General features: G+C 43.2%; 51 protein-coding genes (1 of these 51 running past the window's edge). 27 read left to right on the forward strand and 24 right to left on the reverse strand.

Features of this window, described 5'->3' with window-relative positions; all coding sequences use genetic code 11:
- Positions 1-311 precede the first annotated feature (311 nt).
- From ACYQ28_RS03525 to mutT, 4 genes are all read left to right on the forward strand, one after another.
- Positions 312-1,250, forward strand: coding sequence for a M23 family metallopeptidase (locus ACYQ28_RS03525; protein ID WP_460048528.1), 939 nt, complete (start codon positions 312-314; stop codon positions 1,248-1,250).
- Between the two features lie 94 nt (positions 1,251-1,344).
- A complete protein-coding gene (gene secA / locus ACYQ28_RS03530) occupies positions 1,345-4,080 on the forward strand; it encodes a preprotein translocase subunit SecA (RefSeq protein WP_460048527.1) in 2,736 nt (911 codons plus the stop codon).
- A gap of 115 nt (positions 4,081-4,195) precedes the next feature.
- Positions 4,196-5,428, forward strand: coding sequence for a bifunctional glutamate N-acetyltransferase/amino-acid acetyltransferase ArgJ (gene argJ, locus ACYQ28_RS03535; protein ID WP_460048526.1), 1,233 nt, complete (start codon positions 4,196-4,198; stop codon positions 5,426-5,428).
- A gap of 17 nt (positions 5,429-5,445) precedes the next feature.
- Positions 5,446-5,847 carry an 8-oxo-dGTP diphosphatase MutT gene (gene mutT / locus ACYQ28_RS03540; protein ID WP_460048525.1) on the forward strand — a complete coding sequence of 134 codons (402 nt, stop codon included), beginning with the start codon at positions 5,446-5,448 and terminating at the stop codon, positions 5,845-5,847.
- A 218-nt stretch (positions 5,848-6,065) separates the two neighbouring features.
- On the opposite strand, the gene yacG is transcribed toward mutT, so the two are convergent.
- The 5 genes from yacG to pilB all read right to left on the reverse strand — a co-directional run bounded on the left by yacG (position 6,066) and on the right by pilB (position 10,812).
- Positions 6,066-6,299 (reverse strand): DNA gyrase inhibitor YacG, encoded by a 234-nt coding sequence (yacG, locus tag ACYQ28_RS03545; protein ID WP_460048524.1) that lies wholly within the window; start codon positions 6,297-6,299, stop codon positions 6,066-6,068.
- Between the two features lie 62 nt (positions 6,300-6,361).
- Complete coding sequence (coaE, locus tag ACYQ28_RS03550) at positions 6,362-6,976, reverse strand: dephospho-CoA kinase (protein ID WP_460048522.1); 615 nt, start codon at positions 6,974-6,976, stop codon at positions 6,362-6,364.
- 8 nt (positions 6,977-6,984) lie between these two features.
- Positions 6,985-7,848 carry a prepilin peptidase gene (locus tag ACYQ28_RS03555; protein WP_460048520.1) on the reverse strand — a complete coding sequence of 288 codons (864 nt, stop codon included), beginning with the start codon at positions 7,846-7,848 and terminating at the stop codon, positions 6,985-6,987.
- A gap of 21 nt (positions 7,849-7,869) precedes the next feature.
- Positions 7,870-9,087, reverse strand: a complete 1,218-nt coding sequence (locus ACYQ28_RS03560; RefSeq protein ID WP_460048518.1) for a type II secretion system F family protein — start codon at positions 9,085-9,087, stop codon at positions 7,870-7,872.
- A 3-nt stretch (positions 9,088-9,090) separates the two neighbouring features.
- On the reverse strand, positions 9,091-10,812 hold the full coding sequence (gene pilB, locus ACYQ28_RS03565) for a type IV-A pilus assembly ATPase PilB (RefSeq protein ID WP_460048517.1): 1,722 nt from the start codon (positions 10,810-10,812) through the stop codon (positions 9,091-9,093).
- A gap of 457 nt (positions 10,813-11,269) precedes the next feature.
- Between pilB and ACYQ28_RS03570 the strand changes: the two genes are divergently transcribed.
- A complete protein-coding gene (locus tag ACYQ28_RS03570; RefSeq protein ID WP_460048516.1) occupies positions 11,270-11,845 on the forward strand; it encodes a pilin in 576 nt (191 codons plus the stop codon).
- Positions 11,846-11,939: 94 nt separating this feature from the next.
- Positions 11,940-12,701: a hypothetical protein gene (locus tag ACYQ28_RS03575; protein ID WP_460048515.1), complete on the forward strand. Its 762-nt coding sequence runs from the start codon at positions 11,940-11,942 to the stop codon at positions 12,699-12,701.
- 73 nt (positions 12,702-12,774) lie between these two features.
- On the opposite strand, the gene nadC is transcribed toward ACYQ28_RS03575, so the two are convergent.
- The gene (gene nadC, locus ACYQ28_RS03580) at positions 12,775-13,635 is read right to left on the reverse strand and encodes a carboxylating nicotinate-nucleotide diphosphorylase (protein WP_460048514.1); all 861 of its coding nucleotides are present in this window, start codon (positions 13,633-13,635) and stop codon (positions 12,775-12,777) included.
- A 16-nt stretch (positions 13,636-13,651) separates the two neighbouring features.
- Entirely contained in the window at positions 13,652-15,685 is a 2,034-nt protein-coding gene (gene metG, locus ACYQ28_RS03585; RefSeq protein ID WP_460048513.1) for a methionine--tRNA ligase, read from the reverse strand.
- 399 nt (positions 15,686-16,084) lie between these two features.
- On the opposite strand from metG, the gene apbC reads away from it, so the two are divergent.
- The 5 genes from apbC (at position 16,085) to ACYQ28_RS03610 (ending at position 19,552) form a co-directional block, all read left to right on the forward strand.
- Positions 16,085-17,179, forward strand: coding sequence for an iron-sulfur cluster carrier protein ApbC (apbC, locus tag ACYQ28_RS03590; protein ID WP_460048512.1), 1,095 nt, complete (start codon positions 16,085-16,087; stop codon positions 17,177-17,179).
- A 180-nt stretch (positions 17,180-17,359) separates the two neighbouring features.
- Entirely contained in the window at positions 17,360-17,929 is a 570-nt protein-coding gene (gene dcd, locus ACYQ28_RS03595; RefSeq protein ID WP_460048511.1) for a dCTP deaminase, read from the forward strand.
- 57 nt (positions 17,930-17,986) lie between these two features.
- Entirely contained in the window at positions 17,987-18,397 is a 411-nt protein-coding gene (locus tag ACYQ28_RS03600; RefSeq protein ID WP_460048510.1) for a hypothetical protein, read from the forward strand.
- A gap of 48 nt (positions 18,398-18,445) precedes the next feature.
- Positions 18,446-18,877 carry an alternative ribosome rescue aminoacyl-tRNA hydrolase ArfB gene (arfB, locus tag ACYQ28_RS03605; protein WP_460048509.1) on the forward strand — a complete coding sequence of 144 codons (432 nt, stop codon included), beginning with the start codon at positions 18,446-18,448 and terminating at the stop codon, positions 18,875-18,877.
- Between the two features lie 57 nt (positions 18,878-18,934).
- Positions 18,935-19,552 (forward strand): 2OG-Fe(II) oxygenase, encoded by a 618-nt coding sequence (locus tag ACYQ28_RS03610; protein WP_460048508.1) that lies wholly within the window; start codon positions 18,935-18,937, stop codon positions 19,550-19,552.
- Positions 19,553-19,666: 114 nt separating this feature from the next.
- Here the strand turns inward: ACYQ28_RS03610 and ACYQ28_RS03615 are convergent, their stop codons facing one another.
- From ACYQ28_RS03615 to ACYQ28_RS03625, 3 genes are all read right to left on the reverse strand, one after another.
- A complete protein-coding gene (locus ACYQ28_RS03615; RefSeq protein WP_460048507.1) occupies positions 19,667-20,392 on the reverse strand; it encodes a diguanylate cyclase in 726 nt (241 codons plus the stop codon).
- A 1,009-nt stretch (positions 20,393-21,401) separates the two neighbouring features.
- Positions 21,402-22,133 (reverse strand): ChrR family anti-sigma-E factor, encoded by a 732-nt coding sequence (locus ACYQ28_RS03620; protein ID WP_460048505.1) that lies wholly within the window; start codon positions 22,131-22,133, stop codon positions 21,402-21,404.
- Positions 22,130-22,792: a sigma-70 family RNA polymerase sigma factor gene (locus ACYQ28_RS03625; RefSeq protein WP_460048503.1), complete on the reverse strand. Its 663-nt coding sequence runs from the start codon at positions 22,790-22,792 to the stop codon at positions 22,130-22,132. The genes ACYQ28_RS03620 and ACYQ28_RS03625 overlap by 4 nt, the downstream gene beginning before the upstream one ends.
- 433 nt (positions 22,793-23,225) lie before the next feature.
- Between ACYQ28_RS03625 and ACYQ28_RS03630 the strand changes: the two genes are divergently transcribed.
- The 6 genes from ACYQ28_RS03630 (at position 23,226) to ACYQ28_RS03655 (ending at position 29,399) form a co-directional block, all read left to right on the forward strand.
- Positions 23,226-23,681, forward strand: coding sequence for a nuclear transport factor 2 family protein (locus ACYQ28_RS03630; RefSeq protein ID WP_460048502.1), 456 nt, complete (start codon positions 23,226-23,228; stop codon positions 23,679-23,681).
- 7 nt (positions 23,682-23,688) lie between these two features.
- Positions 23,689-24,474, forward strand: a complete 786-nt coding sequence (locus ACYQ28_RS03635) for an SDR family NAD(P)-dependent oxidoreductase (RefSeq protein ID WP_460048535.1) — start codon at positions 23,689-23,691, stop codon at positions 24,472-24,474.
- 297 nt (positions 24,475-24,771) lie between these two features.
- Complete coding sequence (locus tag ACYQ28_RS03640) at positions 24,772-26,109, forward strand: NAD(P)/FAD-dependent oxidoreductase (protein ID WP_460048501.1); 1,338 nt, start codon at positions 24,772-24,774, stop codon at positions 26,107-26,109.
- Positions 26,110-26,131: 22 nt separating this feature from the next.
- Positions 26,132-26,920: a DUF1365 domain-containing protein gene (locus ACYQ28_RS03645; protein ID WP_460048500.1), complete on the forward strand. Its 789-nt coding sequence runs from the start codon at positions 26,132-26,134 to the stop codon at positions 26,918-26,920.
- Positions 26,920-28,176 carry a class I SAM-dependent methyltransferase gene (locus tag ACYQ28_RS03650; protein ID WP_460048499.1) on the forward strand — a complete coding sequence of 419 codons (1,257 nt, stop codon included), beginning with the start codon at positions 26,920-26,922 and terminating at the stop codon, positions 28,174-28,176. The genes ACYQ28_RS03645 and ACYQ28_RS03650 overlap by 1 nt, the downstream gene beginning before the upstream one ends.
- A 677-nt stretch (positions 28,177-28,853) precedes the next feature.
- Complete coding sequence (locus ACYQ28_RS03655; RefSeq protein WP_460048497.1) at positions 28,854-29,399, forward strand: 3'-5' exonuclease; 546 nt, start codon at positions 28,854-28,856, stop codon at positions 29,397-29,399.
- 926 nt (positions 29,400-30,325) lie between these two features.
- Here ACYQ28_RS03655 and ACYQ28_RS03660 read toward each other — a convergent pair.
- Entirely contained in the window at positions 30,326-31,630 is a 1,305-nt protein-coding gene (locus ACYQ28_RS03660) for a ribonucleotide-diphosphate reductase subunit beta (RefSeq protein WP_460048495.1), read from the reverse strand.
- Positions 31,631-32,292: 662 nt separating this feature from the next.
- Here ACYQ28_RS03660 and ACYQ28_RS03665 point away from each other — a divergent pair.
- Positions 32,293-32,799, forward strand: coding sequence for a 6-pyruvoyl trahydropterin synthase family protein (locus ACYQ28_RS03665; protein ID WP_460048494.1), 507 nt, complete (start codon positions 32,293-32,295; stop codon positions 32,797-32,799).
- A 207-nt stretch (positions 32,800-33,006) separates the two neighbouring features.
- Here the strand turns inward: ACYQ28_RS03665 and panB are convergent, their stop codons facing one another.
- From panB to dksA, 9 genes are all read right to left on the reverse strand, one after another.
- A complete protein-coding gene (gene panB, locus ACYQ28_RS03670) occupies positions 33,007-33,834 on the reverse strand; it encodes a 3-methyl-2-oxobutanoate hydroxymethyltransferase (protein WP_460048493.1) in 828 nt (275 codons plus the stop codon).
- A gap of 428 nt (positions 33,835-34,262) precedes the next feature.
- Positions 34,263-34,760, reverse strand: a complete 498-nt coding sequence (gene folK, locus ACYQ28_RS03675; protein ID WP_460048492.1) for a 2-amino-4-hydroxy-6-hydroxymethyldihydropteridine diphosphokinase — start codon at positions 34,758-34,760, stop codon at positions 34,263-34,265.
- A 51-nt stretch (positions 34,761-34,811) separates the two neighbouring features.
- Positions 34,812-35,141: a hypothetical protein gene (locus ACYQ28_RS03680; RefSeq protein ID WP_460048491.1), complete on the reverse strand. Its 330-nt coding sequence runs from the start codon at positions 35,139-35,141 to the stop codon at positions 34,812-34,814.
- 11 nt (positions 35,142-35,152) lie between these two features.
- Positions 35,153-36,505, reverse strand: coding sequence for a polynucleotide adenylyltransferase PcnB (gene pcnB / locus ACYQ28_RS03685; protein WP_460048489.1), 1,353 nt, complete (start codon positions 36,503-36,505; stop codon positions 35,153-35,155).
- Positions 36,506-37,366: 861 nt separating this feature from the next.
- Positions 37,367-38,785: a sigma-54-dependent transcriptional regulator gene (locus tag ACYQ28_RS03690; RefSeq protein ID WP_460048487.1), complete on the reverse strand. Its 1,419-nt coding sequence runs from the start codon at positions 38,783-38,785 to the stop codon at positions 37,367-37,369.
- A 32-nt stretch (positions 38,786-38,817) separates the two neighbouring features.
- Entirely contained in the window at positions 38,818-41,787 is a 2,970-nt protein-coding gene (locus ACYQ28_RS03695; protein ID WP_460048486.1) for an ATP-binding protein, read from the reverse strand.
- The gene (locus ACYQ28_RS03700) at positions 41,784-41,969 is read right to left on the reverse strand and encodes a hypothetical protein (RefSeq protein WP_460048485.1); all 186 of its coding nucleotides are present in this window, start codon (positions 41,967-41,969) and stop codon (positions 41,784-41,786) included. The genes ACYQ28_RS03695 and ACYQ28_RS03700 overlap by 4 nt, the downstream gene beginning before the upstream one ends.
- A 389-nt stretch (positions 41,970-42,358) precedes the next feature.
- Positions 42,359-43,276 (reverse strand): tRNA glutamyl-Q(34) synthetase GluQRS, encoded by a 918-nt coding sequence (gene gluQRS, locus ACYQ28_RS03705; RefSeq protein ID WP_460048484.1) that lies wholly within the window; start codon positions 43,274-43,276, stop codon positions 42,359-42,361.
- Positions 43,277-43,525: 249 nt separating this feature from the next.
- A complete protein-coding gene (gene dksA / locus ACYQ28_RS03710; protein WP_460048483.1) occupies positions 43,526-43,966 on the reverse strand; it encodes an RNA polymerase-binding protein DksA in 441 nt (146 codons plus the stop codon).
- A gap of 225 nt (positions 43,967-44,191) precedes the next feature.
- Here dksA and sfsA point away from each other — a divergent pair, with 225 nt between their 5' ends.
- Positions 44,192-44,935: a DNA/RNA nuclease SfsA gene (gene sfsA / locus ACYQ28_RS03715; RefSeq protein ID WP_460048482.1), complete on the forward strand. Its 744-nt coding sequence runs from the start codon at positions 44,192-44,194 to the stop codon at positions 44,933-44,935.
- A 162-nt stretch (positions 44,936-45,097) separates the two neighbouring features.
- On the opposite strand, the gene ACYQ28_RS03720 is transcribed toward sfsA, so the two are convergent.
- Both ACYQ28_RS03720 and ACYQ28_RS03725 read right to left on the reverse strand, forming a co-directional pair.
- The gene (locus tag ACYQ28_RS03720) at positions 45,098-46,162 is read right to left on the reverse strand and encodes a S1C family serine protease (RefSeq protein WP_460048481.1); all 1,065 of its coding nucleotides are present in this window, start codon (positions 46,160-46,162) and stop codon (positions 45,098-45,100) included.
- A gap of 501 nt (positions 46,163-46,663) precedes the next feature.
- Positions 46,664-46,963, reverse strand: coding sequence for a TfoX/Sxy family protein (locus ACYQ28_RS03725; RefSeq protein WP_460048480.1), 300 nt, complete (start codon positions 46,961-46,963; stop codon positions 46,664-46,666).
- A 197-nt stretch (positions 46,964-47,160) separates the two neighbouring features.
- On the opposite strand from ACYQ28_RS03725, the gene ACYQ28_RS03730 reads away from it, so the two are divergent.
- The 7 genes from ACYQ28_RS03730 to tsaA all read left to right on the forward strand — a co-directional run bounded on the left by ACYQ28_RS03730 (position 47,161) and on the right by tsaA (position 54,133).
- Positions 47,161-47,892, forward strand: coding sequence for a M15 family metallopeptidase (locus ACYQ28_RS03730; protein ID WP_460048479.1), 732 nt, complete (start codon positions 47,161-47,163; stop codon positions 47,890-47,892).
- A 161-nt stretch (positions 47,893-48,053) separates the two neighbouring features.
- Positions 48,054-48,869, forward strand: a complete 816-nt coding sequence (cysE, locus tag ACYQ28_RS03735; protein WP_460048477.1) for a serine O-acetyltransferase — start codon at positions 48,054-48,056, stop codon at positions 48,867-48,869.
- A 228-nt stretch (positions 48,870-49,097) separates the two neighbouring features.
- Complete coding sequence (locus ACYQ28_RS03740) at positions 49,098-49,757, forward strand: protein-L-isoaspartate(D-aspartate) O-methyltransferase (protein ID WP_460048476.1); 660 nt, start codon at positions 49,098-49,100, stop codon at positions 49,755-49,757.
- A gap of 131 nt (positions 49,758-49,888) precedes the next feature.
- On the forward strand, positions 49,889-50,842 hold the full coding sequence (locus ACYQ28_RS03745) for a DUF368 domain-containing protein (RefSeq protein ID WP_460048475.1): 954 nt from the start codon (positions 49,889-49,891) through the stop codon (positions 50,840-50,842).
- A 294-nt stretch (positions 50,843-51,136) separates the two neighbouring features.
- On the forward strand, positions 51,137-51,853 hold the full coding sequence (locus ACYQ28_RS03750) for a peptidoglycan DD-metalloendopeptidase family protein (RefSeq protein ID WP_460048473.1): 717 nt from the start codon (positions 51,137-51,139) through the stop codon (positions 51,851-51,853).
- A 137-nt stretch (positions 51,854-51,990) separates the two neighbouring features.
- A complete protein-coding gene (gene rpoS / locus ACYQ28_RS03755; RefSeq protein ID WP_460048472.1) occupies positions 51,991-52,995 on the forward strand; it encodes an RNA polymerase sigma factor RpoS in 1,005 nt (334 codons plus the stop codon).
- Between the two features lie 391 nt (positions 52,996-53,386).
- A complete protein-coding gene (gene tsaA, locus ACYQ28_RS03760) occupies positions 53,387-54,133 on the forward strand; it encodes a tRNA (N6-threonylcarbamoyladenosine(37)-N6)-methyltransferase TrmO (RefSeq protein ID WP_460048471.1) in 747 nt (248 codons plus the stop codon).
- A 113-nt stretch (positions 54,134-54,246) separates the two neighbouring features.
- On the opposite strand, the gene fdxA is transcribed toward tsaA, so the two are convergent.
- Positions 54,247-54,570 (reverse strand): ferredoxin FdxA, encoded by a 324-nt coding sequence (gene fdxA / locus ACYQ28_RS03765; protein ID WP_460048470.1) that lies wholly within the window; start codon positions 54,568-54,570, stop codon positions 54,247-54,249.
- Between the two features lie 151 nt (positions 54,571-54,721).
- On the reverse strand, positions 54,722-57,295 hold the full coding sequence (gene mutS, locus ACYQ28_RS03770; protein ID WP_460048534.1) for a DNA mismatch repair protein MutS: 2,574 nt from the start codon (positions 57,293-57,295) through the stop codon (positions 54,722-54,724).
- A gap of 274 nt (positions 57,296-57,569) precedes the next feature.
- On the opposite strand from mutS, the gene ACYQ28_RS03775 reads away from it, so the two are divergent.
- Positions 57,570-57,671, forward strand: partial view of a CinA family protein gene (locus ACYQ28_RS03775; protein ID WP_460048469.1) — the start only. Its footprint extends 396 nt past the window's final position; 102 of the gene's 498 nt are visible here — the first part of the coding sequence; it begins with the start codon at positions 57,570-57,572; the stop codon falls past the right edge of the window.

Consider the following 57,671-nt stretch of genomic DNA (forward strand, 5'->3'; position numbering starts at 1 on the left):
CCGAATGAATTATTTTTAGGGCAGCGAGTAGATTTACTTGCTGCATAATTGATTGCAGTTATTACTTGAAACCAAGACGTATTAGTTTTCACGAATTTCTATAATACCGATTTAATACCATTGGAGTAGTTGTCACTGGCAACACCTTTTGGCATTATCTCAGGCCATAAATGTATGGCTGTTTCAGTATCAACCGTTATAAGTATCGTTAACACACAGAAGTTTCTGAAGTTAACGTTAGTTTTATTGCATATACCTTCGGTTGAATAGGTAATTGGTTTCTTGATTAGGGTTTTTCAGCTTTGTAAGTTATGAAAATTATTGTTGTCGGAAAAAACAAAGCCACGAAAACCTATACAGTGAGTGGTTGGACTCGCGCGGTTTTATCGATTTGCTTGCTCGGTATGCCTTTAGGTGTTGGCGCCTATCTAGGCAACCTAGTCTCGTCTACTAACGGCTCCGACATTTTAGATCATGAAACTACCGCCGCTTGGAAAGCCTCCCTCGATCAACAAAAAGAATCCATTGAAGAAAGTAAGCGTGAAGCCAGTGAAAACATAGCGGCGCTTACTTTACGAATGGCTGAACTCCAAGCTCGACTGGTTCGCTTAGATGCTCTTGGTGAGCGACTGACTACGGTTGCGAGTCTTGATGCCGGTGAGTTTGATTTTAGTCAGCAACCCGCACTGGGTGGTCCCGAACTTCCGGGTGATGAAGGTAACAGCACATTTGTTCCCCCCAGTTTTGTCGATGTTATCGACGACCTAGCCAAACAAATTGAAGATCGAGAGCAGCAGTTAGAAACATTGGAAGCTCTTATCGCAAATCGAAAAATTCAAAACGATGTCTTTATTGCTGGCCGACCTATTAAAAAAGGTTGGATGTCTTCCCGCTTTGGCAGACGAACAGATCCCTTCAATGGCGGCATTTCTTGGCACAGTGGTGTTGATTTCGCCGGTCAGTTAAATTCTGAGGTTGTGGCGGTCGCCTCTGGTGTTGTGACCTGGTCAAGCGAGCGTAGCGGCTATGGTCAGCTGGTCGAAATTAATCACGGCTCGGGTTTTTCTACCCGATATGCACACAATAGCGAAAATCTCGTAAAAGTTGGCGACGTCGTCAAAAAAGGACAGACAGTTGCCTTAATGGGAAGCAGTGGTAGATCAACAGGTCCTCATGTGCATTTTGAAGTGTACAAAAATGGCCGCGCTGTTGACCCTTCTTCTTATATTCACCGAACTCATCGGAAGTAACCCTCCCTTTCGCTTGCTAACGTAAGCACCTTCCTGTTTACTGGCGCCCTTTGCTGGCCCATGTCGCCCTAATGGATTTTTTACGGAAACTGTAATGATAGGTAATGTCTTTAAAGCCGTATTTGGCACGAAAAACGATCGTGAAATTAAGCGCATGAGGCGCATAGTCACAAACATTAATGCGTTTGAAGACGAATATATAAAGCTCTCAGATGAGCAGATCAAAGAAAAAACGGCAGAATTTAAGCAGCGTTTTCAAAACGGTACTACTCTCGATAGCTTGCTTCCTGAAGCTTTCGCTTTAGTGCGAGAAGCGGGTAAGCGAACCCTAGAGATGCGTCACTTTGATGTTCAGATGATTGGTGGAATTACCTTGCACGAAGGGCGTATTGCAGAAATGCGTACCGGTGAAGGTAAAACCCTAATGGCTACTCTGCCGGTGTATTTGAATGCATTGTCTGGCAAAGGTGTTCACGTCGTTACCGTGAATGATTACCTTGCTCGCCGCGACGCGGAATGGATGACTCCTCTTTACAACGCGTTAGGTATGGAAGTCGGCACAATCTATTCAATGCAAGACCCAACCGAGAAAAAATTAGCCTACGCGGCTGATATTACCTACGGAACTAACAATGAGTTTGGTTTCGATTATTTGCGCGACAATATGGCATTGACGCTTTCTGATAAGGCTCAGCGTCCTCTTAACTTCGCAATTGTTGACGAAGTTGACTCTATTTTGATCGATGAAGCGCGAACACCACTAATCATCTCCGGCGCCGCTCAAGACAGTTCGGCAATGTATCGCGCTATTAATCTTTTGATTCCTCTGCTTACACGTCAAGAGGAAGAAATCACGGAAGAAATGGACGCACAAGCGCTCGCAAACATTGGTCATTACTTTGTTGATGAAAAAAGTCGCAGTGTTGAACTGACTGAAGTTGGTCATCAAGAAGTTGAAAACCTTTTGGTTAGCAATGGTTTGCTTCAAGAAGGCGATAGTCTTTATTCACCGACCAATCTTGGCCTGTTGCATCATGTACACGCTGCGTTACGTGCACATTCTATTTTCCAGAAAAACGTTCATTACATCGTTCAAAATGGTCAGGTGATGCTAATCGATGAGCACACAGGTCGAACCATGCCTGGGCGTCGCTTATCGGAAGGCTTGCATCAAGCACTAGAAGCAAAAGAGGGTCTGCAAATTCAGGCAGAGAGCCAAACTCTTGCTTCGACAACCTTCCAAAATTATTTCCGTTTATACAACAAATTGTCAGGCATGACCGGTACGGCGGATACGGAAGCGGTTGAGTTTCACCAAATTTACGGCTTGGATGTGGTTGTAATTCCAACCAATAAACCCATTGCTCGTCAAGATTTGAACGACTTAGTCTTTTTATCGTTGGAAGAAAAGTACGACGCAATTGTTGAAGATATTAAAAGTTGTATCGAGAAGAAAGCACCTGTTTTAGTTGGTACAGCATCTATTGAAACCTCTGAAATTATGTCGGCTCGTTTGAAAAAGGCAGGCATTCAACATCAGGTTTTAAACGCGAAATTCCACGAAAAAGAAGCGGAGATTATCGCGCAGGCGGGTCGTCCGGGAGCCGTTACCATCGCTACTAACATGGCCGGCCGCGGTACCGATATTATGCTTGGTGGTAACTGGGAAGCAGAAGTTGCTCATTTAGAGAATCCAACCCAAGAGCAGATTGATGCGATTCGGGCAGATTGGAGAGAGCGTCACCAACAGGTTTTAGATTCTGGTGGCCTTCACATTATTGGTACAGAGCGTCACGAATCGCGTCGTATCGACAATCAGTTGCGTGGTCGCTCTGGTCGTCAAGGTGATCCCGGCGTAACCCGTTTTTATCTATCTCTTGAAGATAACCTAATGCGTATTTTTGCGTCCGATCGTGTACGCAGCATTATGAAAGCGATGGGGATGGAAAAAGGCGAAGCCATTGAAGCAAAAATGGTTAACAACGCCATTGAAAAAGCTCAGCGTAAAGTGGAAGGTCGAAACTTTGATATTCGTAAGGCCCTTCTAGAATACGATGATGTTGCTAACGATCAGCGTCAGGTTATTTATCGTCAACGTGATGAAATCCTGTCAGCAGACTCTATCTCTGACACTGTTAATGCGATTCGTGATGATGTAGTTGCCGATTTATTCCGTACGTCTGTGCCGCCGCAAAGCGTTGAAGAGCAGTGGGATATTCCCGAGTTGGAGCGCAATCTCGAAGTAGAGCTCGGCATTAAGTTACCTGTTCAGCAATGGCTTGACGAAGATAAGTCTTTGCATGAAGAGTCTTTGCTAGAGCGTATTCAAGCAACCGCAGAACAAGCCTGGAAAGAAAAAGCTGAGCTCTTTGGCGAGATTGTGGTGGATATTGAACGACGAGTTATGTTGCAAGTACTAGATACTCTTTGGAAAGAGCATTTGGCGAATATGGACCATCTTCGTCAAGGCATCAACTTAAGAGCCTACGCTCAACGTAATCCAAAACAAGAATACAAGCGTGAGTCTTTCGAGCTGTTCCAATCTTTGTTGGATAATGTGAAGCTTGAAGTCACTAAGATGCTTTTTAGAATTGAGCCTATCTCTCGTGAGCAAGTTGAGGAGATGGAGCGTCGCCAGCGGGAAATGCAAGAAAATATGGCGATGTCCATGGAACATGCCGAAGCTAACGCTTTAGCCGAAGAATCCTCAGGTGATGATGCTTCAGGAATAGAGACGATGCGAAGAATGGAACCCAAAGTTGGTCGTAATGATCCTTGTCCTTGTGGTTCCGGCAAAAAATACAAACAATGTCATGGTCGATTAAGCTAAAATTACTAGCTATTGATCACAGCAAACTCAGTAGGGAAGCTTGATAGCTTCCCTATTTTTGTTTGCGACCATCGAAATTATTCAGCCGAAGCGTTAGATAAATAGGTAAGAAATTATGGCCGTTGATGGATTCGAATTTCCTGAAATGCATACCGTTGCAGGTTTTAAAATGGGTTGTGCTTTTGCCGATGTAAAGGGGCGCAAACCTGCTGTAATTGAAAAGGACGACTTAGTCTTAATGACTTTCCCAGAGGAGTCCACGGTAGCAGGCGTTTTTACCAAAAACGCATTTTGTGCTGCACCAGTGATTGTTTGTAAAGAAAATTTGAGCGAAAACATACGGGCTCTAGTCATTAATTCTGGTAATGCCAACGCCTGCACTGGCGATAGGGGCTTAACCGACGCCCGAGCCATCGATCAAAAGGTGGCAGAGGTCCTATCGATACAAGAAAAACAAGTTTTACCGTTTTCTACTGGCGTGGTTGGTGAGCATTTACCGGTTGAGCGAATTACCTCGACTATTCAAGCCGCAGCCGACGACCTGAAGGAAGCCAATTGGACGCGTGCAGCCCGAGGTATTATGACAACCGATACACGTCCAAAAGGTGCGAGCGTTACCATCGACGTAGGCGGTGAAACTATTACCATTACTGGTATCAGTAAAGGTTCTGGCATGATCAAGCCGAACATGGCAACCATGTTGGCTTATGTTGCGACCGATGCAAAAGTTGAAAAGCAATTACTTCAACAATTATTGGTAGATGCGGTTGATCAAAGTTTTAACCGCATTACGGTTGATGGTGATACTTCTACCAACGATTCGTGCATATTGGTTGCAACATCACAAAGTGATGCCCCCGAGATAAAAACAGAAAACTCCGAAGCTTACTCAGCATTTGTCGAGGCCTTAAACTCTGTGATGCTGATGTTGGCGCAGGCGATTGTTGCCGATGGTGAGGGCGCTACCAAGCTGGTTGCGGTAAAGGTAGAGCATGCTGAATCTAACAAAGAAGCTTTGCGTGTAGCTTACTCAATTGCACATTCACCTTTGGTAAAAACCGCATTATTTGCTAGTGATCCTAACTGGGGCCGTATTGTTGTGGCTATCGGCTACGCAGGTGTTCAGGGCTTGGACGTTTCTAAAATTGATGTGCGTATTGGCTCTGTATTGATTGTCGAAGCTGGCCAAAGAGCGCCAAGTTATTCCGAAGCACTGGGTCAAAGTGTATTTTCTCAAGATCGCATTGATATTACGGTTGATTTAAAGCGTGGTGACAGTAACGAAACGGTGTGGACCTCCGATTTAAGTTACGATTACGTAAAAATTAACGCTGAATATCGCTCATAACTATACCCTCTGTTTTTATGAAACGAGTAAACGTAGCCGTTGGTGTTATTACCAACGGTTCTCAAATCCTAGTTGCAAAGCGTGCAGACCATCAGCATCAGGGTGGTTTGTGGGAATTTCCAGGCGGAAAAATCGAAGAGGGTGAATCTACGGAGTCGGCGTTGATCCGCGAGCTTTCTGAAGAACTTGGTATTGTTCCAACACAATGCCAGCCTTTAATACAGATAAGTCATGATTACAGCGACAAATGTGTACATCTTGATGTGTATTGGGTTTTGGCGTTTAACGGCATACCTGAAGGCAAAGAAGGTCAGCCGCTTCGCTGGGTAGCCGTCGAAGAATTATCTTCGCTGCAATTTCCAAAAGCTAACGAGTCTATTTTAAGCGAGATTAACAAGCGTCACTTTAAGCGAGCTTAAAACAAGCGTCATGCCCCATTGCTTAAATACCTGTTACTTAACACTCGTTACTTAAATAAGAGGAACCTCTGATTAACTTAGAGTTTCTCGCGACACAAGGATGTGTCGCCAATTTCAAGAACTGTAAGTGATTGAAATTGTGAAGAAATTGGAAATCGCATTTTCAATTTCTGTCCTCTGATTAAATCATGGATGAGTTAATCAGAGGTTCCAAGAGCTTAATGAACATTTTTGCGGTTCGTGAAATCTGCTATCAAATCGTCAGACAGGAGGTCATCATAAACAGAGCTGCCAGGAATCCGCTGATTTTCTGATGCCCATTCTCCCAGATCAATTAACTTGCACCGCTCACTGCAAAAGGGTCGATGTGGGAATTTATCACTCCACTCAATTTCTTTTTTACAGGTTGAGCAGGGTAATTTGATAGGTTTATTGGAATTCTGTTGGGTCATGATGATTCTTTAAAAAACGTAGATTCGTTGATGGTGTGGACAGCATTAACACCGATAAAAATTTATTCGCTCAGCTTAAGATAGCGTTGATGCAAGTCATCAACTTGATGGTACAGATAATCTAATCCTTGATCATTTATAATAACATCGTCGGCAATGCTCAGTCGTTGTGCTCTGCTTGCTTGGTTCGCCAATATAGATCTAGCTAAAGCTAAGCTTATGTTATCGCGAGATTGAGTTCTTTCAAGTTGAACCTCTTCGGGCACATCAATAACCAAAACTCGATCAACGATATTGTGTTGTTGCGTTTCAAATAATAATGGCGATGTGTAGATCACATACCGGCTGTTAGCGCGATCAATCTGAGCCTGAGTTTCCGTTTTAATTAAGGGATGTAAAAGTGACTCTAGCCAAACTTTTTCGTCAGGGTACTCGAAAATGATGGCCCTAAGTCTGGCTCTATTTAACGTTCCGTCGAATAAAATAATGTCGTCGCCAAAGTGTTGTTGTATTTGGGATAGTGCCGGAGAATTCGGTTCAACCACTTGTCTTGCGACAATATCGGCGTCAACACATACAATTCCTAATTGCTCAAACCTAGAGCAGGCTGCGGATTTACCGCTGCCAATTCCACCAGTTACACCAACGACAAATTTTCTGGATTTTTGCTCAGCCACGGCAATATCTACAAGTAACTCAGATACAGTTGGGTGAGTTCATCGCCCCAGAAAAAAGCGACCCAGCCTGCGCCAGCTAAATAAGGTCCAAATGGAATAGGCTCACTTTTATTTTTGCCGCTAAGTTGAAGGATCAGCGTGCCAATAATTGCACCCAGACCGGCAGATATTATGATAATCAGTGTTAGTTGTTGCCATCCACACCAAGCACCTAAAGCCGCCAGTAATTTAAAATCACCGTAGCCCATACCTTCTTTACCGCGTAGGATTTTAAAAATCCAGAAAACACTCCATAAAGATAAGTATCCGGCGGCGGCGCCAATAACTGCACTGTGAAGATCGGTGAATAGATTTTGAGTATTGGCTAAAAGGCCAAGCCAAAGCAGTGGCAGGGTAATATTGTCGGGTAATAATTTGTGGTCAGCATCAATAAGCGTTAAGCAAATCAAGCTCCAGGTGAATATAAGCCCTAATAAAAGCTCAATTCCAAAGCCCAGCTGCCAGGCGACTAATCCAGATAAAACACCGGTTGCAGTTTCGACCAGAGGGTAGCGAACAGAGATCGGTGTTTTACAGCTAGAGCATTTTCCTCTTAAAAACACATAACTGATTACAGGTATGTTTTCCCAGGGTTTGATAGCGTGACCGCAGTTGGGACAGGTGGAGTGAGGAACAGCTAGGTTGAAAGGCGTTTGAGTGGCAGTGTCAGACTCCGGTTGGACATCCAAGAAGTCGCAGCAATCGCGTTTCCATTGTCTTTCAAGCATTATCGGCAGGCGATAAATAACGACGTTTAAAAAACTGCCAACCGTTAGCCCTAAAATAACAACCGCCGGTAGTAACACCAGCGGTTGAGAAAATAATACTTCCATGAATTTTGTTCGTTGTTAATTTTAGATAGCATTACCAATTTGGAAGATTGGCATGTACATCGCAATCATAAGTCCACCGACAAGAATACCTAAAACGGCCATAATCAGTGGTTCGAGTAAAGTTGTTAGGTTATCGACTTGGTTATCAACAGACTCTTCGTAAAAAGATGCAACCTTATCAAGCATATCATCTAGGGCGCCCGACTCTTCACCAATAGCCGTCATCTGTAACAACATGGACGGAAATTTATTGGTAGCTCGCATGGATGTGTTGAGCTGGATACCGGTTGCAACTTCATCTCGAACACGCAACGTGGTCTCTTCATAAATCATATTACCGGTCGCGCCAGCTACAGAAGTTAATGCATCGATTAACGGAACACCCGCCGAAAAAGTTGTAGACAGGGTTCGAGCAAAACGCGCAATAATGGACTCGAAAACAATATTACCGACGATAGGAAGCTTGATGGTGTATTGATGAACAACGCGTCGAACAGCGCTAGATTTTTGGACGGCTTGGTTGAACGCAAATACCCCGACAGCGGTACCAATTAAGATAATAAGCCACCATTTTTGAACGCTTTCCGACAGATTTAACACGAACAACGTAAATGCGGGTAGGTCTGCGCCAAAGCTTGCGAAGGTTTCCGCGAATTGAGGTACTACCTTGACCAGCAAAATACCCGTAACAACTAAGGCTACAACGACAACCGCAATAGGATAGGTCAACGCCTTTTTAATTTTGGCTTTCATGGCCTCTGTTTTTTCTTTATAGGTCGCAATCCTGTCCAACATGGTTTCTAGGGCACCGGATTGTTCGCCTGAATCAACAAGGTTGCAAAATAATTCATCAAAATATTTGGGATGCTTTGATAACGCTGCAGCAAAGCCATTACCGGACGCCACATCTTCTTTAATTTCTAGCACCAAAGATTTCAGCGTCGGATTTTCAAGACCGTCTGCAACAATATCGAAGCTCTGTACCAGAGGCACACCCGCTTTCATCATGGTTGCCATTTGGCGAGTGAAAATAGCAATGTCTTGCGGTTTGACGGATTTCTTACCGCCCCCAAATAATGGCTTAGCCTTTTTCTTAACTTGGCCCGGTGTAATCCCTTTTTTTCGTAACTGAGCCTTTACCAACGCAGAGCTGCTACCTTTCACCTCTCCTTGGATTTTATTGCCTTTTCGGTCGACGCCTTTATAGACGAAAACGGAATCATTGGTTGCCGTTGCCATACGTTAATCCTTCGTCACTCGGTTTGCTTCTTCGAGACTGGTTAAGCCTATAGCGGCTTTGCGAAGAGCAGAGATTCTTAAGTTATTGAAGCCTTCTTTTCTTGCTTGGTCGGCAATCTGAATGGAGTTGCCGCCCTCCATTATAATTCTTGAAATCGAATCTGTGATGCGAACAACTTCATATACGCCAACACGGCCTTTATAACCATTATTGCATTGAGCGCATCCTACAGGGTGATACAGTTCTATCTCCGACCTCTCCATGCCGATATCGTCAAAACCTTCTTCCGACAGAATTTCGTCGGGAATGTCATCTGCAGGTCTTTTACAGTGGGTGCAGAGTCGTCTTGCCAAACGTTGTGCAATGATGACACTCACTGAGGTTGCCACGTTAAACGCAGGTACGCCCATATTTAATAAACGTGTTAGGGTTTCTGGGGCGCTGTTGGTGTGCAGGGTAGATAATACTAAGTGTCCGGTTTGTGCAGCCTTAATCGCAATTTCAGCGGTTTCTAGATCTCGAATTTCCCCAACCATCACAATATCGGGGTCTTGTCGTAGGAACGATCTTAATGCTTCCGCGAAGGTTAATCCCACGCGAGCATTCATGTTAACTTGGTTAATGCCTTCTAGGTTAATTTCTACAGGATCTTCTGCGGTAGAAATATTACGCTCTTCGGTATTGAGTATGTTTAAACCCGTATACAGCGATACCGTTTTCCCTGAACCCGTAGGGCCGGTTACTAAGATCATACCCTGGGGCTGGGCAAGAGCATCGAGATAAATTTTCTTTTGGAATTCTTCGTAACCAAGCGCGTCGATACCCAATTTAGCACTGCTTGGGTCGAGAATACGCAATACGATTTTTTCACCAAAAAGTGTGGGCAAGGAGTTCACGCGAAAATCGATGGCACGAGTTTTCGAAATCTTCATTTTAATCCGGCCATCTTGTGGAACTCGCCGCTCACTGATGTCCATTTGTGACATGACTTTTAAACGGGCTGAAATTCGCGTAGCAAGATTGACCGGCGGACGAGCCACCTCGATCAAAATACCGTCGCGTCGATATCTTACGCGAAAGGTCTTTTCGTAGGGTTCAAAGTGAATATCGGACGCGCCACCTTTAATGGCATCAAGCAGAACTTTATTCACAAATCGAACGATTGGAGCTTCGTCTACCTCTGAGGTGTCTTCTTCGCCGTTTCCATCTTCAACGGATTGAACGTCAAGATTTTCTAGCGACTCATCTTCCAATCCTGAGATGTTATTAATATTTTCATCTTCTTGATTGAGATAGGCCTCAATGGCCTTTTGCAGTTTGTCGCCTTCAATAAGTACAGCTTCGGTGCTTAGGCCGGTATTAAACTTAATTTCGTCGATGGCGCTTAAATTAGTTGGGTCCGACAGTCCGATAAAAAGCCGATTACCGCGCTTGAACAGCGGCAGTGTATGGTGCTTTTGAACCAACTTGTTGTCGATTAATCCTCGAGGTATGGCGTCGGGGCGAATTGCATCAATATCAAAGATTGGTGTACCAAACTCGTCAGAAGAAATTTGTGCGACGGCTTTTGCCGACGCAAGCTGGGCATTAGCAATATACCAAGCGAGAGGAATTTTCTCTGCTTTTGCATTTTTAACCGCATTGCGAGCATCTTCTTCCGAGAGGATGCCGTCACTGACTAGACGTTTGGCCAATCCACTCAATTGCTGAATCTGTTGGTTCATCCACTGTCCACTTGTACGTTGGAATTTTTTTAAGTTTAGATTATTTACCAGTTACACACGATAGTTAATGTGCCTTATTAAGAATACTCGTAAATTTTCCGTGTTTTAATGTCGATACTATCGCCAATGGGATTCAAAGACAGTTGCCAACGAATTTATATCTATAAAGTCATATTCTTACCGATCCTCACTTGGTTAGCGTAAAAAAGTATTCTGCGTATAAATTTGAGGATTCCAGTCATATATTGACAAAAAAAGTCACTTGGGTGGTGTAAAGATCTTACTTGTATGACGCGCAAAGTATTAATGGCTTGCCGTAATGTGAATTTACAACCACAAATAATCCTGTTTTAGTACACTTGTCGATGTTGGCCTAGGGGTTGCTTTAAGGCAAACAACTGTGAAAAGGACTTTTCGCCTTATCCGGTCCCACATAACTTCCTCGGAGAATTTCGAAATGAAACAAGTGCAAAAAGGTTTTACCTTGATTGAATTGATGATCGTTGTTGCGATTATCGGTATTTTGGCGGCGGTTGCGCTTCCTGCGTACCAAGACTACACCACCCGTTCACGTGTATCTGAAGGTATGACTCTAGCTGCCGAAGCTAAAGTTGTTGTAATGGATAATGCTGCTAATGGTACACCTTTGGCTTCTTCGGGTCTCGGTTCTGGCTACCCAACAAGTGCAGCTCCTAATAGCGCACTTATGCCTTGTACCAACGGCACTGATCCATGTACTCAAACTGTTGGTGATGACGGCGCTACCCCAAATTCATCTCCAAATGTTAACTCGATTTCAATCAATGCGAATACAGGTGAGATTACTTTAACTTACTCCAATCGTGTTTCTGGAGCTGGTATTAACTCGACATTATTCTTGGAACCGACTGCTAATACAATGCCTTTGGTCGCTGGTGCTCGTCCAAATGGTGCTATTGTTTGGACTTGTTATGCTGCAGGTCGCGCAGGTGCAAGAAGTGGTAATCAAGGTACTCTTCCTCAAAACGTTGCTCCTGGTGAGTGTCGTGGTTAATAACTAAACTTATAGTTTGGTAACAAAAAAGGCCCCAAGTGGGGCCTTTTTTACGTTTCAATTAAGCAAAACTTTGAATTAAAAATAAGTTGTAATGAAAATATCACGTTCTTTAGTTACATCAAAAATCAATGCCGCTGTATTGCATTTTTTAATTACTGTTGTGGTTGCTATTTGCTCGGGTATTTTAGTCTTTCAGGTTTGGTTTCCTGGGCGACTGTCACAAATGCTGGGTGGTATCGATCTGTATATTTTGGTGCTCAGCGTTGAGGTAACACTTGGGCCGTTAATGTCGCTGGTCATTTTTAATCCAAGTAAACCGCGCTCGGAATTAGTCCGCGACTACGTAATTGTTGGCGTTATCCAACTTTCGGCTTTAATTTATGGATTGTCTGTGGTTTCGCAGTCTCGACCTGTATTTTTAGTGTTTGTAAAAGATCGCATTGAAGTGGTCAGTAGTTTTGAGATGGACGACGTTGATTTAGCCGAGGCTAAAGACAAGCGGTTTTCTAAGAAAGGTTGGTTTGGGCCTGTGGAGATTTGTTCTCAATTCCCAGCAGACCCACAAGAACGATCAGATTTATTATTTTCAGCGGTAGATGGAAAAGATATTCAGATGTTTCCCAAATATTATCGGGAATGCACGGATGGTGAACTTATAGCAAGGTCTTTTAGTAAAGATCTTCTCTTGTCTGAAACTGTAAGAGCCAATAATCCCGATTTTGATTTTACTGTGTTACCCGAAGAGGATTTTGTTTGGTTACCGGTAAAACATCGTTTTGGTGCTTGGGTAAGAGTGTACCCCAACAAGTCTGATGAAAGTTTTCTCTATTTTCCTTTAGAGCCTTGGCAATAAAACGCTCAGGAATAGTTAAGATAAAAAGGAAGCATAAAGCTTCCTTTTTTGTTTTGTGAGCTTAAAACAAGACTTACCAAACAATTCGCATTGATAAATCAATGGCTCGGCAGTCTTTGGTCAGTGTACCAATAGAAACAAAATCTACGCCGGTTTCGGCAATATGGCGCAGAGTTTTTTCATTAACGCCGCCAGAGGCTTCTAGTTTGGCGAGGCCCGAGTATTCGTTTTTATTGAGCTCTACAGCGTGACGTAAATCGGTCAGTGTAAAATTATCGAGCATAACGATATCGGCCTGTGCGATCAGTGCTTCTTTTAGCTCTTCCAGATTTTCTACTTCAACTTCTACGGGTTTTTCTGGCTCGTTTTGCTTGGCTTTTGAAACCGCCTGAGTAATACCACCGCAAGCGGCGATGTGATTTTCTTTGATTAAGAACGCATCGAACAAACCTATACGATGATTAAAACAGCCGCCGGTTGCTACTGCGTATTTTTGGGCTGTTCTAAGGCCGGGAATGGTCTTACGTGTATCTAAGATTTTAATGTGTGTACCGGCAACCAGTTCCCGATAATAACGAGCTTTAGTTGCTACACCCGAAAGTAACTGTAAAAAATTAAGAGCGCTTCTTTCGCCGGTAAGTAAACTGCGCGCAGAGCCAGACAATTCAAAAAGAACATTGTCTTCTTCGAAGTAATCACCGTCATCGCCGCGCCAGCTTATTACAACGCTCGGGTCTAATTGTTGGAAGACTTCTTCTACCCAAGCTTTACCGCAAAGTACACAATTTTCACGAGTAATTACCGTTGCTGTGGCTTGGGTATCGCTATCGATTAAAGCCGCAGTTATATCGCCGCTTTTGATATCTTCTTCCAAAGCTTCTTTAACAGAGCGTTTAATATCGTCTTTTAATGTTTCTGAAACGGACGTAATCATTGCTAATAACCTGATATTACATAACTCGTTGACCGGGTTTGGCACCGGAATGTGGTTCGAGTAAATAGATTTCTTTACCACCGGGACCTGCCGCTAAAACCATGCCTTCCGATACACCAAATTTCATTTGGCGAGGTGCTAGGTTGGCGACCATTACGGTGAGCTTGCCTTCTAGTTCTTCAGGAGCGTAGGCGCTTTTAATACCTGAAAATACGTTGCGAGTTTCGTTGCCTAAATCTAACGTCAATTGAAGCAGTTTGTTGGCGCCTTTAACGTGTTCGGCTTTTTTAATTAGGGCAATACGTAAATCGACTCTGGCGAAATCATCAAAATTAATGGTTTCGGCAATAGGTTCTTGGGTATCGTCAGTCGTTGTTGGTTCTGAATTTTTTTGCTCAACAGGAGTTGGTAATAACTTAGCGTTAGTTTCCATCACTGCGTCAATTTGCGTTTTTTCAACGCGTTTGAGCAATGCTTTAAAACCGTTAATTTGGGTTCCACCCACAAAGGCAAGTGGTTGGCTCCAATTAAGTGTTTCATTTAAGAAGGCTTCTGCACGTTCCGCCAAGCTCGGAACCACTGGTTTTAAAAAGGTCATTAAGGCTCGGAACATATTGATGCCCAGAGAACAGATGGCGACAACTTCTTGTTCTTTGCCTTCCTCTTTTGCTAACGACCAAGGTGCCTTCGCGGCCAAATATTCGTTGGCGGCATCGGCTAAAGCCATAATTTCGCGAGTTGCTTTTGCGTATTCACGATTTTCAAAAGCAGACGCGATACCGTCTTGACCGTTTAAGAATTGCTGCCAAAGCTCAGGGTTTTCGGGTGATTGTGAAAGTGTACCGCCAGATTTTTCAATAAATTTAGCGGTGCGACTGGCGAGATTTACTAATTTGCCAACCAAATCGGAATTTACTTTTTGAATAAAATCTTCAAAATTTAAATCGATATCATCAACACTGTTAGATAATTTACTGGCGAAGTAGTAACGCAAATAATCGGCGTCTAAATGTTCAAGATAACTTTCGGCATTAATAAAGGTTCCACGAGATTTAGACATCTTCTCGCCATTGACCATTAAAAAACCGTGCACGTTAACACCGGTTGGGGTTCTAAATTGCGCAGACGACAACATGGCCGGCCAAAACAACGCGTGGAAATTCACAATGTCTTTGCCAATAAAGTGATACAACTCCGCCGAGCTGTTTACATTCCAGAAGTCGTCAAATTCTAAACCGTCGGTACGATCACAGAGGTTTTTGAAACTCGCCATGTAACCGATGGGCGCATCGAGCCAAACGTAGAAATATTTGCCGGGTTCACCGGGAATCTCAAAGCCAAAATAAGGCGCGTCACGAGAGATGTCCCATTCTTTTAAGCCGGAATCTAACCATTCGGCCAGCTTGTTGGCGACTTCGTCTTGTAAATGTCCCGCTCGTGTCCATTCTTTTAAGAAGGATTCGAATTCGGGTAACTTAAAGAAGAAATGTTCCGAGTCTTTTTGAATAGGAGTCGCGCCGCTGATTGCCGATTTTGGATTGATCAAATCACTTGGGCTATAGGTTGCGCCGCATTTTTCACAGTTGTCGCCGTATTGGTCGTCGCTCTTACATTTGGGGCAGGTGCCTTTAATGTAACGATCGGCCAAAAATAAATTTTTCTCTGGGTCAAATGCTTGGGTTACATTGCGACTGGCAATATGTCCGTTGGCTTTTAGGCGCTCGTAGATCAATCCTGAGTAAACTTTGTTTTCTTCAGAATGGGTGCTGTGAAAATTATCAAAACCAATATTAAAGCCTTGGTAACACTTTTCGTGATCGGCTTTGATGTTTGCGATTTGTTCTTCCGCTGTGATGCCGAGCTGCTCGGCTTTTAGCATAATGGCAGTGCCATGGGCGTCATCTGCGCAAACGTAGTAAGCTTCGTTACCGCGAAGCTTTTGGAATCGGACCCAAATATCGGTTTGTATTGCTTCCACAATGTGACCTAAATGCAATGGGCCATTGGCGTAGGGAAGTGCACTGGTGACAAGAATTCTTCGATTAGACATGGTTGCTCTGTTCTAATTACGGATGCGTTTATTACTACCGGGCGAGAAAAATAATAGTTGTATGCATTGGCACACAATCGTTACAGCCCCTAAATGTTACAACCTTTGAATAAAGATTAGCTAAATCAACGTTAGCTGGCTTATAACATTAAGCTTATTTATCGCGCGGTTATCTGTGATTCATTGGGCGCGTAATATACCACACTTGTCGGCTGATTTTCGCCAATGTCTGGGCATTAGGTTCGGTATGGCAGGTCTTGTAGATTTCAAACTCAAGCGTAATTTCAATGCCATTTACGTGTTGGCCTTGGCACAGAATTCGATGAACAGATGAATGGACGGAAGGTTTTTTCACAGTAAGCGTAATGTTTACTCAATTTGGATAATGACAGATTGTTTATGAGTAATTTACCAATAGATTTAGAGTCAATTGCACAACGAGTTGGCGCTCTTATCGAGCCGATTACCGGTAAGTCGTTACTGGAGATCGGAGCAATCAGTGATCTTAAATTTGCCAAGGGTAATGTAGATATCACTCTGACATTTGGATTCGTTTGCGACGGTTTACAGCAGGCACTATCGCAGCAGATTTGGCAATCTTGTCAAACCATTGATGGTGTTGAGTCCGTTAATGTGGATATCGACTGTGTTATTCCTGACGGACGCCACGTTGCTGAATTACCGCTCTTACACGGTGTAAAACACGTTATCGCGGTGAGTTCTGGTAAGGGTGGTGTCGGTAAATCCACCACCAGTGTCAACTTGGCACTAGCGTTACAGGCCGAAGGTGCCAAGGTCGGTATTTTAGATGCCGACATCTATGGCCCAAGCCAACCGCAATTGTTAGGTGTTGGCGGACAACGACCAGAGGCGCAAAACCAGACTATTATGCCCATTGCCGCTCATGGCATTACTTGCATGTCGATGGGCTTTCTCGTGACCGAAAACACGCCCATGGTTTGGCGTGGACCAATGGCCAGTGGTGCGTTTCAACAGATTATCGGCCAAACCCAATGGGGCGAGCTTGATTATTTAATCGTCGATATGCCGCCCGGTACCGGCGACATTCAATTAACGCTGTCGCAAAAAATTCCACTCAGTGGCGCGGTTATTGTGACCACCCCGCAAGATTTGGCATTACTCGATGCGAAAAAAGGCATCGAAATGTTCCGGAAGGTTCACGTTGACATACTGGGCGTAATTGAGAATATGTCCACCCATGTCTGTTCCAACTGCGGTCACGAAGAACCGATTTTTGGTGAAGGCGGCGGCGCATTGATCAGCCAGCAGTACTCAACACAGCTGTTGGGCAGTTTGCCGTTAAGCTTGTCTATTCGCAAAGATGCCGACAGTGGCAGGCCTTCGTTAATTGCAGATGCAGAATCTGACATTAGTTTGCGTTATCGAGAAATTGCTCGAAAAGTCTCCGCTCAGATCTGGCTTAATGGCAAGGCAAAAGCTTCTGCCCCAATGATTGAGATCGATAACGATTGATGTGAGCCACAGGAGCGTCTTGAATGTCTGAGCATCGGTAAAACCTTAAGTTTAATCAGGTTAAGTCGTGCCATGCGGTGTTTTTTTCTGTGAGGTAAGTCGTTATCATGATGGGTTCTGCGGTGCAAAACTGCTACTCAAAACCGCTGCCCAATACCCGAATTAAATAATGAGAGAATTATGAGTATCAAGTCAGACAAGTGGATGTGCCGCATGGCTCAAGAGCATGGCATGATTGAGCCATTCGAGCCCGGTCAGGTGCGCACCAGCTCCGATGGCCAGCGGTTAATTTCCTACGGCACGTCCAGTTATGGCTACGATGTACGCTGTGCAAATGAGTTTAAAATTTTCACCAACGTTCATTCAACCATTGTTGACCCTAAGAACTTTGATGAAAACAGTTTTGTTGATATTGTCAGCGACGTTTGCATTATTCCGCCTAACTCTTTCGCGCTTGCGCGTACGGTTGAATACTTCCGTATTCCACGCAATGTCTTGACTGTCTGTCTTGGCAAGTCGACCTACGCTCGCTGCGGTATTATCGTCAATGTGACACCGTTAGAACCCGAATGGGAAGGGCACGTTACCCTAGAGTTTTCAAACACAACGCCATTACCGGCAAAAATATATGCCAACGAAGGTGTTGCTCAGATGCTGTTTTTTGAATCTGACGAAGTGTGCGCGACCTCGTACCGTGATCGTGGTGGTAAGTACCAAGGTCAGGTCGGAGTAACATTACCTAAAACCTAATATTGAATCGCTAATGTAAAAGGCATTGGCGAAATTAACTTCAGAAGTTTCACCACTATGCAGTATCGATGCGCCAGCTGTGCGAGTATTTTCTCGGACAAACAAGCCAAATGCGAAGATTGGACTGACCCAACGAAAAACTTTATCTGTCCACATTGCGAAGTTGCACTGATGCGCACAGAAGCACGCAGTGTGAGTATTGGCGAGCGAATTAAGCGTGTGAAACCCGCTCACTGGATTGCTCTGGTGGGCTTTTTCTTAATGCTCGTGCTTATTGATCGTCGTGCGGGTTTACCGATACTGTTCCCTTACGTAGCTACGTTTTTAGCGGCTCTGGCACTGGTGATTCACCAGTGGTTCAAGTCATCACCCTACGAGCACACCGAAACCGTTGATATTTCATTAGAAAGATCAACAGACAGTAATGTTTATCAATTTAGGCCAAATGCCGAGCGCGACCATCATTAATGGGTTTGTTGCCACGGTTATTTTTGAACACTTTTAGGGGTAATTTTTTTGGAAGACTTTTCAGAGAAAATTGTTATCTCTAACGCTGTGTCTATTCCGTTGCACGAGGTGTCGTTTCAAGCGATTCGTGCGCAAGGTGCTGGTGGCCAAAATGTGAATAAAGTCTCCAGCGCTATACATTTGCGCTTTGATATTTCCCAGTCGTCGTTGCCCGATTTTTATAAAGATCGATTGTTGGCATTAAACGATCAGAGAATTACCAAAGAAGGTGTTGTTGTTCTTAAGTCTCAAGAACATCGCACACAGGAGCGAAATCGTTACGAGGCGTGTTTACGGTTGCAATCGTTAATTCGCCAAGCCACAAAAGTTGTTGCCAAAAGACTATCAACGCGACCCACTCTTGCGTCGAAAAAGAGACGTTTAGAATCGAAAAATCAACGCTCGAAAGTTAAAAATATGCGCTCAAAAATTGATTGGTAAAATCGACAGCGGATATTTTTAAACCCTTTCTAAAACAGATTAATTGTTCCATTTATTATGAATATCTCAGCTCAACAAACCATTATTAATACGTTGGCAGATCAAGGTTGGGGTGTGTTCGATAATGTTATTGATGACGGTATTCTCGAACAATTAATGCTGTCTTTCGATGAGCTTAACGAATCCGAATTTAAACAGGCTGGCATTGGCCGCAATCAATTGTCTATGGTTGATCATTCCATTCGTTCGGATGAAATTCGTTGGTTGTCCCACGAAGATAAAGACATTGTTCCGTTTTTTAATTGGATGGAACAGCTACGTATCGCCATTAATGAGGCGTTTTATTTAGGGTTATTTGATTACGAATGTCATTTTGCCTGTTATAAAACCGGACGATTTTATCAAAAACATTTGGATGCATTTGTGGGTAAATCGAACCGTCGTTTATCCACTATTTTGTATTTAAATGAACAGTGGCAGTCTGGGCATGGCGGTGAATTATTAATTTATCCCAGTATTAATAGTGAAAAACCTAACGACCATGTTATGGCAACCGTTGAACCTAAATTGGGTCGATTGGTGGTTTTTTTCAGTGAAGAATTTCCTCACGAAGTTTTACCCAGTCAAACATTACGCAAAAGTATTACGGGTTGGTTTCGGGTACGAGAGGTATAACAGAGAACTCTGATTAAATCACGGATGTATTGATTGAAGATTCTTAAACTTAGTTTTTAAACGCTAATGTTTAAGTGGCGTGTCAACCGAGCGACTGCTTGAGTCTTTAAACCGTTATTTCCTGCGTTTATTTTCAGAAGAGTTCTGTTGAAACAAAGCATTGAGCAGATCTTTCTCGTCGGCGGAAACTTGGCTGTGCTCTTTTGTTTTTATATCGGTAATGCAAACTTGGTTACGCCCTTGATTTTTGGCGCGATACAATTGTTGATCAGCTTCTGCGATTAATTCATCTTGAGTTAATCCACAATCTGCGGTGTAGCAAGAGACGCCAAAGCTGGCCGTAATTACCAATGAACCATCGTTTACTGGCAGTGGCGTTTGTTCAAGAGCAATTCGAATGCGCTCGGCGATTTGTTCGCTGATTTTTAACGTCGTTGCCGGCAGTAGTAACGCAAATTCTTCACCACCGTATCGACAGGGAAGATCCATTGGGCGAATAGCCGTTCTAATGAAGTCAGCGAAGTGTTTAAGCGCTCGGTTACCAACTTCATGACCCCAGTTATCGTTGACGCTTTTAAAGTGATCTAGATCGATAAATACCAAACAAAAGTCTGCGCTGGTTCTGCCGGTGCGTTCAATTTCTCGATGCAGTGCTTCGCGAAAATAACGGTGGTTATAAAGGCCGGTAAGTGCGTCGGTTCTAACCAGAGCTTTGAGCTGTGACAATTCAAGCTGTAAGCCGTGAACCTGGTTTTTTAGGTGAGTATTTTCCTTCTCTAAACGATAAAGCTCGGTTAGAAGATTTTCAGAGTCTAGCTGTTGTTTGGAAAAATCACCCATGAGAACACTGCAACTATTAGTCTTGATATGCATTATAGTTCGAAATTTGGAACATAAAGGCACGGGTGTGCATCATCATTGATTAAGATTGAACCACAAAATTTCCGATTATCCTAATCCGAAAAAGTCAAAGTAGGAAAATTACCACAAATTTATGTAATTACTAGCATAGTCACTGATAGGTTAATAGCCACATTTGAGTAAACAATCACGTTTGAGTTTGTGTAGATAGGTGCTGGTTTAAATAGACACTGGTGAATTTGGGGTTTTTTCGCGTTTTGTGAAATAAAAATCCGCGTTGATCTGTAACGCTTAACCAACATTGTATAGCAGAATCTAATTAACCCGAAGTTGTCCGCCGAGCAGGGATGTGTTGCCAATTTCAAGAAAGCTAAGTACTTCAAATAGTGAATAAATTGGAATTCACATTTTCAATTTTTGTCCTCTGATTAAATCGTAGGCGATGTAATCAGAGGTTCTGGATAAACTTTTGATTTTTTGTTGATGGAAAAGATCGATGTGTAAAATCGATAATTCAAAAAACTAAGATTGCTAGGTATGAATTAATTTTACGATAATCAAAGTGTTTTTATATTTCGCTTTTTTTATATAAATAAGCACTCAATTAACTTTAAACTCGACCTAATGTTTTTTATGGGATAAAGCCCACTCAGAGTAAGATCAAGAAACATAGAATTCATCGATCATAGCAAAAGCAATTTCGTGTACAAATTGGTGATCAACATATCTTTAATTAAATCTACGTTGTCTTTAGGAAACTCTGATTAACCTAGAGTTTCTCGCGACACAAGGATGTGTCGCCAATTTCAAGAACTGTAAGTGATTGAAATTGTGAAGAAATTGGAAATCACATTTTCAATTTCTGCCCTCTGATTAAATCAAGGATGAGTTAATCAGAGGTTCCTTTAGAAACTTCCTAAGTGTGAATACACTGTGAGTATAAATATGCTCTGAGCAGTCATTATCGCTGATTGCTTTCGCACAAATTTCAACCAGGTTGTAGCTGAACAAAAGGATTAATTAACCAGCCCAGTAGGCCCGTAAATTTCAACGGCGCATCTACCACGGCTAAACACAGGCAGTCGGCATCCGCTGTTGCGTTGGGTGTATGAACGTCACCGGGCTTTCTGTGTAAGAAATCACCCGCGCTGTAGATGCCGTCTTGATCTGAAAATGCTCCTCGCAGTACCACCGTATACTCGTTACCTTTGTGGTTGTGCTCCAGCACACGACCACCGGCGCCAATCTTAATAAGCGAAACCTCGCAGCGATTTTGTCCGGTTTTGAGATGAGCGATTTGCATGGCAGGCGCCACACGACGCCATTTTAAAAATCGAGGCTTCACAATTAACTTGGCCAAGTTTGCAGGCAGATCGCGTCTAATTTTACTGGCAACGGCAATGGGTATTTCACTGGCTTGAGCTTCTGATACAGTCGCCGGATTTTCAATACCATCGACACGCGCCATTACAGAATCAAAAAGCTGATCTAAAGGCCGCAACATCGAGGGAGTTGCTCGTAGGTTAACGTTTTCGGGTTGATAACTGCTGTGCTCAAGTTCTTCTAAGAGAATGCCGCCGAGTTGGTTAAAGCGATTGACCTGTTCGCTACAGCTTTCGCAATAGTGCAAATGCGCCGAAACGCTTAAGGCCACCGCCGAATCGATGGAACCCGCGCTGTATTCAAGCAGCAAGTTAATGTCTGGGTGGTGGCGAATCATTGGTCAACCTCGTTACTTCTGTTTGCAACTATCAACTGCAATTTCTTTAAACCCAATCTCACACGTGATTTCACGGTTCCCAGGGGAAGGTCCATTTCTTCCGCTGCTTCTAGATGCGTTTTGCCTTCCATAAACACCTTACGAATGACTTGAATTTGATCTTTTGGCAAAACTTGCCAAGCTTTGGCGATCAGGTCTTTATCGCGAGCTTTTTGTAGGTGAGTAACGGGTGTGTGTTCCTCTTCATCGGCCCAAAGATCATCAATTTCCAGCGGCTGCGCGATATGTCGATTTGATCTTCTCAGCAAATCAATTCGACAGTTTCTGGCAAGGGTAAAAACCCAAGTGCTGGCGGAGGCTTTTTTAGGGTCGAAGGTGTTGGCTTTTTGCCAAACCTTGATCATAACTTCTTGAGCCAGCTCATCGGGCAGGCTTGAAGATTGATCGGGCACAGGTTTAGACAGGCAATAACCCCTGATCAGCGGAACATAGTGATTGAAGAATCGCTCGAAGGCCTTTCTGTCCTTCTGGGCGACAAGCAGCAGCGTTTGGCTCCAAGTATCGTCTCGCAAGGTGTTTTGCGATCCGCTTGTTGGTGGGTCGATTCTATCGGTCACTTTGGCTTTAATTTTAGGTAGGTCATTGCCTGAAGCTAGCACGAAAACTCTCTCTTTTCATGAAAAACCGTCATTGTCAGCACAACTCAAACACAAACGAGCCAGTTAGGAGTTGCATTGAACCTTGTTACGCAGAGAGATTGTTAATGGATGACCCATTGTTAACGATTGTTTGAACTAAACTGACGGTATGGCCGTTCCACTCATGTGGACGATCCAGTTTCACTCTCCTGTGTGGGAATATTGATGTCGATCACTCGGTGAGCTTAGGCATTATCTTCACCTGAGAAGCTTTTTAGTGTGTGGGTGGTGTGTAACGACTAAGAATTCGAAGTGGCTAAGAATTCGAAGTGGCTAAGAACTCGAAGCGATAAAGCATTGGTTTGATTGTGAGGGTTTGCTTGATCTAATAATCGCGATACCGCGTACAGATCTTATATATCAATTTCCAAGGTGCGCAGACCAGAGAGGAACTATGAATACGGCGCTCGACATCAATCAGTTAGCCAGCAAACCCGCGATGCAGAGATTTTTATCGGCTTACTCTGAGTTCGATGCCAGGCTTATTCAAAATCTACCGCACATCTACCATGAGAACGCCGTGTTCATTGACCCAGTACACAGAGTAGAAGGTATTGGTGGTATTGAAAGCTACTTTTCCAAGCTCTTACCATCGTTAAATTATTGTCGATTCATTTTTGAAGACATCGTCGAAACCGATGATATTGTGTTCGTGAGTTGGGTCATGGAATTCAGCCACCAAAAGTTAGCACGAGGCGAAGAGATATCCGTTAAAGGTACTTCTAGGTTAGTTTTCAATAACGAAAAAATTATTTCGCACATTGACTACTACGACATGGGGGCGATGCTTTACGAACACGTTCCTGTTTTAGGGCGCGTGGTTATTTGGCTGCGTAAACGTTTGGGATAAATGTGTGATGTTCAGTAAATCGGCATACCCTCTCACCGAAAAAACCGTGTGGATTACCGGAGCTTCGTCAGGAATAGGACTGCAATTAAGTAGAGATTTAGCATCGAAGAACAATTTAATTATTGCCAGCGGTCGCAATACTTCTGCATTAGAGCAGTTGCAGCAGCAGTTTCCTAACAACATTGTTGTTTTGAGCTTTGATTTATCCAACGACGCTCACTGGGCATCATTGCCATCGCGTTTTCGTGACTTTACGGACACCCTTGACGGAGTTATCGCCGCCGCTGGTATTTGCGAATATTTGGACGATCCTTTAACAGGGCAAGCTATTTACCGTCGCGTATTTGAAGTGAATTTTTTCGCGATGATCAGGACTTTATCAATTGCTGTGCCGTTGTTAAAAAAGTCCGAATCCCAGGCGTTTTTTGCCGGTGTTAGCTCAATGGCTGCACAGGCGCCATTTACCCGAACACAAGCTTACGGTGCATCCAAGGCCGCGTGCGAATATTGGTTGGGGTGTCAGCGTATCGATCTTGAGCCTCAAGGTATTCATGTGATCACAATTTCTCCGGGTTTTGTAGATACGCCCTTGACTCGACAGAATGATTTTCCCATGCCGACGTTAATTTCTGTAGAAGAGGCATCAGACATTATTTGTACCGGTATTGCCCAAAATAGAAAATCAATTGTGTTTCCCAAAAGATTATTGTGGATGCTACGTATTTATCGCTGGTTTCCAGGCTTATGGTTTGGTCCTATTGCGCGAAAAATGCGAAGAGCCCAAGATATTTAACGAATTTTTTGCAGAAAAGTAATTTGCTTCAAAAAACAACTCTGATTAATTCAGAGATTCTAAGGGGATTTGCTTGTAAAAAACCCTGTTGTACCTGTGAGAGAGTTAGAATTTATTGTAATTGTTATTTGGTGGCAACGCTTAATTTTTAGCACCGCTTAATTTTTAGCACCGCTTAATTTGTAGCACCGCTTAATTTGTAGCACCACTTAATTTGTAGCACCACTTAATAAGCTAGATACTATTGCGTTTTTTGCGCGTTCATTCCTATTAAATATCGGCAATTAAAAAATTATTATGACCGGAAGCATTTTAGACCGTGTAATTAAGCCTCGAATAGCGATAGTGGGTTCAGGTATAGCAGGATTATCGTGCGGATATTATCTGCACAAACATTTTGATGTGCATATTTTTGAAGCTGACTCGCGTATTGGTGGTCACACTGCGACTATAGATTTCGAGCTAGACGGTAAGCATTATGCAATAGATACTGGCTTTATTGTTTTTAACGATTGGACTTATCCGCTATTTATGCAACTGCTTGACGAGATCGGCGTCCAATATCAACCTTCAAGTATGGGCTTTAGTGTCACGTGCGAAACTACAGGGCTGGAATACAGTGGTGGTAGCTTAAGTACCTTGTTTGCCCAGCGCAGTAATTTATTAAATCCAAAACATTGGAAAATGTTGGCGGATATTGTTCGTTTTAATAAAACTATTTTGGCCGATTTAGCATTGAATAAACTCGATGCTAAACAAAGTCTCGGTGAATATCTTGATCGCAAACGTTTTGCGAGCCGATTTTTGAGTCATTATTTAATTCCCATGGTCAGTGCCATTTGGTCGAAATCAACCCAGGCAAGCCTAGATATGCCGGTGCTTTTTTTCGCCGAGTTTTTTAAAAATCACGGATTGTTGAGTGTTAAAAATAGACCTCAGTGGTATGTTGTTAGCGGTGGATCAAAGAGCTACATTAAGCCGTTAACGCAGTTTTTTGCCGATAAAATCTACACCAATGCCAAGGTTACCGATGTTAAAAGACTTGCAGACGGTGTTGAGTTTTTTGTCAACGACGAAAAACAACATTTCGATTACATAGTGTTTGCCAGTCACAGTGATCAAACATTAGCGACGCTAACAGACGCCTCTACCTTAGAAACCGAATTACTCGGCAACATTCCTTACCAAGTAAATGATGTAGTCTTGCATTGGGATGAGTCGCTGTTGCCGGAGAATAAATCAACTTGGTCGAGTTGGAATTATCGTCTTGTCAAAACAAATAACCAGACAAGATTCGAACAAGACAAAGCCGTGCTGACTTATCACATGAATACGCTTCAGAATATTCAAAGTGAGCGGAATTTTTGCGTAACCTTAAATCATACCGATGCGATAAATCCCGATAAAATTATTGGTCGCTATCAGTACAGTCATCCAACTTTTGGCAAAAAAGCTTTAGTAACCCAACAATCTTGGCAGGACATTAATACCGATCGAACTTGGTTTTGCGGTGCTTGGTGGCGAAATGGCTTTCACGAAGATGCCGTCTACAGTGCTAAACGTGTAGCTGATGCTTTATTGCAGAAAGTACAGGTTGCTACGTGTCACATAAACACGGAATCCACTAACCAATAATTAACGAGAAATTAAACATTTAATGGAATTTCAGTCGGCCATTTATTGCGGAAAGGTGTGTCATCGCCGCTTTGCCCCAAAACATCATTCCTTCGGTTATGATGTGTTTATGTTTTATTTGGATTTAGATGAATTAACTGATTTAAGCCAAACCAGTCGATTATTTTCGACAGATAAAAAACGCGGTTTCGGACGCTGGTTCTGGCGGTGGCGTCGTGAAGATTATTTTTTAAATAACACCAGTAACTTGAAAAACGAAATTTACCAATGGTTGGCCGATCGGGGAATAAAAAATCTTTCCGGGCCCATTCGAATGTTGGCAAATGTTCGATGTTTTAATTTTATCATTAATCCTATAGTTTGCTATTTTATTTTTGATGAAAATAATTCGGTACCAAAATACGTTATTGCAGAAGTTACCAATACTCCATGGCGCGAACGTACCCAGTATTTGTTAACCTGTGATGAAAGCGGAAATCTCAAAGATTTTGAATTTGAAAAAAAGCTTCATGTTTCACCTTTTCATGGTATGAATATGTTCTACCGTTGGTGCAGTATTTCACCGGGTGATAATGTTCATATTAATATCGAAAACGTGGTGAATAATCGCGGTAGTGAAGACGTCATTTTCGATGCCACTATAAATTTAAGACGTATTCCTTTTACCGCGCAAAATTTGCAAAGAACGTTTTTTCAGTTTCCGATAATGACATTCAAAGCGCTGTTTGGCATCTATTGGCAAGCATTAAAAATATTTGTTAAAAAAATACCTGTCCAACCTCATCCCAAAAACTTGAAAGCGAGGCCTTGATGAGAGCCATTAGTATTGATGAAACCCGTGTGGTCAATAAAAAAGATATTTTATTTTTAGATAATCTAGCACGTTCAACTATTTTCAAAATATTTAAACGTATTCGGGTTGGGCATTTAATTCTTACCGAAGGCGACAGAACTTACACCTTTGGTCAGCCTAGGCATGACGCAGAGATAATTGCCAAAATATCGGTTAATCACGGATGGGCATATCGTCAGGCCTTATTTCGTGGCTCGGTAGGTTCAGGTGAGGCGTACATGCTTGAGGGTTGGAGTTCACCCGATCCTCTCAATGTTGTGCGTCTAATGGTTCGCAATCAACACATGCGCGAAGCTATGGATCACCGCTGGGGATTTTTAAATGCGTTAATCAGTCGAATTTCTAAGTTTTTATCACGTAACAATATTCATGGTTCTAAAGCGAATATTTCCGCCCATTATGATTTGAGCAATGAATTTTTTCAGTTGTTTTTAGATGATCACATGATGTATTCCTCTGCGGTTTTTAACGATCATCAATCTTCGTTAGAAGATGCGTCGGTCACTAAAATGCAGTCGGTGTGTGACGCTCTCAAATTAACAGAGCAAGATCATTTATTAGAGATTGGCACCGGTTGGGGTGGTATGGCAATTTACGCCGCTAAAACGTCCGGTTGCAGAGTAACAACGACGACAATTTCGCAAGAGCAATACGCTTACGCTCGGGCGAGAGTAGAGCGGGAAGGTCTCAGTGATCGCGTGACGGTACTTTGCCAAGATTATCGAACACTAGAAGGTCAGTACGACAAGATTGTTTCTATCGAAATGATTGAGGCGGTGGGCCACAAATACTATCCGACGTATTTTTCAAACTGTTCTAGTTTGCTCAAAGAAAACGGCTTGATGTTTATTCAGGCAATTACCATCGCTGATCAGCGTTACGATAAAGCGAGAAAGTCTACCGATTTTATTCAACAGTATATTTTTCCCGGCGGTGTATTACCCTCCATAGAAATTATCGCAAAAAATATACGTGCTCATACTAATATGCAGATGGTTTCGTTAACCGATATTACCGGTGACTATGTTTTAACATTGGATAATTGGCGTCGACGTTTTCAAAAAAATATTCACAAGGTTCGTGAGCTGGGTTTTGATCCCATGTTCGAACGTATGTGGGAATATTATTTATTTTATTGTCAGGGTGGATTTCAAGAAAGAGTTATCAGCACGGTGCAATTAGTTTTGGCTAAACCATTGGCTAAAAATTTTTAAGAGGTGCAGTGAATTAGAGTCGGGTCATAAATGAAAACGCGATTTCCAAATTTAGTTTGATGCTACTTCTTATTAAAATTCAACAGACTTTCTAGTTTTATATTCGGTTACGAAATAAGATTTTAAGAATTTCTGAATAACTTAAAGCCTTCTTTAGGCATACTGAGATGTTCATTGATTGAAAATGGTCTGGTTTTTCTACAATTGGATATTTTTTTAATCAATGACTCTCAAGTATGTTCTTATTTTGTAAATCTGACCCTCATTTTGTAATGCGCGTCTTTACGTTGTAAAAGTATCGATAAATTATTCCACTTTATTGGCAATACCCGGAATAATCTTCTAGGTTTAAATAAACTGACTTATAAATCGATAAATAACGTCATACAACTTCGGTATTCTTTGTTCAATTATTGACGTTCCTTGTCCTCAATGGTCTATGTATGTCTTACTCGCGACCTGTGTCGCAGATATTCTTTTTCTATTGTGGGAAATTCCTGATGTAAGCCTAAGGTTTTTCGTTTAGTTTCCAAATGGCGAGATTATCGAGAAGTTAAACACACATAATGTGTATAGAATTTCGTGGCACGAAACGTGTCTATAAGAATAATAATATTGAACGTCTTTACTGGATTCTCAAAATTGTGAGAATTATTTGAATGAAGAAATGCGTAAACATGGAAAATAAAACAATTGTAAATGGATTTAAGCTGGCGCGACCTGTTAGGCCAGCAGTAATAGATATAGAAGCATCGGGTTTTGGCTTTCAAAGCTATCCTATCGAAGTGGGAATTGTCTTGTCTTCAGGTCAGCGTTTGTCTCGTCTGATTAAACCTTTGCGTAGCTGGACACATTGGGATTCCAGCGCAGAAGCGCTGCACGGCATTTCACGGGATCAATTGCTTCAAGAAGGCTATGCCCCCAGAGTTGTTGCCGAAGAATTGAACGACATTTTATCGGGTCAGACTGTCTACAGTGATGCTTGGGTTGTTGATAAGCCCTGGATTGATACTTTATTTGACGCCGTGAAAATAAATCGTGATTTTCGTATCAGTCCAATAGAGGCGATTTTTTCTGAAAGCCAAATTGAAGATTGGGATTTGACCAAAAAACGTATTACCGAAGAGTCTGGTCAACCTATTCATCGAGCTCTTAACGACGCATTGCTGATTCAAGAGACCTTTGTAGCAACTCGCAAACCTGTGAGTTCACGCATTGCGTAATTTCAGACCGAATATTTATTGTTCACTGTTTAGCTGGCGCTCAAAATGAGTGCTGGCGCCATTCGTCTTTTTACTCTTATTGCTTAGACTTTATCCTATCTCGCCAAGCTACTTTTCCCGACACATTGATCATTACTGTTGCTGGCCTTTTAAAGACACTGGTACTGGATATTGGATTTGTTAACGAGGTTTTGAAATTGAAGTGAGTTGTGTGATAACAGGCTTTAAGAAGCTGCTTGATTAACAAAAAGAAGAATGAAGTTTATTGGTGAAGAGCTGAAAATAAAAAGGCTCTAATAAAGAGCCCCCTAGATACCTGGTCGTCCATGACCCGAAGCATCCTGCTTCGAAGAATCCAGTTCTTTTGGATAACAACAATCCTCTGTTGCTATAAAGACCTAAGTACCGCTTCCGTACGGCTATTGTATTACTGTCCTTGTTTTTATCTGTATTTTTACCTAACTTGGTCCATCAAACGACCGTGTTGCCTTCCCGTGGCAAACTCTCTTTTTAAAATCCTTTTCAGACCTAACCTTGGTCTCTTGTCTTCCTTGATTACCTCCCTGTGATTTGTATTATCACTTCAAAGTGAAAGTGTGAACAGGCGCATATTTCTGGTCTTTTTGTGAGATATATCTCACTTGCTAGCAGATGAAATACAATTTGAGAAAGAACAAATTAGCATTGGGAGGTTATTTTTAATTGCTGGGTGTGAAAGCTATGCTGATATTTGTGTGCGAATTTTGATCTTTTAGGATTGTTAATGATCTATTTGTGCAAGAAAAACGAAGAATTATGACGAGAATGACTGTGTAATGGGTGATCTTAGAGGAGTTTTGAATGTGTGAGCATTTGTCACTAAGTTGATGATTGAATTCGAACGACAATAGACGAGAAAGTACTCGTCTATTGCGAAATTGAGGAGATTATTCTCCCCAGTTAAGTGCGCCACCGGTTTGGTATTCAATAACGCGAGTTTCAAAGAAGTTCTTCTCTTTACGAAGATCCATCATTTCACTCATCCAAGGGAATGGGTTCTCAGCGCCCGGATACTGTTCTGGAAGACCCAGTTGCGATAAACGACGGTTGGCAATGAAGTGCAGATACTCTTCCATCATGGCCGCGTTCATTCCCAATACTCCGCGCGGCATGGTATCGCGAGCGTATTGAATCTCAAGCTCAGCACCTTCGAGAATCATTTGAATGATTTCGGCTTTGAATTCTTCGGTCCAAAGGTGCGGATTTTCCAGTTTGATTTGGTTGATAACATCGATACCAAAATTCAAATGCATAGATTCGTCGCGCAAAATGTATTGGAATTGCTCGGCAACACCAGTCATTTTGTTGCGGCGACCCATGGATAAGATTTGAGAGAATCCACAGTAGAAGAAGATGCCTTCGGTCACTACGTAAAAACCAACAAGGTTGCGCAGTAATTCTTGGTCGCTTTCTGGTGTGCCGGTTGTGAAGCTCGGATCGCTCAAACCTCGGGTGTGGGCAATACTCCATGCAGCTTTTGCGGCAACCGACGGTACTTCGCGATACATGTTGAACACTTCACCTTCATCCATACCCAAAGACTCAATACAGTATTGATAGGCGTGGGTGTGGATAGCTTCTTCAAAGGCTTGGCGCAAAATGTATTGGCGACACTCAGGATTGGTCACTAAGCGGTAGATGGCAAGTACTAAGTTGTTGGCGACAAGGCTATCGGCGGTAGAGAAGTAACCTAACGAGCGCATTACGATCAAACGCTCATCGTCGGTTAAACCTTTAGGGTTTTTCCACAGGGCGATGTCTGCGTTCATGTTAACTTCTTGTGGCATCCAATGGTTTGCACAACCATCAAGGTATTTTTGCCACGCCCAATCGTATTTGAACGGTACTAACTGGTTAAGATCTGCGCGGCAGTTGATCATGCGTTTGTCGTCAACTTCAACGCGTGCGGCACCCATTTCAAGTTCTTCTAGACCCGGAGCCGTATCGGCTTCGGCAATGGCTTTTAATGCGGCTTCTACGTTTGCCGAAAATTCACCGACATTAGCGGCTGAGGTAGCTTCTTTAGCCACAACGGTCTCTAGTCCTGCGCCTGAGGCTACGGTTGAAGCTGATACTTTATTGCTTGGTTCTTGAGCGGGAGCTGGCTTTGGTGCTTCAACTGGTTTTGCGGTTTGAGGTTTTGGTTTGACTGGAGTCGATTCGTTCGTGTCGAAATCATCCCAACTTAACATGGTGTGAAAATCCTTTGCCATTTAAATGGTCGGTTGAAGGTACGGATTTTGGGTTGATCGCTCGCCGGCGATATCAAAAAAGTGTGTAACAACAGAATGAGCAGAGTTTCAGGTTTGATTCGATATAACCTTGATTAACTTTGGAGAAATAAGCATTCGTCGTGAAGTTGTCTTTCCTTGTCTGTGTGTACAGCGCACACCAAGAACTATAGGCAATATTGACAGGTAACACAATATCTAGTGGTTTAAAAAAATGTAAACACTAGATATGTACTATTTTTTCACAAGTTATCCACAGGTGTGGACAATTTTTTACTTCTAGACGAAATTTTCTGGGCTTTTTGTTAGTACTTAAAAGCACAAGGCAGTGGTCACTAACATAGTCTATATAGGCGGGGAATAACTTGGTGTGGCGCTCAAATTTGTGTGTTGAGTAAAGTGAACAGCCATTCGGTCATGAAATTTAGAAACGAATCACCGATAATGAATTCTCAAGTATTAGCTACACATACGTGGCATAAACTACCGAACTTGAGTGTTTCTTCAGTGTGAATACTAAGAGTTCAAGTTCTGAGCTACCGTCACGTTATGAGTGAGAAACTCGCTACGCAATTGCGTATTAGAATGTGAATCTAAAAATCATTACAGGCGGGAGAGAAACCTTGCAGGAAGATCAACACCCACGAGTGGTGCGATTGAGTTTTAGTAAAGAGTATTTAAAGTTTTCTGCTGCTCATTTTACGATTTTTTCGGCCACCGAGCGCGAACGTTTGCACGGTCATAATTTTACGGTTGCGGTTGATATGCAAGTATCAGTGGGCGACGACGGTTTAGCTTCTAATTATCGAGTTTACAAAGACGAGCTTAAAAAGTGTTGCGCTGAATTGGATGAATATTTGATATTGCCGCAGTTATCGCCGCATCTAATCATCGAGTCAAACGCTGGCGAATATGTGGTTCAATTTCATAAGGAAACCATGCGATTCCTACAAGCGGATACACAACTCTTGCCGATTAGAAATACAACGGTGGAAGAGTTTTCGCACTATCTGTTAAATCAGCTTCTCTCTACAGAGGTTTTTGCTCCTGGCAAAGTTTCTGAGTTGTCTGTCACTGTGGCGTCAGGACCGGGTCAGTCTGGCACCAGTTCTTGGTCAGGTTGCGCTTAATTTTTGGGCTGATTGATTGAGTAACTTAAAAAATATGTGTGATGTGTATTTGTTCGCCGATGTAGAGTACAAATTTGGGTTGCGCGCTAGAAAATGCTTTATTTGAAGAGCCTCTGATTAACTCGTCGCTGATTTAATCAGAGGTTCAAATCGTACGGGACAATTTTAAATTTTTACGGAAATAAAATTTAAAAAACGTATTTTGTATTACACAAAAATATTTTCTTCTGCTGGGAATATTCCATTTCGAGTATCTTCGGCGTATTTCATTAATGCACCGGGAATCGAAGCGGTTTCTTCCAAAAAGTTTTTGGAAAACTTGGGTGGTTTCTCGGTAAGACCTAAAATATCGTTAATAACCAAAACCTGTGCGTCGGTATCTTTACCCGCACCTATGCCAATGGTTGGAATGTCGAGAGATTCGGTAATGGTTTTGGCAAGTGAAGAAGGAATGCATTCCATAACCAATAAGTCGGCGCCGGCTTCTTCTAGCATGCGCGCGTCATTATAAATAATTTCGGCTTGTTGCTCGTTGCGACCTTGCACACGGAAACCACCGAATTTGTTCACGTATTGTGGCGTTAAACCAATGTGCCCACACACGGGAATGCCTCGGTCGGTCAACATTTTTACGGTTTCAGCAATCCATTCACCGCCTTCCAGTTTTACCATGTGCGCGCCGGCCTGCATGATTCGCGTGGCATTTATCATGGCTTGTTCGGGTGTTGCGTAAGACATGAAGGGCAGGTCGCCCATGATCATAGATTTATTGTTACCGCGTCTTACAGCTTCAACGTGATAAATCATATGCTCCATGGTGACAGGTATGGTGTCGTCGTACCCTAAAACTGTCATTCCCAAGCTATCGCCGACCAGCAGTAATTCTATGCCGGTCTTCTGCGCCATGGCTGCCATAGGCGCATCGTACAGTGAAACGCAGACAAATTTATTGCCCTCGGACTTCATCTTTCTCAAGGTGGTGATGCTAACGGGTTTAGTAAGAGCGGACTCTTGTGTGGGTTTTCCGTAGGGCATGATAGTTTCCCATGTATTCAATCAATAGTGTCGCCGGTGTAGGGCGAGTTGTAGATGAGTTTCTCGCTTTTGACGCAAAACTCAATAACTATTTTGTGCAACTTTATTCGCTGATGTGGCGAAGATTGATTGCGTGCTTGCTTAACGTTAAAAAAGCTTAGAGCAAATAATCAGGGTATTAATCAAAGCTTATTTTAAACGCGGTTTTAATAATTCTAATTTTTATAGGAAACTCTGATTAGCCTAGAGTTTCTCGCGACACAAGGATGTGTCACCAATTTCAAGAACGGTAAGTGATTGAAATTGTGAAGAAATTGAAAATCGCATCGTCAATTTCTGTCCTCTGATTAAATCAGCGACGAGTTAATCAGAGGTTCCTATACGGTTATATGGCGTATTTATTGGCCATATATTGGTAATCTTATGTGTTAAAAATTAAGCAGCGATATATTGTCGAGCTGTCGTAATCCCGCATTACCAAGGTTTTTTTTAAGTAAATTTAACGGTGTGCCATCGGGTAAGGCAAGGTTATTGTCGATATCCAGCAACGGAAAAACCACAAAATTTCTTTCGTGAAGCCTCGGATGGGGAACCGTAAGAAAATCTGATTGAATCACCTGATTGTTAAATAGCAATAAATCAAGATCCAATGTACGCGCACCCCAGCGTTCAATTCGCACTCTACCGTGATCGCTTTCTACTGTCTGTAAAACGGTCAACAATTCAGGCGCTGAAAGTTCGGTGCTAATTTTTAGGGCCGCATTGGTGTAATTGGGTTGGGCAGGGCCAACGGGATCGGAATCATAGACTTTAGAGCATTCAAGCACCTCAATAGAGAGATGCTCGGAAAGTTGTTTAACCGCAGAGGTTAATTGTGCGATGGGGTTATTTAGATTAGCGCCAAGGCCAATGTAGGCAGTATTCATAAATTGAAAAACATAGCCGTAATTAAACTCAATTATTAAAAGCGCTAGAGTTTATTCGTTAGCAGGAGGGTAGTAGTACAGGGTAAGGCTGCGTTTTTTTCCGTAAATTATTAAGCCAAGAGAGGCAAAAACCGAACAGAGTGCGCCTAAAAATAGAGACAAAAATACACCAGCCAGCGGCACTATAAAAAGCGCCTTGATACCTGTTACAGGTTGTCCTTGCATGTAAAAATCCAGCAAGCCGACAGACGCTAAAATACCCAGCACTGAAAACAAAGGAATCATAAACACCGTTACGCCGACGAAAATGATTTTAAAAACAGATTTAGTATGCAGCCTTTGAACGTTTATTGGCTGCATGGATTTCTGATTATCTGACATGAATAACTCAACTAGTTTACGTCGGGAGAATTTGACGGTGATTTGCGTCTTGGTCGACGCCGAGAGTTAGAGTTGTTTCTGCCTCTACTGTGTTGTTCGTTAGCCATTTTTTCACGATTGACATCGTTAGCATTTTGAAAATCCGTCCACCATTGGCCCAAACCTTGGTGATCTTCGCCCGATTGCTCACGTAACAGTAAGAAATCGTAGGCGGCACGAAAACGAGGGTGCTCCATAATTCTGAAGGCTCGCTGGCCTGCTCTGCGGGGTAGTCGCGCTTGTAGATCCCATATTTCACGCATGGTGGTGCTGAAGCGCTTTGGAATGCTGATAAATTGGCATTGGCGCGATAACACTTGTTGATAGGCCTGATGCGTTGCTTCTGCTGGCGTCAGTTTCTCAGCCTTAAGAGTTTCTATTCGAGCTTCAATTTCGGGCCACAGTAATACGGCATAGATAAAAGCCGGTGTTACGCGTTTGCCTGATCGAATACGAGTATCAGTATTTGCCATGGCGTTTTCAAAAAAGACGCGGAAACTAGCACGGGCTTGCACTTGTTCTGCACTGCCGGGAAATAACTGGGCAAATAAGCCAAACTCTTCGAGTTTGTGAAAAATGGGCAAGCTGTAACCGGACATAAACAGCTTCAAGCTCTCGTCCCACAATCGAGCCGATGAAACCTGTGTGATTGCTGGAGCCAACGACTTTATAGGCGCTGCGGTTTTGGGTTCGATGGTAAAGCCGAGCTTGGCCGAGAAGCGAACCGCTCTGAGCATTCGAACAGGGTCTTCCTTGAAACGCGTTTGAGGATCACCAATGATGCGCAGAGTTTTGTCGTTAATATCGTTAACGCCGCCGGTAAAATCAAAGATTTCGTTAGTAATTGGGCTGAAATAGAGCGCGTTGACGGTGAAGTCTCTGCGTCTGGCATCACTTTCGATATCACCAAAGACGTTGTCTCTGAGTAACATGCCATCTTCTGATCGAGAGGAAAGCTTTTGATCCTCTTCGCCAGTATGGTCACTTCTGAAGGTAGTAACTTCAATAATCTCGCGGCCAAATCGTACATGAACGATGCGAAATCGGCGGCCAACGATTCTGGAGTTACGAAACAGCCTGCGAACTTGCTCGGGAGTGGCGTCTGTAGCGACATCAAAATCTTTAGGATCGCCATCAAGAAGTACGTCGCGTACACCGCCGCCTACTAAATACGCTTGATGATTCGAATCTGCAAGGCGTTGAATGACTTTAAGAGCCGCTTGGCTGACTTTTTCAGATGACAGATTGTGATCAGAGTTTTTGTAAACTGTTGATTTGGAACTGTCTTTAGCCCCAGTGAAGAGGTTGATTAACCGTTTTAGCATGCGTATTAAATTAAATGACCGATACCGTGAGCGCGGCGCTTGGCTGTACCTATTATAAAGGAGTTAGACGCCAGTAAAAATAAGTGGGCGAGTGTATCACGTGGTTTTATCTGGTGGAAATTATCGGCAAATACAAATGAAGGAATTGGTTAAATTAGGCAGGTGTACAGACGAAAGCAAACCGGGAGAGTAATCACTCCCCCGTTTATAATTCGGTTGTCCATAGTGTGAAAGTATTTGGCATCCTTGCTTCTTAGTTTCGCATTTGGAGGAATCGCCTCCAGTTTCAAGTTTAGTTGTTGTTGGTATTTATTATTAATTGTTGTTAATGAATTTCTTTTATTATTATTTATTGTTGTTATTGTAATTTCTGTTTTAGTTATTATTTATTGTTGTTATGTAAGTTGTTATTTATTTTTATTATTTATTGTTTTTATTATGCTAGCTATAAAGCATTCGCTGTGCCAGTTTTAAAATTGATATATTTATCAATAAGTTACAAATTTTTGACACCTTGTTATCTCATTTCGCTATTTTCAATTCGTTACCTATTATCCCGTAATCTGTTACCTCATCTTGAGCGGGGTAACACTTTACGGCGAGTAACAGGAGGTAACTTTTTCAGTAACACTCCTAGTTCGATAAGCTTAGTCCATGTGTTGTGAATCGCACGTATTATCGACTGTGATTGGCAATTGACTTTTGTCAAGGTTGGTCAGTATGAAAATTGATCAAATGGCGTTGATCGAGAAGTGAAGGAACAAGGATTGAGAACAGAGAAAGAATCTGAAGGGTAGATAAGGGGTTGGAATGAAATGAAATGCGAATTGCGAGTCGCTTAAATCTACGACTCGTCGCCTATTACTTTGTGGCCGAAAGTGTTTTCTTACGCTCAATGCCAAGCTTTTGGCGTCTTTCCCATAAACATTTGCGGCTAATCCCAAGCTTTCTTGCGAGTTCGGTCTCACTCATGGATTCTTGGTGTTCTAGTACAAAATGCTGGAAATAATCTTCTAGCGATAGATCTTCTTGGGGATCTGTTCCGGGCGTGCTGACGCTTTTGGGCCTTAAGGCTTTGTGGGAATACGGCGATAGTTCATCGTCTTCGTAATTTTCCGGCGTGTCTGTTTTGACCAGATCGAGATCGATACCTAATATTTCGTAGGAAATATCCTCACCTGGCTCGCTTAAAATCACCGATCGCTGAATGGCGTTCTCTAGCTCTCGAACATTTCCTGGCCAGTTATAGGTACTGATGGCTTGAATGGCTTCGGGGCTGAGTTTTTTCTGCTCCTGGCCCATTTCATCGCAAAATCTTTCAAGCAGTGCTTCGGCAATGGTAACCACATCTTTGCCACGCTCTCTCAACGGCGGGAGTTGAAGTTGAATTACGTTTAAACGGTAATACAAATCTTCTCGGAATTTTCCCTCTTTAGAGAGTTTTCTAAGATCTCTGTGTGTGGCGGCAACCAAACGCACATCAACCTTGCGTGAATCAATGGCACCAATGGGGCGGACTTCGCCTTCTTGGATAACCCGCAATAGCCGAGCCTGTGCCTCAAGTGGCAGCTCGCCAATTTCATCTAAAAAGAGCGTGCCTGTATCGGCAGCGGCGACCAGTCCTTCGCGAGTGGCGGCGGCACCGGTGAACGCGCCTTTTTCATGACCAAAAAGTTCAGATTCGATAAGTGTTTCAGGAATTGCCGCGCAGTTGACGCTGATTAAAGGACGCTCCGCTCTTGGACTCATAGAGTGTAGAGAGCGGGCAACCAATTCTTTTCCGGTACCGGTTTCGCCGTGAATAAGCACTGTTGCTGGCGTAGGGGCTACCTTAGCAAGTTTGGCGTAAAGCGTTCGCATGACCGGGCTTGTACCAATCATGCCTTTCACGGCAGTAACTGGGCGGTTCTTTTTACCTGCCGATGATCGGTCGACCTTACCAATGACTCTTTTAACGGCCGCGACCATTTCGTCGTGATCAAACGGTTTGGCGATATAATCGATAGCACCCATGCGCATAGAGTCTACCGCTGAGCGAAGACTTGCATAGCTGGTCATGATAAGTACAGGAACGTCACCGGAAAGCTTAATAAGATCGGTACCGGGTGCACCGGGTAGGCGTAGATCACTGATAATAAGATCATAATCTGCCAACTGAAATTTAGTAACGGCCTCTTTTACAGAGTTTGCTTCGCTAACGTCGTACTTATGGCGAGACAGCAGCTTACGCAGGGCCGTTCGGATAATGGCTTCGTCTTCAACGACAAGAATCTTGCTCATAGTCCATCAACTGGCAGTTAATACAAAGGAGGTTAAGTTTGCGGTGCCTGCGCAATAGATTCAACCCTATTCGGTATGCGAATGATGAATCTCGTGCCGGATTGTGTACTTTCGTGCACTGGACTTTCAATTTCTATGCTGCCACCGTGTTCTTGAACAATACTGTAAACCATGGCTAAACCCAAGCCTGTGCCTTTTCCGGGGTCTTTGGTCGTAAAAAACGGTTCCAGCACTTTTTCCTGATCTTCTTTTTTAATGCCTTCGCCTCGGTCGGTTACCCAAATCTCGATAAAACGTTCGATCTGGGCAGCTTCAACTTCGATCTCATCGAGGGGCTGGCTGGCGTCGCGGGCGTTGGATAACAGATTAATGAAAACCTGAATGAGTTTTTGCTCGTCGCCGTTGATGATCAATTCGGGATTAATTTTGTTGGTGTAAACGACTTCGGTGTGGTCTTTCTGTAAAGACAATAAGTGAATGGCTTCTTCGGCGCACTTGTGCAGAGGAATAGGATAAAAACCACTGCCTTCAAGATCACCCGCTCTGGAAAAGCTCACCAACGATTGCACAATTCGGCTGATGCGATCGGTTTGAGACAGAATTTGATCCGCTGTTTCTAAGGTCTCAGGATTTTCATCTTCGTACTTAAGATTTTGCGCCAGGCAGGCAATACCTGTGACCGGGTTGCCAATTTCATGGGCAACACCTGCTGCCAAGCGGCCCACAGAGGCAAGGCGTTCGCTGTGCGTTAACTTTTGCTCAAGTTTTTTCAGTTCGGTAACGTCTTCGACAAGAATCACTTGACCATCGACACCGTCGTAAATGGACGGGCTGCTCAAGTCTGCCTTGTGCAGGTTGAAAAAGTGCTTGGCATTTTTAAGTTTGATGACCAAGTTATGTTGGTGGCGTAAATCGCTTTGGCAAAAGTCGTAGAGAAGATCGCCCCAGGGTTCAGGCAGATCTTTCAAATGTGAACCGGTAACACCGCTGGCTTCAATGCCGGTGATCTCTTCCATGGCTCGGTTCCACATCAGCACTTCTAAATCGGCGCCCAGAGAACACACGGCCAAAGGCAGTTCTTGCAACGTGTTACGGTGGTAACGGCGTAAGTTATCCAGCTCCGCCGATAAACCCGTGAGTCGATCTCGATAGCGATGCAGACGCGACTCAATGAGATTGATGTCGGTACTGCCGTCTTTTTCGGGTAATCGAAAGGGCAGGCTTTTGTCGACTACGCTTTTGGCGGTTGAACGACCCATGACTGCGGAAAGGTTCGATTCAAGCCGATCTCTGAGTCGGCGCAAGCTATAGGGCCTGCGCTCAGAAAAGTTAATACCTAACTCTTCAAGGGCTTTGTTGATGTGCGCTTCTGCCATGGTTGGGCCAAGTCTTTGGCTGAGCCGGTCTCGAATTTCTTCGCAGCTGTGTACGTCGAGAATCACTCGAACCGGATGACTTAATTCGTCTTCGGTACAGAGCGAGGCGCTAAAGCGTTCTTCGGCGGATTGCTGAGTTAGCAGTGAACCAATCACAAATCCGCAGCAATTAACGAACAGAGAAATAAACGCAACCTTGTCCCAAACCTCGATGCCCACCGAAACCGATCCAATAACCGGGAGTGTGTAAACCTTAAACTCTAGAAGGGTGGGTAATAACAGTCCTAACAGGCCAATGATAGAGCCCAATACAACTCCAACCATTAACCCCACTCGGTTGGCTCTTGCCCAATAAGGTGTTGCAAATACGGCCGGAAAAAACTGCAAAACTTGGATGAAAGCAATTAAGGCAAGATCGGTGATGCCTTGTCGGCCACGCAATGACAAGAAAAATAGATACGCGGTGGCAAAAATAACGCAAATAATGACTTTTCTAAGCCTGATTAATTTTAATCGCAGGTCGAGTTGATTACTCAAGGTAGAGAACGGCAAAACGATGTGGTTTAGCGTCATAACCGTACAGGCGACTGTAACAGACACTAAGGCGCCTGTTGCCGCAGAAATACCACCCAAATAGATAAATGCCGTGATCCAATCTTTCTCTAACGCCAAAGGAACGGCTAAGGTGAAATATTCGGTGGGTGACTCTACACCTAACGATTTCCCGGCCCATAAAATCGGAAAAATAGGGAAGGCCATAACAAATAAATAGCCCGGAAATGCCCACGAGGTGATTCGCATTGAGCGCGCTATGGGCATATTCACCATGGAAGTTTGAAAAATGTGTGGCATCGCTAAGGTGGCTGTTAAAAATACCACCAACAGTGCGTAAGCGCTTTGGTTTGGGTGGGCATTATGTAAGGCATTAAACGCTTCGGGATGTGCGATCAACCAGTTGTCTATTTCCGAAAAACCACCAAAAACGCCAAATATCGTTAACAGACCAACTGTAATCATGGCGGCAAGTTTGATGAGTGATTCAGCCGCCAGAGTAACGAATAAGCCCTTGTGTTTAAGTCGGCTGGCGCCGAATGTGAGAGTAAATACGGCAATGCCCAGGCAATAGACAAAGGCGATTACATCTTTGGTGAGCGAATTATTATTGCCGTTATTAATGTCATTAGACGAGGTCACAATTGCTGTGGTGTCGGCGATTACTTGAATTTGCACTGCCAGCAGCGGTAATAATGCCAATAAACTTAAAAAGGTAACGAGAATACCAACAGGTTGGCTGTGGTATCGAAAAACCAAAAGGTCTGCCAGCGAAGGAATTTTAAATCGACGCGTTAATTCTGCTAAAGGCGCTAAGGTTACCGGTGCAAACAAAAATAAAATGGCAGCACCAATATAAAAGCCCAGTGCACCCAGTCCAAAAGTTTCCGCCAATTCCACCGATCCGTAATAAGACCAAGCGCTATTGAAAACGCCCATCGATAAAATGTAAGTCGCTGGATGATTGATAATGGAGTTTGGAATCCATTCTTTGTTGGTGGCGTGGGCGACGAAGAACATCAACCCTACATACGCGATCATTAACGACAATATTGTGAAAAGGCTCAGCGTCATGGCTTATGTCCTTTTTCACGCTGCAATAGGAATGCAACCACGATTACCACAAACCACACGATAAAAGAGCGATACCAATTGCCGGATTCACTTTGAATCCAAGAGAAAATCGCCGGAGAAAAACAGGTAGTAATGAGTAACAGTGAGATTAATAAACGTTGGGTTAAGGTTGATTGATGCATGGCAGCACAGGTCTTAAAGTTATTATTAATTTCTATAGGAAACTCTGATTAACCCAGAGTTCTCAATGACACAAAGATGTGCCGCCAATTTCAAGAACAGTAAGTGATTGAAATTGTGAAGAAATATGAAATTGCCGGGCCAGTTTCTGTCTTCTGATTAAATCATGGCTGAGATAATCAGAGGTTGCTATAGCGTACCAAAGCTTTGCATGGGACGTATATCGAAGATTTAACGCGTATTTACAGCTGTTGATTGGTGTTTCTTCGACTTAGCTAAAAATTAGCAATGTAAAATACAAACGCCAATTTCTTTATAAATCCAGTAACTTATTGTTACCGTTATCTAAATGCGTCTTGATGTTAGTAGACCTTTAATTTAAGCGTGTTTTTTATAGTATTGGTTCAAACATCATACCTTCTTGTTGCGGAATTTTATTGAGAGCCCAATGTTTTACCGCCCACCTTAATAATTCTTCCACCGAGTTAAGTTCTTTAATGTCTGGTGGTTCTTGTCGTAAGAAATCCAAAGCTTGATGAATATTTTTTAGAGCGTGTTGGTCGTTGATGGGCTTAGCTTTATTTTGTTTGCTGAGTTTTTGCTGATTATCGCCGAGCACAACGGGTAAATGGCCAAAAGTTGGTGCGATTGTATTGAAACTCTGGTACAGCAGAATTTGATTTGCTGTTGTCGACAGTAAATCACAGCCTCTTACAATATGAGAAATTCCTTGCTCAATATCGTCGCACACAACCGCTAATTGGTATGCGTATAAATTGTCTTTACGTTTCAGTACAAAAACATCTTCTGGATTGGATACAACGGTTTCTAATCGACCTTGTATTAAATCGTTGATAGCCACAATTTCAGATCGCTCCGGTACAAACTTAATTGCGCTGGGGCTTTGTGTTGGTGGTGGATGTCGTAAACAATAACCGTCGTAGCGATTGTCTAATTCTTGTAAGCGTTGACGAGTGCAATTACAGCGAAATGTTCTCGATTTTTTAGTCAATAATTCAAGGTGATTTTCGTATAAATCATAACGGTGAGACTGATACACAACCTCGCCATCCCAGTGGAGGTGGTGTGCTTCGAGTGACGATAAGATTGCCTTGCTTGCACCGGCTTCTTCTCTTGGCGGGTCTAAATCTTCAATTCTAACCAGCCAACGTCCTTGATTGAATTTTGCATCAAGGTAACTCGCTAATGCTGTCACCAAAGAACCAAAATGCAATTTACCCGAAGGAGATGGTGCAAATCGTCCACAGTAAGCGTTGTTTAAGGATGGATTTTTTAGTGTTTTTTGCACGATAAGTACGCGGAGCAAGTTGTTTGAAATTATTCTTGAAAGAACTTTAAAGTGCTTGTTTCTACACGGTACTGATTTTTAAACGACTGACTTAGCGAGAGCATTTAGAATCGCAGAAAAATATTAAAAACGGATTCGTAAATTAAATGGAATGGAATAAAACGGAACATAATTACAGCAACGTCAGATAATAGAAATATTCAGTTGCTGTAATTAATAGAAACTCGAAAAACAGTTAGCTGCTAAACATTAGCCGCCGATTTGTTTCTCGCGAATTTCATCGATGGTTTTGCAGTCTACACACAAGGTTGCAGTTGGACGCGCTTCTAGGCGACGAATACCAATTTCTACACCGCAGGTTTCGCAAAAGCCGTAATCACCAGAATCGATTAACTCTAATGTAGAGTCGATTTTTTTGATGAGCTTGCGTTCACGATCACGTGTGCGCAATTCCAAGCTAAATTCCTCTTCTTGGCTGGCGCGGTCTGCTGGATCAGGAAAATTAGCAGCTTCGTCTTTTAAATGGCTCATCGTACGATCGACTTCTTCCATGAGCTCTGATTTCCAGGCTAGCAGAATAGTACGAAAGTGCTCTTGTTGAGCGTCATTCATATACTCTTCGTCTGGTTTAATTTGGTACGGCGCAACTCCGTATGATGTCACTTTGTCTGATGCAGATGAGTTTGGCATTCTTATACGCCTCTTTATAGAAATCACAGACCCGTGGATATTGGGTTTACTGAGGAATTTTCAAGCCTAAATTTTAGAGGCAGGGAAGCTACCAGAAAGATTTAATTTATGCTACAGATTTTTTTCGGTTATTACTGCTAAGAATTTAAATCTGTGTTTTAGTAACCAATTACGGTATTTTGAAGGCATATTTGTTGTTATTGCACCTGTATTGAACAATTTTTTATGAGATTTAATCCTCCTTTTAATCAAGCGACTTTAATTAAGCGATATAAGCGGTTTTTAGTGGATGTTGACTGTGGTAACGGGCAGCTCAAAACCATTCATTGCCCCAATACGGGTTCAATGCGTAATTGTATAGAATCCGATAGCCGTTGCTGGTATTCGCTGTCGGACAATAAAAAGCGAAAGTATCCTGAAACCTTAGAAATTGTTACCACACCTTCGGGACACCTCGCCGGAGTTAATACTTCAAGGGCGAATAAGTTAGTTGCTGAAGCGATTGGCGACGGTGTCATTCGAGAATTACGCAGCTATAGTTCCATAAAGCCTGAAATAAAATGCCCCGAGTTGGACAGCAGAATTGATTTCTTACTGACCGGTCATAAGCGCGATCCCAGAGAATGCTACGTTGAAGTGAAAAGCGTGACTCTGCTTGGTGACGGTGGTGAGACAGAAAATCAGCAAATAAAGGAAGGAAGAGGTTTTTTTCCCGATTCAGTCTCGGAACGAGGGACAAAACACCTAAAAGCGCTTATGAACTTGGTTGATCGTGGCAAGCGAGCAGTGATCTTCTATTGCGTACAGCATTCGGGTATTGAAAGTGTTTCACCTGCCGATCGTATCGATAAGATTTACGGTGAAACCCTCAGAAAAGCAGTGGCTCAGGGTGTTGAAGTGTTAGCTTATCGAGCTGAAATCTCCGATCGAGAGATTCGCCTCACGCGCCCATTACCGATCATTTTGTAAAAGCTTCTGATTAATCAATTTCCAACCGAATTAGTGGCATAAAGCCTTAAGATTTAAATACTGGATTAGCGCAAGAATTCTGAAGCGATTGAGCGAACTGCACATCCCTGTGCTGCTCAAAAATCTTAGTGAATCAAATTCCTGTCGGGCTCGACTCACATGTCACTGTGGGGCAATTAAGGTTACAGAGGTTTTTTGTGGCTTATTGTTGCGGATAAAGCTCACTGTGACCTTGTCTCCGGGCTTGTGAGCTTCAAGTACACTCAATAAATCATCCAGATTATTAATTCGAACGCCGTCTACAGCGGTAATAACATCGCCCAGCGTTGTTGCTCCCCAACGATTTGTCGCAATACCTTCAAGGCCGGCTTTGTTTGCAGGGCCGTCTCGAAAAACTCGCAAAATCGGTATGCCGGGTAGATTATTATTGCGCGCCCAAGATACAGGCGCCAATTCAATTCCCATTACCGGTCTCACCAAATGGCCGTATTCGATCAGTTCTGGAACAATTTTTTTCACCGCGTTAACCGGAATGGCAAAGCCAATACCAATACTGGCGCCATTGGGGCTGTATATAGCGGCGTTCACGCCAATGAGTTCACCGTCGGAATTCAATAACGGCCCACCGGAATTACCGGGATTAATTGCGGCATCGGTTTGAATAACGTTTTGAATGGTTCGTTGATTCGGTGCTTGAATTTCTCGACCTAATGCACTGACCACGCCTGTGGTCAGTGTTGCGTCAAGCCCAAATGGATTGCCAATAGCGAGAACTTTTCGTCCTACTTGAAGATTTTCAGAGTCGCCAACGGGGAGGGCTTTTAGGGTTTTTTTGGGCGCATCAATTTTTAGAACAGCAATATCTTTCTCAGGCGCTAAACCAACAACACTGGCACTCCACGCGCTTTGATCAGACAGTGTAATTGTGATTTCACGAGCACCATCAATCACATGGAAGTTGGTAACTATATGTCCTGAGTTATCCCAAACGAAACCTGTACCCGTACCCTGAGGACGACGAGTGACATTGTAAGAGTAGGGATCTCTAACCAAGGTATTATTGGTGACAAATACAACTGAAGGGCTTGCCGATTTGAATATTTCGATGTTGTTTAATTCATCGTCGGTAAGTGCAAAAGCAGGCTGAATGCACAAGCTCAGCAGAAAAATACTAACCAAAAAAGTAAACGAGTGTAGTTTATTTGACTGTGAAGTATTTATTTTCATAGTACTTGGGTTCTTCGTTCAAATGGGAAAAGTCTGAATTGAGAGACTTGAGGCGATAGATTCGCCGTCGCAGATCAGAACCAACAGTTTTAGTGGAATCCACCTGCAAGTGTGTTCTCAGCGTTATAGATAGGGGCGAGGGAATAAAATTCAAAAAAAGAGCCAGTCCAAATGGACTGGCTGAAAACCGTGATTAGCCTGATTAAGGAGAAGAGACCATGGAGTAAGGTTTCCTCTGTATCGAAACATTGTCTCGATGAGTTAATGATAACAAATCTCATTTGCATGTAAAGTGTTTTTGCAAATTATTCTCATTTATTTTATTCGAGCGCACATTTACCGATAGACCTGCATTACGTGTGTAAGCGAACAGTGGGAAAAAGGCTAAACTGGCGATTGATGTAAGATTTGAATCCGTTGGCATCAGCGCCAAGACAAGGTCTGTCTATAGCGCTGTTGGCCAAGGTTTATGAATGGAGTGGAGTTACGTTAACGAAGACGTTAGTGTTCGGCAGCAAGCATGGCAGCGGCATTGCCCGACAGGTGTTTTACTTCGGCAACCAATTTAGCTTTGGTGTCTGGGCCTAGGTCATTCCAATGCCTGTCTTGAAGAGCGCCTTGCAATGCGTAGAGCATTACCTTAGACACATTAATGCCTCTTTTTTTGATGCGAACATACGCTTCAACAGCGCCGACTTCTTTGAGATCGTCAGTATTGTGTATACCTACAGCGTGAAGGATGTTTACAGAGGCAGCCCCGATATTCTTAAGGTGAATAAGGTCAGTATTGTTAACGTTCATAAATTAGCCTTTATTTATTATTATCAAGCTTAAAAAATTATAAAAAGTACGAACTTTTTTGCTACTTACCCATATAGCGAATTGTTATGTTACACCTTAGAAAGTTTATGGGTAAATACTTGTTAAGGATTTTGCGATGCACAATCTTTTTCTGTTACCTAAGGTAGCAACACGGTTACAAGATGGCGGTTAAAGGCATGAAATTCGATGAATGTTGTGTAGGAAAAACCATATCCCACCTAGCTGAACCTGGCCCGGACAATCCGTTTGGCTGTTTACTTCATCCGAAAGTTTTACCTTCACTTAAAATTTTAGCAGATGCAGCAAAAAGTCAAGGTTTTGAATTGAAGGTTTATAGTGGTTTTCGTAGTTTTGATACCCAAATGACAATTTGGAATAGAAAGGCTGCGGGTGCACGGGTGATTTTAGACGCCAATGAAGAGCCAATTCCTTATGATTCTCTTAGTGGTTGGGAGCTAGCCCAAGCTATTTTGCGTTGGTCGGCGTTACCGGGCGCCTCTCGACATCACTGGGGTACAGACGTTGATATTATTGATGCCAGCGCTTGCAGTGAAGATTATTCTGTACAGTTGACCCAGAAAGAAGCAGCTAAAGATGGCATCTTTGGAAACTTTCATCAGTGGCTAACACATTGGTTAAGTGAGAATCCAGAATGTGGTTTTTATAAGCCCTACACAAAACCAGTGTTTGCTAATGATCCACAGTTTGGTATTGCGCCAGAACCGTGGCATTTGAGTTTTGCACCTGCAGCACAGAGGTTCGAGGAGCATTTTGATTTGTCCTATCTGTACCGGTTAATTGAGGTATCCGATATTTTGTTGAAAGATACGATACTCGAACACTTATCGGAAATTTACGAGAGATTCATCCGTGTGGGCTCAATGCCTAACCAAGTTGTGAATCATTAAGCTTGAATGAATATAAATAACTGCGGTTAAATTGCTGTGGCGAGTCTATCGGAACCTCTGATTAACCCAGAGGCTGCTGTAAATCATTCATGCTGGCATCGATTGCGCAAGAGACTTATCCTAAACACATCTGCCCTACAATTTCTAACACAGAGCCGCACATGCAACTGTTAAGAGTCCAACAAAAGCCTGATCACCTAATTCATTTATGGGAAACCATTCGCGCTGAAGCTAAGCAAATGAGTTTGATAGAGCCAGAATTGGGCAGTCATTATCACTGTACTGTACTTAAACACGACAAGTTTAATCACAGCATTACCTACATATTGGCCGGGCTTCTGGAAAGCACTGATCTTCCTGCAATGTTGGTGCGTGAAGTTTGCGAACAGGCTTTGTCGAGTGATCCGAGTATTGAGATCTCGATGTTGGAAGATATAAAAGCATGCGTTGATCGAGATGCGGCCTGCGATACCTACATTACGCCTTTGCTTCATTACAAAGGTTTTCATGCCCTGCAATCCTACCGGATTGCCCATTGGTTATGGAAAGAAGGACGTAAACCGTTGGCGTTGTTTTTTCAAAATCGCATCTCAGAGATGTTTGCCGTTGATATTCATCCGGCCGCGTTGATTGGATCTGGAATTATGTTTGACCACGCTACCGGTATCGTCATCGGAGAGACGGCCATCATCGAAGATAATGTTTCTATGCTCCATTGTGTAACCCTCGGCGGCAGTGGTTGTGGGCGTGGTAAAAGACACCCAACCATTCGCCAAGGTGTGATGGTAGGAGCGGGCAGTAAAATCTTGGGTGATGTAGTCGTTGGAGAGTGCGCGAAAGTTGCCGCCGGAAGTTTGGTAAAAATGTCGGTGCCTGCCTACACAACCGTCGCCGGTGTTCCCGCAAAAATTGTTGGTAAATCTCAGAAAACTCAGCAAGCGCCGTCTCAATCTATGGACCAACAAATCTCCGCATAATCTCAGTTCTAGTGTGAAAAATCGTCTTGGTCTAGACGATTTTTTACGCGAAATGGCAGCTATCGCTTATTGTGTCTCGCGCTGATATAAACATCTTGATAAACAATGCGCAATTTCAATGCCTCAATAGGTGAAATTTCGTATACTTTATCTTTAAGCATTAACGTCAGTGCTTATGCCGTGGAACGATTCTTACATAGTATTCAATAATGTTCGGAAACTCTAAAGATGCATGATCAGGGAATTGGCATGACTTCCCAGCGCACTCGCCAACGTCTTACCCAGAGACTGCGCGAGCAGGGCATCACCAACAATCGAGTACTCTCGATTATCGAATCGACTCCCAGACACCTTTTTCTCGACGAAGCGCTGAGTCATCGCGCCTATGAGGATACTTCTCTGCCAATCGGCCACGGGCAAACACTTTCACAGCCTTACATTGTCGCGCGTATGACCGAGATATTACTGGAACATGCGACCAGCAAAACCAGTGTGCTTGAGATTGGAACTGGCTCTGGGTATCAAACCTCAATCTTGGCGCAACTGTTTCAACAAGTTTACAGCATCGAACGCATCAAGCCTTTGCAAGACAAAGCTCGAAAGCGTCTTAGTCAGCTCAGTTTACGCAATGTTATTCTCAAGCATGCCGACGGACAATTTGGTTGGCCACAAGAAAAGACTTTTGGTGCCATTATCAGTACAGCCGCGCCAACAGAGATTCCTCAAGAATTACTGGATCAGCTTGAAGTGGGTGGCGTGCTAGTTATTCCCGTCGGACAAGAGCAACAGATTCTAACGGTGGCCAAGCGCCAGCCTGATGAGAGTATTTCTATTACTAAAATAGAACCCGTAAAATTTGTACCATTACTTGGCGGTGTAACACGTTAGACTCGTTACACCTTTAATGTGGCTGTTTAAATCTTCTGCTGTTTATCGTTTCAATTCATCCGCGTGGGAACTCCACGCTGTCGTTTTAACTCTCTCATTAATATCTACTTGGTATCAAGGACGACAGTTTCATGACCAAACTCTTTAAGCATTATTTTTTATTAGTAGTTCGAGGAATGGCCATGGGGGCGGCTGATGTTGTGCCCGGTGTTTCTGGCGGTACTATTGCGTTTATCTCTGGGATTTACGAAGAGCTTATTAACTCTTTAAAAAGTATCGGCCCAAAAACCTTATTGATTTGGAAAGACCAGGGCTTAAAAGCGGCCTGGCAATCCATCAATGGCAACTTCCTGTTGGCAGTTTTTGGCGGCGTTTTGATCAGTCTGTTTTCGCTATCAAAATTGATAGATGTAGCTCTGCATCAGTACCCAATTTTAGTTTGGGCTTTTTTCTGGGGATTAGTGGTTGCATCCGTGTGGCATCTAGTTCGACAAATAAAGTTTGAAAATCTAACCATTTGGGCTTGGATGGCATTTGGTGCCTTTGTCGCATTGGGTATTTCTGTTGCCAAACCGGTTGCTTTACCGGCCTATTGGTGGGTGCTAATGCTCGGTGGTGCGGTGGCGATATGCGCAATGATTCTACCGGGTATCTCCGGCAGTTTTATTTTGTTGTTGCTGGGCTTGTATCCCATTTTTATTGATGCACTTGCCACCTTCAATATAGTGTTGCTGGCGAGCTTTGGTGCCGGATGTGTAATTGGTTTGATATGTTTTTCTAGGCTCTTGTCCTGGTTGCTTGCACGGTATCATTATCAAACACTGGCTTTGTTGACCGGATTTTTAATTGGCTCCCTCAATGTAATATGGCCTTGGAAACTTGTGCATGAAGTTCGTGTCGATCGACATGGAGATGCCATACCGGTCGTTCAAGAAAATGTACTACCCAATGTATACGCTGAAGTCTCTGGACAAGCATCCTACTTAACCGAGGCACTTCTATTAGCGTTTATCGGTTTTGCACTTGTTCTATTTATTGAATTTTTTTATAAGAAATGGTCTTCAGCCACTCCAAATAGTCACTAAGGATAGATCAAAAGGTGCCTACTGAAATCAAGAAAAGGAAAAGTAAACCTGTAAATATCAGTAAAACGTCTTTTTGGTACCTTCTTTTTTATTTTTTTTTAGAATTTATCTTAATAGACCGCCAAGTTTTAAGCGGTCTCAAGCATAAAATCGTTATATCGCGATATTCTAAAAGAGAATTATTTCACACTATCGTTGTTCAATATTGGTGCTTTTATGTGCGGTAGGATGTTCAAGATCTTGATCATCCCGCTGATCATAACGGGATGTAGTTCACCTTCTCGGCCGGCAAAAGTGATTGAATTATCGCAACCGCCGTCTAGAAATGTCACAACTCACGTTGTTTCGAAAGGCGAAACGCTATATTCAATCGCTTGGAGATACGGACTTGATTATAAAGGTTTAGCAAGAGCTAATAAAATTGGCGCCGATTACTACATTTACCCCGGCCAAGTATTGAATTTGGTCTCATTACCCGAAAAACCTAGCCCTTCCAAGAATACCCACACACAAAGTGTAGCTAAATCACGGTCTACTACTTCCAATAATGATTCTGGTGTCAAAAAGGCGACACCGCCTCGTTCAAAACTGTTAACGCGATCACCCGCTCAACAAAATTCGCAAACCACCTCAAATTCTTCGGTCAACTGGGTTTGGCCCTCTCATGGAGCGATCGTTCGGCATTTTCGGGTTGGAGACCCCGAAGGTGAAGGGATTGATCTTGTGATGAAAAAGGGAGATTCTGTTGTTTCCGCCGCAGACGGTACCGTGGTCTACGCGGGTGAAGGACTTAGAAGATATGGCAAACTTCTCATTATAAAACACAACAAACAGTTCCTCAGCGCATACGCGCACGCCGATCGAATTCTGGTTGACGAAGGGAGCCAAGTTAAAGCAGGTCAGAAGGTTGCCGAAATAGCTTCCGAAAGGATTAGTCAACCAAAGCTGTATTTTGAAATTCGTGACGGTGGTAAACCTGTCGATCCGTTGCGGTTTCTACCCAAAAGGTAGCGTGTTTCGAATGTGCTTTAGCGGTAAGTCCACACAACAATAATATTTATAGGACTTCTCATCCCAAAGTCAGGGTGTCACAGAATAAGAGTGTTGGTGAGCTCTTTAGTATTAATCAAATAAACAGGGCTAAGATCATGGCAGTGACTATACATAATTCTAATATTAAAGCTGACGATAACTTGTTTGTTGTATCCGATTTAGACGCCAACTTCATTGACGTCGATAATGATGATGATTCTGCTGATGAAGTTTTTTCTCATCATTCAAAAAAGTCTTTTGGCGACGAATCAGACGAAATTGCTAAAAATCTAGACGCAACTCAGCTATACCTCAATGAAATTGGTTTTTCCCCGCTTTTATCTGCTGAAGAAGAAGTTTTCTTTGCGAGAAAAGCCTTGAAAGGCTGCGAGGGTTCTCGCAAAAGAATGATAGAAAGTAATTTGAGATTAGTGGTAAAAATCTCTCGACGTTATGTTAACCGTGGACTTGCCTTACTAGATTTAATTGAAGAAGGTAATTTGGGTTTAATTCGTGCGGTTGAAAAGTTTGATCCCGAACGTGGGTTCCGCTTCTCTACCTATGCAACTTGGTGGATTCGTCAAACGATTGAACGTGCCATCATGAATCAAACGCGAACCATTCGTTTACCGATTCACGTGGTAAAAGAACTTAATGTGTATTTGCGTGCAGCTCGTGAGTTATCGCAAAAACTCGATCATGAGCCTACACCCGATGAAATTGCGACCTTGCTAGAAAAGCCGGTCGAAGATGTTGAAAAAATGCTGAAGTTAAACGAGCGTGTAACATCAATGGATGTACCACTTGGTATTAACTCAGAAAAAACATTAGCCGATACCATTCCAGATCATCAACATTCTGATCCGTCTTCAATGTTACAAGACAGCGATCTGTGCAACAGTTTGGATAATTGGTTAGGCGAGTTGACCGAAAAACAACGAGAAGTTATTGCTCGCCGATTTGGTCTTCGTGGTTATGAAATGAGTACGTTAGAAGAGGTTGGTAAAGAAATTGGCTTAACTCGCGAGCGTGTGCGCCAAATACAAGTGGAAGCATTAAAACGCCTACGCGATATTCTTGAACAACAAGGTCTTGATGGTGAGTGCTTGTTTAGCTTTTAATTCACATAAGGGATATTGAGTTAATTCGTAGCTAGTCAATCTTAGTTCCCTAAATTAACAAAATTTGAAGCCGCTTTTTGCGGCTTTTTTTATGATTTTATTTTGGGGAATCTTTAATCCAATCCTGAAAGAGTTTATTAAGGAACCCTTTGGCGCATAATTCCGCTAATTAATTCCTCGCATCGCAAGCCAAACTTATGAAGGCATCTAAGCTCATTGTTGATCGTAAATAAAAGCACGGCTTTTGGTGCTTTTAACACTCTAAAAATCCTCGAACAATTATTGGTAGTGGTTGCATTCTAAAGATTGCCAACAGCATACGTTTTGATGGTGGTTGATTGTCGATAAAAAAGCAGTAGGATGCCTTTTTGAAACATTAGCCTTGCAGATTATGCCTACCAAAAAGCCCAGCCAGAATTTTTCCAATGTAACCTACTCGTTTTCGGCGATTGGTGTTGTTCACTCGTGTTTTAAAGAAAAATTTGCGACACCGCGACAAAGTGGTTTGGTGGCCGAGGCGACCGGAGTTATTGAGTTGTTAGAGCCGTTTAATGATCCAGACGCGGTTTTGGGTCTTGAGCAGTTCAGCCATTTATGGGTGCAGTTTGTATTTGATCAAAGTATGAAAACACCTTGGCGTGCAAAGGTGCGTCCACCGAGATTGGGTGGCAATGCTAAGTTAGGCGTCTTTGCGACACGCGCACCGGTGCGTCCCAATCCTATTGGTTTGTCGGTAGTAAAACTCGACTCCGTAGAGGTTAAGCCCAATCAGGTGCTGTTGCATGTGAGTGGTTTGGATATGGTTGAGGGAACACCGGTTCTCGACATAAAGCCCTACATTCACTACGCAGATTCTATTCTTAACGCGCGCTCTGGTTTCGCCGATACAACGCCTACTAAATTACCGGTTGTTTTTTCTTCAGAGTTAAAAGAATCATTAACAGATTCCTGTGAATACAACCAATCCTTAATTGCGTCGATATTAGGTTTAGATCCACGTCCGCAGTATCAGCAGTTTGATGAATCTCGTATTTATACTGCCAATATTGAAAACGTTGACGTGAGCTGGGTTTATCGACCTACAGAGGGTGATCAGTGGCAGATTGAAGTGATTGCGGTGAAAAAACTGAAGACTTAAGAACTAAGTTTTTTGGATAATTAATTGAAAAATTATTGCGGGAATACTAAAAACAAGATTACCAACGACATACGTGCAGATATTGTCTGTCGTTGGATAGAGTCTGGAAAAGCTTAACGCTCTAGATACTGCAACTTGCCTTTAACGCCATCCCAATCTGCTGCATCGGGAAGTGACTCTTTCATCTCTGTAATGTTTGGCCATACTTCGGCCAATTCTGCATTCAGTTCAAGGAACGCAGCTTGATCTTCTGGTAGTTCATCTTCCGAGAAAATAGCATCAACAGGGCATTCTGGTTCACACAACGCACAATCGATACACTCGTCTGGATGAATTACAAGGAAATTTGGGCCTTCGTAAAAACAGTCTACAGGGCAAACTTCCACGCAGTCGGTGTGCTTACATTTAATACAGTTTTCGCCAACGACGAAGGTCATGGTGGGCTCCAATAACTATCTGCTAAATTTCGAGCGGGGCATTCTATCAAGAGTCGATAAATTTTTGCACGTGCTTTTTCCAGTAATGTTTATCGACCCATTGAATAATTATAAACTTTTATGGTAAATGAAAATTATTAGCAATTAGGTGTCAGTTTGATTTTAACTTTCGCTTTAACGCGTAGATCAAATCCAACGCCGCTTTCGCTGTGAGCTCATCAGGATCAAGTTTTTCCAGCTCGGCAACAATTGGATGTGGCGCGCTGCTGAAAAAATCTCCCTGAAAAAAGTCTGTCTTTTCAGTATTACTTGGCGCAGCGATAACTTTGGGTGGAAGGTTATTCACCGCCGTAGAGCCTGCTTCTAACAGCTCCAATTGCTGTTTTGCAATTGCTAATACTGGCTGTGGGATTCCTGCGAGCTTGGCAACTTGTAAACCGAAACTCTGATTTGCGGCACCGCGTTGAATGTGATGCAAAAACACCAAATTATCGTTGTGTTCGGTTGCATCTAGATGAACGTTTGCTACGGTGGCGATTTGCTCTGGCAATTGAGTTAGCTCGAAATAATGGGTAGCAAACAAGGTGAAGGCTCCAATTTTTTCTGCTAAATAATGCGCACAGGCCCAAGCCAATGACAGGCCATCAAAGGTGCTGGTGCCTCGTCCGACTTCATCCATTAACACTAAACTGCGATAGGTGGCATTGTGCAAAATATTAGCGGTTTCGGTCATTTCCACCATAAACGTTGATCGACCGCCGGCAAGATCATCAGACGAACCAATTCGAGTAAAAATTCTATCGACAATACCAATGCGCGCGCTCTGAGCGGGAATAAAACTGCCCACATGCGCCAGCAAAGTAATCAAGGCATTTTGGCGCATATAGGTACTTTTACCGCCCATGTTTGGACCGGTAATAATGAGCATGCGTTGATGCTCATCCAAACTTAAATCGTTGGCCACAAACGGCGTATCAATCACTTGTTCGACAACTGGGTGTCGGCCACCAACAATGTCTAAGCCCGGTGTTTTTTCCAATTTGGGTCGACAGAAATTCAGCGATAATGCGCGTTCCGCCAAGTTGGTTAACACATCCAGTTCGGCAACAGCGGCGGCAGAGATTTGCAAATCAATGAGATCTTCATTAATGATTTCTAGCAGCTCATCGTAAAGCGCTTTTTCTCGTGATAGCGCTCTACTCTTGGCAGAGAGTGCCTTATCTTCAAACGCTTTAAGCTCAGGCGTGATAAACCGTTCGGCATTTTTCAACGTTTGTCTGCGCAGGTAGTCTGCCGGCGCTGAATCCGATTGGCCGCGACTGATTTCAATGTAGTAACCGTGCACGCGGTTGTAGCCGACCTTCAACGTACTGATTCCCGTGCGGGCTTTTTCTCGCTCTTCTAAATCTACTAAGAACTGCCCGGCATTGGTACTCAATGATCGGAGTTCATCAAGTTCGCTGTCATAGCCATTGGCAATTACGCCGCCTTCTCGAATCACCACCGGTGGATTTTCTTCGAGCGCTTTACTCAGCAGCTCAACAATTTTTGGAAACTCAGCGATCTCGTTGCTTAGACTGTGCAATTTTGCAGATGCATCTAGCGTTTTTAGATCCGCTTGCAGGCCAGGATAGACCGCTAAACTCGCGCACAGTCGAGACAAGTCTCTCGGTCGAGCAGAGCGCAGCGCAACACGGCCTAAAATACGTTCTAAGTCACCGATATTTTTCAGTGACTGATGAATTGATTCGTAATGATAGTTTTGCGACAAGGACTCAATAGCATCTTGGCGCTCCGTTAAAATCGCAAGATTTTGCAGCGGACGATTCAGCCAACGGCGTAACAATCGGCTACCCATGGCGGTAGCGCTTTTATTTAAAACCGAGTAGAGGGTATTAGATTCTTCACCCGATAAATTCAAATCGATTTCTAGGTTACGACGAGTTGCGCCATCAAGGGCTACTGCTTCATCGCGATCTTCATGTTTTAACGAGCGAATATGCGGCAGCGATGTGCGCTGGGTTTCTTGGGCATAAGAAAGTAAGCAACCAGCGGCGCCAATGGCAGCGTGCAGATTTCCACAGCCAAATCCCGATAAGTCTTTGGTGGCAAACTGCTCACACAGCAACCGCGTGGCCGTATCGTAATCAAATTCCCAAGGTGGGCGAGGTCGCTGACCACGTGTTTTCGGCGGCAGGTACTGGCCACCTAAATCTTCCGCAAACAATATTTCGGCGGGCTTTAATCGCTCAACTTCTGCCAATAATGCTTCTTCACCGAAGACCTCTAAAACGTGGAAGCGGCCACTGCCAATGTCTAAGGTGGCAATTCCAAAACAGTTATCAACAACATTAACAGCTACTAATAAATTGTCTTTATTTTCGTTCAATAAAGCTTCATCACTAACCGTACCTGGAGTGACTACCCGCACAACCTTTCGCTCGACCGGGCCTTTGCTTTCGGCGGGATCACCGACCTGCTCACAAATGGCAACCGACTCGCCCAAACGAACCAGCTTCGCTAAATAGGCCTCCGCTGCGTGAAACGGAACACCAGCCATGGGAATTGGATTGCCGCCGGATTTTCCGCGAGCGGTTAGTGTGACATCTAATAGCTCGGATGCTTTTTTAGCGTCATCAAAAAAGAGCTCGTAAAAATCGCCCATACGATAAAACACCAATTCGTGCGGATGCTCGGCCTTGATGCGCAGGTATTGCTGCATCATCGGCGTGTGGTGAGATAAATCGGCGGTGTCTATCGAGGAGAAATTTTGCGCGTTTTGGAGATTTTGTGGGTCCATAAAGACAATTTGATTGTTTACTTGGAATGAATGATCGCAATTTGCGACCGGTTCCGCTCAAGGTTTACTTGAGCTCGAAAATAAAAGCACGATAGTCTAACGTATCTCGTACATATACTCACTGATGGAAGCTAATCTCAGAGACGAGCTTCTCAGCGCGCCTCACCGAAGTACTGATAGGAAACCGATAGTTTAAATTATGAAATCAATGACAGAATCTCTTGCCCAACAATTGGGAAATCTATTGTCAGAAAAAAGTTTGACCTGTACCACGGCAGAGTCGTGTACTGGTGGCGGTATC

This window comes from Sessilibacter sp. MAH1, assembly GCF_054658315.1.

Bases quoted from the DNA above. Each gene is read 5' to 3' on its own strand.
- yacG (WP_460048524.1), bottom strand. From the start codon at position 6,299: ATGACCCAACAGAATTCCAATAAACCTATCAAATTACCCTGCTCAACC.
- ACYQ28_RS03740 (WP_460048476.1), top strand. From the start codon at position 49,098: ATGCATGATCAGGGAATTGGCATGACTTCCCAGCGCACTCGCCAACGT.
- secA (WP_460048527.1), top strand. From the start codon at position 1,345: ATGATAGGTAATGTCTTTAAAGCCGTATTTGGCACGAAAAACGATCGT.
- ACYQ28_RS03555 (WP_460048520.1), bottom strand. From the start codon at position 7,848: ATGGAAGTATTATTTTCTCAACCGCTGGTGTTACTACCGGCGGTTGTT.
- ACYQ28_RS03725 (WP_460048480.1), bottom strand. From the start codon at position 46,963: ATGAACGTTAACAATACTGACCTTATTCACCTTAAGAATATCGGGGCT.
- ACYQ28_RS03630 (WP_460048502.1), top strand. From the start codon at position 23,226: ATGAATACGGCGCTCGACATCAATCAGTTAGCCAGCAAACCCGCGATG.
- ACYQ28_RS03570 (WP_460048516.1), top strand. From the start codon at position 11,270: ATGAAACAAGTGCAAAAAGGTTTTACCTTGATTGAATTGATGATCGTT.
- sfsA (WP_460048482.1), top strand. From the start codon at position 44,192: ATGAGATTTAATCCTCCTTTTAATCAAGCGACTTTAATTAAGCGATAT.
- ACYQ28_RS03730 (WP_460048479.1), top strand. From the start codon at position 47,161: ATGAAATTCGATGAATGTTGTGTAGGAAAAACCATATCCCACCTAGCT.
- dcd (WP_460048511.1), top strand. From the start codon at position 17,360: ATGAGTATCAAGTCAGACAAGTGGATGTGCCGCATGGCTCAAGAGCAT.
- ACYQ28_RS03745 (WP_460048475.1), top strand. From the start codon at position 49,889: ATGACCAAACTCTTTAAGCATTATTTTTTATTAGTAGTTCGAGGAATG.
- ACYQ28_RS03660 (WP_460048495.1), bottom strand. From the start codon at position 31,630: ATGTTAAGTTGGGATGATTTCGACACGAACGAATCGACTCCAGTCAAA.
- ACYQ28_RS03600 (WP_460048510.1), top strand. From the start codon at position 17,987: ATGCAGTATCGATGCGCCAGCTGTGCGAGTATTTTCTCGGACAAACAA.
- ACYQ28_RS03615 (WP_460048507.1), bottom strand. From the start codon at position 20,392: ATGGGTGATTTTTCCAAACAACAGCTAGACTCTGAAAATCTTCTAACC.
- mutT (WP_460048525.1), top strand. From the start codon at position 5,446: ATGAAACGAGTAAACGTAGCCGTTGGTGTTATTACCAACGGTTCTCAA.
- ACYQ28_RS03635 (WP_460048535.1), top strand. From the start codon at position 23,689: ATGTTCAGTAAATCGGCATACCCTCTCACCGAAAAAACCGTGTGGATT.
- ACYQ28_RS03525 (WP_460048528.1), top strand. From the start codon at position 312: ATGAAAATTATTGTTGTCGGAAAAAACAAAGCCACGAAAACCTATACA.
- nadC (WP_460048514.1), bottom strand. From the start codon at position 13,635: ATGATTACGTCCGTTTCAGAAACATTAAAAGACGATATTAAACGCTCT.
- ACYQ28_RS03700 (WP_460048485.1), bottom strand. From the start codon at position 41,969: ATGCATCAATCAACCTTAACCCAACGTTTATTAATCTCACTGTTACTC.
- ACYQ28_RS03655 (WP_460048497.1), top strand. From the start codon at position 28,854: ATGGAAAATAAAACAATTGTAAATGGATTTAAGCTGGCGCGACCTGTT.
- ACYQ28_RS03645 (WP_460048500.1), top strand. From the start codon at position 26,132: ATGGAATTTCAGTCGGCCATTTATTGCGGAAAGGTGTGTCATCGCCGC.
- panB (WP_460048493.1), bottom strand. From the start codon at position 33,834: ATGCCCTACGGAAAACCCACACAAGAGTCCGCTCTTACTAAACCCGTT.
- ACYQ28_RS03695 (WP_460048486.1), bottom strand. From the start codon at position 41,787: ATGACGCTGAGCCTTTTCACAATATTGTCGTTAATGATCGCGTATGTA.
- ACYQ28_RS03650 (WP_460048499.1), top strand. From the start codon at position 26,920: ATGAGAGCCATTAGTATTGATGAAACCCGTGTGGTCAATAAAAAAGAT.
- fdxA (WP_460048470.1), bottom strand. From the start codon at position 54,570: ATGACCTTCGTCGTTGGCGAAAACTGTATTAAATGTAAGCACACCGAC.
- apbC (WP_460048512.1), top strand. From the start codon at position 16,085: ATGAGTAATTTACCAATAGATTTAGAGTCAATTGCACAACGAGTTGGC.
- ACYQ28_RS03560 (WP_460048518.1), bottom strand. From the start codon at position 9,087: ATGGCAACGGCAACCAATGATTCCGTTTTCGTCTATAAAGGCGTCGAC.
- pcnB (WP_460048489.1), bottom strand. From the start codon at position 36,505: ATGCTAAAACGGTTAATCAACCTCTTCACTGGGGCTAAAGACAGTTCC.
- dksA (WP_460048483.1), bottom strand. From the start codon at position 43,966: ATGCCAAACTCATCTGCATCAGACAAAGTGACATCATACGGAGTTGCG.
- ACYQ28_RS03720 (WP_460048481.1), bottom strand. From the start codon at position 46,162: ATGAAAATAAATACTTCACAGTCAAATAAACTACACTCGTTTACTTTT.
- metG (WP_460048513.1), bottom strand. From the start codon at position 15,685: ATGTCTAATCGAAGAATTCTTGTCACCAGTGCACTTCCCTACGCCAAT.
- ACYQ28_RS03620 (WP_460048505.1), bottom strand. From the start codon at position 22,133: ATGATTCGCCACCACCCAGACATTAACTTGCTGCTTGAATACAGCGCG.
- ACYQ28_RS03575 (WP_460048515.1), top strand. From the start codon at position 11,940: ATGAAAATATCACGTTCTTTAGTTACATCAAAAATCAATGCCGCTGTA.
- argJ (WP_460048526.1), top strand. From the start codon at position 4,196: ATGGCCGTTGATGGATTCGAATTTCCTGAAATGCATACCGTTGCAGGT.
- tsaA (WP_460048471.1), top strand. From the start codon at position 53,387: ATGCCTACCAAAAAGCCCAGCCAGAATTTTTCCAATGTAACCTACTCG.
- rpoS (WP_460048472.1), top strand. From the start codon at position 51,991: ATGGCAGTGACTATACATAATTCTAATATTAAAGCTGACGATAACTTG.
- folK (WP_460048492.1), bottom strand. From the start codon at position 34,760: ATGAATACTGCCTACATTGGCCTTGGCGCTAATCTAAATAACCCCATC.
- cysE (WP_460048477.1), top strand. From the start codon at position 48,054: ATGCAACTGTTAAGAGTCCAACAAAAGCCTGATCACCTAATTCATTTA.
- mutS (WP_460048534.1), bottom strand. From the start codon at position 57,295: ATGATGCAGCAATACCTGCGCATCAAGGCCGAGCATCCGCACGAATTG.
- pilB (WP_460048517.1), bottom strand. From the start codon at position 10,812: ATGAACCAACAGATTCAGCAATTGAGTGGATTGGCCAAACGTCTAGTC.
- ACYQ28_RS03640 (WP_460048501.1), top strand. From the start codon at position 24,772: ATGACCGGAAGCATTTTAGACCGTGTAATTAAGCCTCGAATAGCGATA.
- ACYQ28_RS03690 (WP_460048487.1), bottom strand. From the start codon at position 38,785: ATGAGCAAGATTCTTGTCGTTGAAGACGAAGCCATTATCCGAACGGCC.
- ACYQ28_RS03610 (WP_460048508.1), top strand. From the start codon at position 18,935: ATGAATATCTCAGCTCAACAAACCATTATTAATACGTTGGCAGATCAA.
- ACYQ28_RS03680 (WP_460048491.1), bottom strand. From the start codon at position 35,141: ATGTCAGATAATCAGAAATCCATGCAGCCAATAAACGTTCAAAGGCTG.